General features: G+C 44.9%; 54 protein-coding genes, 2 tRNA genes and 1 pseudogene (1 of these 57 cut by a window edge). 34 read left to right on the forward strand and 23 right to left on the reverse strand.

Annotation, left to right across the window (positions count from 1 at the left end):
* The 5 genes from OU814_RS25335 to OU814_RS25355 form a co-directional block, all read left to right on the forward strand.
* Positions 1-264: the end of a thioredoxin family protein gene (locus tag OU814_RS25335; RefSeq protein ID WP_268242492.1), read on the forward strand. It extends 348 nt beyond the left edge of the window; only the last 264 of its 612 coding nucleotides appear in the window; its start codon lies off the left edge, out of view; its stop codon occupies positions 262-264.
* The gene (locus tag OU814_RS25340; protein WP_268242493.1) at positions 261-953 is read left to right on the forward strand and encodes a cytochrome c biogenesis CcdA family protein; all 693 of its coding nucleotides are present in this window, start codon (positions 261-263) and stop codon (positions 951-953) included. Before OU814_RS25335 ends, OU814_RS25340 begins: the two co-directional genes overlap by 4 nt.
* Positions 954-965: 12 nt before the next feature.
* On the forward strand, positions 966-1565 hold the full coding sequence (locus OU814_RS25345) for a cytochrome b/b6 domain-containing protein (protein ID WP_268242494.1): 600 nt from the start codon (positions 966-968) through the stop codon (positions 1563-1565).
* Positions 1566-1578: 13 nt separating this feature from the next.
* Positions 1579-2280: a molybdopterin-dependent oxidoreductase gene (locus tag OU814_RS25350; protein ID WP_268242495.1), complete on the forward strand. Its 702-nt coding sequence runs from the start codon at positions 1579-1581 to the stop codon at positions 2278-2280.
* A 272-nt stretch (positions 2281-2552) separates the two neighbouring features.
* A complete protein-coding gene (locus OU814_RS25355) occupies positions 2553-3659 on the forward strand; it encodes a sensor histidine kinase (protein WP_268242496.1) in 1107 nt (368 codons plus the stop codon).
* Positions 3660-3673: 14 nt separating this feature from the next.
* Here OU814_RS25355 and OU814_RS25360 read toward each other — a convergent pair whose 3' ends face one another.
* Positions 3674-4348: a response regulator transcription factor gene (locus OU814_RS25360; RefSeq protein ID WP_017285558.1), complete on the reverse strand. Its 675-nt coding sequence runs from the start codon at positions 4346-4348 to the stop codon at positions 3674-3676.
* A 243-nt stretch (positions 4349-4591) separates the two neighbouring features.
* On the opposite strand from OU814_RS25360, the gene msrB reads away from it, so the two are divergent.
* The 12 genes from msrB (at position 4592) to OU814_RS25420 (ending at position 15602) form a co-directional block, all read left to right on the forward strand.
* Positions 4592-5080, forward strand: coding sequence for a peptide-methionine (R)-S-oxide reductase MsrB (gene msrB / locus OU814_RS25365; protein ID WP_026148316.1), 489 nt, complete (start codon positions 4592-4594; stop codon positions 5078-5080).
* A gap of 54 nt (positions 5081-5134) precedes the next feature.
* Positions 5135-6193 (forward strand): aromatic ring-hydroxylating dioxygenase subunit alpha, encoded by a 1059-nt coding sequence (locus OU814_RS25370; protein WP_017285560.1) that lies wholly within the window; start codon positions 5135-5137, stop codon positions 6191-6193.
* A 303-nt stretch (positions 6194-6496) separates the two neighbouring features.
* Entirely contained in the window at positions 6497-7294 is a 798-nt protein-coding gene (locus OU814_RS25375) for an SDR family NAD(P)-dependent oxidoreductase (RefSeq protein WP_268242497.1), read from the forward strand.
* Position 7295: 1 nt separating this feature from the next.
* Positions 7296-7871, forward strand: coding sequence for an NADPH-dependent FMN reductase (locus OU814_RS25380; RefSeq protein ID WP_268242498.1), 576 nt, complete (start codon positions 7296-7298; stop codon positions 7869-7871).
* 151 nt (positions 7872-8022) lie between these two features.
* On the forward strand, positions 8023-9585 hold the full coding sequence (locus tag OU814_RS25385; protein ID WP_268242499.1) for a GMC oxidoreductase: 1563 nt from the start codon (positions 8023-8025) through the stop codon (positions 9583-9585).
* Between the two features lie 16 nt (positions 9586-9601).
* The gene (locus OU814_RS25390; protein ID WP_268242500.1) at positions 9602-10111 is read left to right on the forward strand and encodes a YkgB family protein; all 510 of its coding nucleotides are present in this window, start codon (positions 9602-9604) and stop codon (positions 10109-10111) included.
* Positions 10112-10140: 29 nt separating this feature from the next.
* A complete protein-coding gene (locus OU814_RS25395) occupies positions 10141-10947 on the forward strand; it encodes an MIP/aquaporin family protein (protein WP_268242501.1) in 807 nt (268 codons plus the stop codon).
* A gap of 7 nt (positions 10948-10954) precedes the next feature.
* The gene (gene egtB, locus OU814_RS25400; protein WP_268242502.1) at positions 10955-12202 is read left to right on the forward strand and encodes an ergothioneine biosynthesis protein EgtB; all 1248 of its coding nucleotides are present in this window, start codon (positions 10955-10957) and stop codon (positions 12200-12202) included.
* Between the two features lie 22 nt (positions 12203-12224).
* Complete coding sequence (locus tag OU814_RS25405; protein ID WP_268242503.1) at positions 12225-13295, forward strand: VOC family protein; 1071 nt, start codon at positions 12225-12227, stop codon at positions 13293-13295.
* Between the two features lie 156 nt (positions 13296-13451).
* Positions 13452-14186: a DUF2808 domain-containing protein gene (locus OU814_RS25410; RefSeq protein WP_268242504.1), complete on the forward strand. Its 735-nt coding sequence runs from the start codon at positions 13452-13454 to the stop codon at positions 14184-14186.
* Between the two features lie 464 nt (positions 14187-14650).
* Positions 14651-15472: a hypothetical protein gene (locus OU814_RS25415; protein WP_268242505.1), complete on the forward strand. Its 822-nt coding sequence runs from the start codon at positions 14651-14653 to the stop codon at positions 15470-15472.
* A 7-nt stretch (positions 15473-15479) separates the two neighbouring features.
* Positions 15480-15602, forward strand: a tRNA-OTHER gene (locus tag OU814_RS25420).
* A 213-nt stretch (positions 15603-15815) separates the two neighbouring features.
* Here the strand turns inward: OU814_RS25420 and OU814_RS25425 are convergent.
* Entirely contained in the window at positions 15816-16103 is a 288-nt protein-coding gene (locus OU814_RS25425; protein ID WP_268242506.1) for a hypothetical protein, read from the reverse strand.
* Between the two features lie 196 nt (positions 16104-16299).
* Here OU814_RS25425 and OU814_RS25430 point away from each other — a divergent pair, with 196 nt between their 5' ends.
* From OU814_RS25430 to egtD, 4 genes are all read left to right on the forward strand, one after another.
* Positions 16300-16662 (forward strand): hypothetical protein, encoded by a 363-nt coding sequence (locus OU814_RS25430; protein ID WP_268242507.1) that lies wholly within the window; start codon positions 16300-16302, stop codon positions 16660-16662.
* 41 nt (positions 16663-16703) lie between these two features.
* A complete protein-coding gene (locus OU814_RS25435; RefSeq protein WP_268242508.1) occupies positions 16704-19361 on the forward strand; it encodes an MGH1-like glycoside hydrolase domain-containing protein in 2658 nt (885 codons plus the stop codon).
* Between the two features lie 280 nt (positions 19362-19641).
* Positions 19642-20367, forward strand: a complete 726-nt coding sequence (locus OU814_RS25440; protein WP_268242509.1) for a DUF2808 domain-containing protein — start codon at positions 19642-19644, stop codon at positions 20365-20367.
* Positions 20368-20504: 137 nt separating this feature from the next.
* Positions 20505-21527 carry an L-histidine N(alpha)-methyltransferase gene (gene egtD / locus OU814_RS25445; protein WP_268242510.1) on the forward strand — a complete coding sequence of 341 codons (1023 nt, stop codon included), beginning with the start codon at positions 20505-20507 and terminating at the stop codon, positions 21525-21527.
* A gap of 148 nt (positions 21528-21675) precedes the next feature.
* Here the strand turns inward: egtD and OU814_RS25450 are convergent.
* Positions 21676-21981 (reverse strand): annotated as a pseudogene (locus OU814_RS25450) (transposase family protein); the annotation flags it as partial.
* A 139-nt stretch (positions 21982-22120) separates the two neighbouring features.
* On the opposite strand from OU814_RS25450, the gene OU814_RS25455 reads away from it, so the two are divergent.
* A complete protein-coding gene (locus OU814_RS25455; protein ID WP_268242511.1) occupies positions 22121-22543 on the forward strand; it encodes a transposase family protein in 423 nt (140 codons plus the stop codon).
* Positions 22544-22777: 234 nt separating this feature from the next.
* On the opposite strand, the gene OU814_RS25460 is transcribed toward OU814_RS25455, so the two are convergent.
* Positions 22778-22849, reverse strand: a tRNA-Gly gene (locus tag OU814_RS25460).
* Between the two features lie 158 nt (positions 22850-23007).
* Between OU814_RS25460 and OU814_RS25465 the strand changes: the two genes are divergently transcribed.
* The 3 genes from OU814_RS25465 (at position 23008) to OU814_RS25475 (ending at position 25609) form a co-directional block, all read left to right on the forward strand.
* Positions 23008-23502 carry a hypothetical protein gene (locus OU814_RS25465; protein ID WP_017285577.1) on the forward strand — a complete coding sequence of 165 codons (495 nt, stop codon included), beginning with the start codon at positions 23008-23010 and terminating at the stop codon, positions 23500-23502.
* A gap of 36 nt (positions 23503-23538) precedes the next feature.
* Positions 23539-24432 carry an alpha/beta fold hydrolase gene (locus tag OU814_RS25470; protein WP_017285578.1) on the forward strand — a complete coding sequence of 298 codons (894 nt, stop codon included), beginning with the start codon at positions 23539-23541 and terminating at the stop codon, positions 24430-24432.
* 127 nt (positions 24433-24559) lie between these two features.
* The gene (locus OU814_RS25475; RefSeq protein ID WP_017285579.1) at positions 24560-25609 is read left to right on the forward strand and encodes a tetratricopeptide repeat protein; all 1050 of its coding nucleotides are present in this window, start codon (positions 24560-24562) and stop codon (positions 25607-25609) included.
* A gap of 14 nt (positions 25610-25623) precedes the next feature.
* On the opposite strand, the gene OU814_RS25480 is transcribed toward OU814_RS25475, so the two are convergent.
* A complete protein-coding gene (locus OU814_RS25480) occupies positions 25624-25881 on the reverse strand; it encodes a hypothetical protein (RefSeq protein ID WP_017285580.1) in 258 nt (85 codons plus the stop codon).
* A 432-nt stretch (positions 25882-26313) separates the two neighbouring features.
* Here OU814_RS25480 and OU814_RS25485 point away from each other — a divergent pair, with 432 nt between their 5' ends.
* Positions 26314-27756, forward strand: coding sequence for an ATP-binding protein (locus OU814_RS25485; RefSeq protein ID WP_017285581.1), 1443 nt, complete (start codon positions 26314-26316; stop codon positions 27754-27756).
* Positions 27757-27899: 143 nt separating this feature from the next.
* Here the strand turns inward: OU814_RS25485 and OU814_RS25490 are convergent, their stop codons facing one another.
* Together OU814_RS25490 and OU814_RS25495 are read right to left on the reverse strand one after the other, a co-directional pair.
* Entirely contained in the window at positions 27900-28601 is a 702-nt protein-coding gene (locus tag OU814_RS25490) for a molybdopterin-dependent oxidoreductase (RefSeq protein WP_268242512.1), read from the reverse strand.
* Between the two features lie 5 nt (positions 28602-28606).
* Complete coding sequence (locus tag OU814_RS25495; RefSeq protein WP_017285583.1) at positions 28607-29188, reverse strand: cytochrome b/b6 domain-containing protein; 582 nt, start codon at positions 29186-29188, stop codon at positions 28607-28609.
* Positions 29189-29306: 118 nt separating this feature from the next.
* On the opposite strand from OU814_RS25495, the gene OU814_RS25500 reads away from it, so the two are divergent.
* The gene (locus tag OU814_RS25500; protein ID WP_268242513.1) at positions 29307-30548 is read left to right on the forward strand and encodes a dicarboxylate/amino acid:cation symporter; all 1242 of its coding nucleotides are present in this window, start codon (positions 29307-29309) and stop codon (positions 30546-30548) included.
* A gap of 175 nt (positions 30549-30723) precedes the next feature.
* On the opposite strand, the gene OU814_RS25505 is transcribed toward OU814_RS25500, so the two are convergent.
* The 4 genes from OU814_RS25505 to OU814_RS25520 all read right to left on the reverse strand — a co-directional run bounded on the left by OU814_RS25505 (position 30724) and on the right by OU814_RS25520 (position 37107).
* Positions 30724-32334, reverse strand: a complete 1611-nt coding sequence (locus OU814_RS25505; RefSeq protein WP_268242514.1) for a glycosyltransferase family 2 protein — start codon at positions 32332-32334, stop codon at positions 30724-30726.
* An 87-nt stretch (positions 32335-32421) separates the two neighbouring features.
* On the reverse strand, positions 32422-33171 hold the full coding sequence (locus OU814_RS25510; protein ID WP_268242515.1) for an HAD family hydrolase: 750 nt from the start codon (positions 33169-33171) through the stop codon (positions 32422-32424).
* A gap of 1 nt (position 33172) precedes the next feature.
* The gene (locus OU814_RS25515; protein WP_268242516.1) at positions 33173-34684 is read right to left on the reverse strand and encodes a mannitol dehydrogenase family protein; all 1512 of its coding nucleotides are present in this window, start codon (positions 34682-34684) and stop codon (positions 33173-33175) included.
* Between the two features lie 530 nt (positions 34685-35214).
* On the reverse strand, positions 35215-37107 hold the full coding sequence (locus tag OU814_RS25520) for a glycoside hydrolase family 2 protein (RefSeq protein ID WP_268242517.1): 1893 nt from the start codon (positions 37105-37107) through the stop codon (positions 35215-35217).
* Between the two features lie 618 nt (positions 37108-37725).
* Between OU814_RS25520 and OU814_RS25525 the strand changes: the two genes are divergently transcribed.
* From OU814_RS25525 to galK, 6 genes are all read left to right on the forward strand, one after another.
* Complete coding sequence (locus OU814_RS25525; RefSeq protein ID WP_268242518.1) at positions 37726-38991, forward strand: glycosyltransferase family 1 protein; 1266 nt, start codon at positions 37726-37728, stop codon at positions 38989-38991.
* Positions 38984-40180 (forward strand): UDP-galactopyranose mutase, encoded by a 1197-nt coding sequence (gene glf, locus OU814_RS25530; protein ID WP_268242519.1) that lies wholly within the window; start codon positions 38984-38986, stop codon positions 40178-40180. The genes OU814_RS25525 and glf overlap by 8 nt, the downstream gene beginning before the upstream one ends.
* 61 nt (positions 40181-40241) lie before the next feature.
* Positions 40242-41306 carry a UDP-glucose 4-epimerase GalE gene (gene galE, locus OU814_RS25535; protein WP_268242520.1) on the forward strand — a complete coding sequence of 355 codons (1065 nt, stop codon included), beginning with the start codon at positions 40242-40244 and terminating at the stop codon, positions 41304-41306.
* 3 nt (positions 41307-41309) lie between these two features.
* Positions 41310-42410, forward strand: coding sequence for a galactose-1-phosphate uridylyltransferase (gene galT, locus OU814_RS25540; RefSeq protein WP_017285592.1), 1101 nt, complete (start codon positions 41310-41312; stop codon positions 42408-42410).
* A gap of 79 nt (positions 42411-42489) precedes the next feature.
* Positions 42490-43653: a M24 family metallopeptidase gene (locus OU814_RS25545; protein ID WP_268242521.1), complete on the forward strand. Its 1164-nt coding sequence runs from the start codon at positions 42490-42492 to the stop codon at positions 43651-43653.
* A gap of 10 nt (positions 43654-43663) precedes the next feature.
* The gene (gene galK / locus OU814_RS25550) at positions 43664-44749 is read left to right on the forward strand and encodes a galactokinase (RefSeq protein ID WP_268242522.1); all 1086 of its coding nucleotides are present in this window, start codon (positions 43664-43666) and stop codon (positions 44747-44749) included.
* Between the two features lie 135 nt (positions 44750-44884).
* On the opposite strand, the gene OU814_RS25555 is transcribed toward galK, so the two are convergent.
* The 4 genes from OU814_RS25555 to OU814_RS25570 all read right to left on the reverse strand — a co-directional run bounded on the left by OU814_RS25555 (position 44885) and on the right by OU814_RS25570 (position 49103).
* Positions 44885-46390, reverse strand: a complete 1506-nt coding sequence (locus tag OU814_RS25555; protein ID WP_268242523.1) for an aldehyde dehydrogenase family protein — start codon at positions 46388-46390, stop codon at positions 44885-44887.
* Positions 46391-46460: 70 nt separating this feature from the next.
* A complete protein-coding gene (locus tag OU814_RS25560; RefSeq protein WP_268242551.1) occupies positions 46461-47378 on the reverse strand; it encodes an NAD(P)-dependent oxidoreductase in 918 nt (305 codons plus the stop codon).
* Positions 47379-47583: 205 nt separating this feature from the next.
* Positions 47584-48180, reverse strand: coding sequence for a hormogonium polysaccharide biosynthesis acetyltransferase HpsU (gene hpsU / locus OU814_RS25565; protein ID WP_268242524.1), 597 nt, complete (start codon positions 48178-48180; stop codon positions 47584-47586).
* Entirely contained in the window at positions 48177-49103 is a 927-nt protein-coding gene (locus tag OU814_RS25570; protein WP_017285598.1) for a glycosyltransferase family 2 protein, read from the reverse strand. The genes hpsU and OU814_RS25570 overlap by 4 nt, the downstream gene beginning before the upstream one ends.
* A 170-nt stretch (positions 49104-49273) precedes the next feature.
* Between OU814_RS25570 and OU814_RS25575 the strand changes: the two genes are divergently transcribed.
* Complete coding sequence (locus OU814_RS25575; RefSeq protein WP_268242525.1) at positions 49274-50794, forward strand: hypothetical protein; 1521 nt, start codon at positions 49274-49276, stop codon at positions 50792-50794.
* Positions 50795-50987: 193 nt separating this feature from the next.
* Here OU814_RS25575 and OU814_RS25580 read toward each other — a convergent pair whose 3' ends face one another.
* The 8 genes from OU814_RS25580 to OU814_RS25615 form a co-directional block, all read right to left on the reverse strand.
* On the reverse strand, positions 50988-51689 hold the full coding sequence (locus OU814_RS25580; RefSeq protein ID WP_017285600.1) for a response regulator transcription factor: 702 nt from the start codon (positions 51687-51689) through the stop codon (positions 50988-50990).
* A gap of 316 nt (positions 51690-52005) precedes the next feature.
* Positions 52006-53049, reverse strand: coding sequence for an MraY family glycosyltransferase (locus OU814_RS25585; RefSeq protein WP_268242526.1), 1044 nt, complete (start codon positions 53047-53049; stop codon positions 52006-52008).
* Between the two features lie 71 nt (positions 53050-53120).
* Positions 53121-54062, reverse strand: a complete 942-nt coding sequence (locus OU814_RS25590; protein WP_268242527.1) for a UDP-glucose 4-epimerase family protein — start codon at positions 54060-54062, stop codon at positions 53121-53123.
* Positions 54059-54814 (reverse strand): glycosyltransferase family 2 protein, encoded by a 756-nt coding sequence (locus OU814_RS25595; RefSeq protein WP_017285603.1) that lies wholly within the window; start codon positions 54812-54814, stop codon positions 54059-54061. Before OU814_RS25595 ends, OU814_RS25590 begins: the two co-directional genes overlap by 4 nt.
* Entirely contained in the window at positions 54811-55395 is a 585-nt protein-coding gene (locus OU814_RS25600) for a WcaF family extracellular polysaccharide biosynthesis acetyltransferase (protein WP_268242528.1), read from the reverse strand. The genes OU814_RS25595 and OU814_RS25600 overlap by 4 nt, the downstream gene beginning before the upstream one ends.
* 19 nt (positions 55396-55414) lie before the next feature.
* Positions 55415-56470: a hypothetical protein gene (locus tag OU814_RS25605; RefSeq protein WP_268242529.1), complete on the reverse strand. Its 1056-nt coding sequence runs from the start codon at positions 56468-56470 to the stop codon at positions 55415-55417.
* 11 nt (positions 56471-56481) lie between these two features.
* Positions 56482-57048 carry a YdcF family protein gene (locus OU814_RS25610; RefSeq protein WP_268242530.1) on the reverse strand — a complete coding sequence of 189 codons (567 nt, stop codon included), beginning with the start codon at positions 57046-57048 and terminating at the stop codon, positions 56482-56484.
* Between the two features lie 12 nt (positions 57049-57060).
* Positions 57061-57627, reverse strand: a complete 567-nt coding sequence (locus OU814_RS25615; protein WP_268242531.1) for a YdcF family protein — start codon at positions 57625-57627, stop codon at positions 57061-57063.
* Positions 57628-57671 lie beyond the last annotated feature (44 nt).

Here is a 57671-nt window from a genome sequence, read left to right on the forward strand (position 1 = left end):
AAAGTCATTGGGATTCATACCCCAGAATTCGCATTTGAGCGTGAGCCTAACAATATTCGGAAAGCTATCGAAAAGCATCAAATTACCTATCCAGTTCCAGTTGATAATGAGTACAAAACCTGGAAAGCTTATCAAAATGAGTACTGGCCTCATCTGTTTTTAGCTGATCGACGTGGGTTAATGCGGTACGACCATATCGGCGAAGGTGCATATGACACGACCGAGCAGATGATTCAAACCCTCCTTAAAGAGAGAGTGTTATGAATCCATCGACCCTTTCTATTCAGATTGCAATTTTGGCAGGGATCCTCACGATCCTCTCTCCTTGCATATTGCCAATTCTTCCAGTGCTTATTGGTCGATCGCTGCAATCTCATCGCTATGGTCCAATTGCTCTAATTTTCGGTTTAGTTGGAGGATTCGCTGTAGCTGGAAGTTTACTGGGAATCAGTACAAGCTGGCTAACAGGAATTGCGAACTTCTTGAGATACACTGCGATCGCAATCTTATTAGGGCTTGGACTTCTCACCCTATGCCCAAGCTGGAGCTATACTCTTTTGAGCTATTTCCCCAATCTGAAATGGGTTCAGAATTCCCCACGCATTGGATTGTGGGGCGAATTTTGGTTGGGGACTCAGTTAGGATTGTTGTGGACACCTTGTGCTGGTCCCGTACTCGGCGGGATTTTAGTGTTGGCGGCTGTACAACATCAAGCCATGAGTGCCTTTTGGTTGTTGTTGGCATATGGATTGGGAGCTGCTCTACCCTTGCTGATGATTGCTTATGGTGGGCGAAAGTTGACTCAGCACTTGTTGAACTTACGATCGCAGAGTATGACCTTGCAAAAAATTGGTGGAAGCATTGTGATTTTGAGTGCGATCGCAATCTTACTAGGTTGGGATGTGCAAGTTCAACTCTGGCTCGCACCATTTTTCCCGAAAACTTCACTGTGAGGCACTGCGATCATGGATGCTGTAAAACGCCAAAAATCTCCTCCGACTCCTTCTCAAGCTTTACTCGCTAAGATATTCCACTGGACAAATTTGATTAGCCTGTTCATTATGCTGTTCAGTGGATTACAGATCTATAACGCGAATCCGGTGTTTGGGGGACGAGGCGGGTGGCATTTTCCTAGTTTTTTGACGCTAGGTGGATGGCTAGCAGGGGGCCGGAATTGGCATTTTGCAGCGATGTGGATTTACTCACTCAATCTTTTGGGATACGGAATCTATGTCGGTTTGTCTCGCCGTTGGCAGCGTCGATATGCTAGCAGTAGTGATGTTAAAGCACTGCGCGTTAGTCAAAATGCAAAACGTAAAAATTATGCGCTGCATCGAGTAGTTTACACTGCGATCGTTCCCATTCTCATTTTGTCGATCGCATCGGGTTTAGCGATGTATAAGCCTGCTCAGTTTCACGGTTTGTACAGTTTATTTATCAATTGGCAAACACTGCGAACAATTCATTTTATTACTGTTCCAATTGTTGTTGTATTCACGGCTGTGCATTCAATTTTGGCACTCAAAGTTGGCACAATTCGGCTTGTGAAATCGATGTTTATCTAGGAGTGATCGAACGATGTCTAAACCGATTTCTCGTCGTCAATTACTCCACTGGTCTGGATTATCCGGAGCAGGTTTATTGCTCAGCAGTTGCGGTTCAAATTTTGGGACACAAGAAATCGGACAGGTCATTGAACCTTTGAACCAAGCGACACAATCTTTGCTGCTCAGCCAAAAGCCTGTGCCTGAATTTTCTATCCGTCAAGTTGAACCCGATAAATTACTGATTAATACTTTTGATCAAACGCCAAAAATCGATCCAGCCCAATATCGATTAGAAATTTCAGGGGAAGTAAACCATCCGATGCGGTTGAGCCTTGCTAATCTCCAGTCATTACCTTTTACCTCAATGGTGATTCAGCATGTCTGTGTAGAAGGATGGGCTGCAATTGTCCAATGGGGCGGAGTGAAGCTTCAGGATTTGTTGAAACTAGCACAACCAAAATTGAACGCCCGCTATGTTTACTTTAAGTCGGCTGATGGCTACTACGAAAGTTGGGATTTTGCCTCAGCAATGCATCCTCAAACCTTGATGGCATATCAGCATAATGGAAACCTGCTCTCAGTCGAGCATGGTGCTCCTTTACGTTTAGCTTCTCCGGTCAAGTTAGGATACAAGCAAAGTAAATGGGTGACTCAAATTATCCTCACAGCGCAACTGATGCCTCAAAAAGGATATTGGGAAGATCAAGGATACGAGTGGTTTGGAGGACTGTGAGATCAATAAAAATATATTTTTAGAATTTCAATTTAAGAAGATGTTTGAAAAGTCTCAGAAATCTCTTCGCTCTGGTTGCCATCTTCCAGTCTGGTGCTCGTAGAACGAAGTCTACTGAAAGAATTAGAAGCCGACTATCATTATTTCTTCGGTTTATTGCAACAGACTTCGCACAGTTAGACCTGGATTTGCAAGTCGGGACGGATGAGGTAATCAACTTTTCAAACACTCTCTAATCTAAAACGAACTCCCTCTACATATGAGTAAAGTTAATGAATCGGCTAGGGCAGGTTTCAAATGGGCAGAACAGGCGGAAAAGATTTGATTTCGCTTCATTGCAGTTTCGGCTTGCTGTCACTGTAATTGGAATTTGTGCGATCGCGATTGTTATCTATCAGCAATTGAGTCATTGGAGCATTCAGACTGTACTGATGATGTACTCCGATCAGTTGACTGAAGCACAATTTCTGACGATCTCTAGTCAGTTGGTCAACCTGAGCTTGATTGTGATGATTGGAATGACGATCGCAACTTTAGCAGTAACCTGGCTCTTGTTGCGTCCCGTCAATCAATTGCAGCACTGGATACAGACCACAGCAACAAATTCCCAATCCAATCCCTTTACAACTAGAGCAATGCCAAGCGAGATTCGAGTCGTTGCTCAAGCATGGAGCGAGACGCTCAGTCAGAAAGCCGCCATCAAGCAGCAGCAGCGGCAATTTATTAGCAATGTTGCTCATGAGCTGCGATCTCCTCTCAGTGTGATTTATGGATACCTTCAGCGCACCGTCAAGCGTATTCCTATGTCTCCCAGTCAGGAAGAGAGCCTGAAAATGGTAACCGAAGAAGCAGAGCGAATGACCTTGATTCTACAAGACCTGATCGATCTTGCAAGAGCAGAGAGCTTAGATGTTTCGCTTCCTCAAGAGCCTCTGATTCTCAATGAGTTTGTGCGCAATATCGCAAATATGCGGGGTAAGTTTGATCATCCGAATATTCAGCTTGAAATTTCGCCGATTCCGATTCGCGTTCAAGCACGTCGGGATCACCTCATGCAAGTGCTAGATCACCTGATTGAGAATGCGATTCGATATTCTCAACCCAATTTACCAATTGTGATCCAGTTAACTCAAGAGAATGGTTGTGCTGTCATTCAGGTGAGCGATCATGGCGAAGGAATTCCCCAGTCTGATCAAGTTCTGATCTTTGAACCTTTTCATCGCATTGATCCGTCACGCAGTCGAGCCACAGGAGGAACCGGATTAGGACTGGCGATCGTCAAAATTTTAGTTGAGAAAATGGGTGGAACGCTTTCCCTTGATTCTGAACCCGGCATAGGTACGACCTTCATTGTTACGTTACCCATGCTACGAAGTTGAGCAAAGAGGATTGATTATGATTCTCGGATAACATAGCCCACTCCACGTACGGTATGAATGATGCGTGTTTCACCTTGCTGCTCGAGTTTTAATCGCAAGTACCGAATGTAGACTTCAATCACGTTTGAATCCCCGCCAAAATTGTATCCCCAGACGTTTTCCAAAATCTGCTCTTTCGTAAAAACCTGTTGAGGATTCTGCATTAAGTAAGCGAGAAGATCAAATTCTTTGACCGTTAAATCGATTAAGCGATCTCCCCGTAACACTTGATGAGTCAGTCGATCCAATTTTAGCTCACCTACTTGCAAGATATTTTCATACACTTCTTGAGTTCGGCGAAGATGAGCACGAATTCGTGCGAACAGTTCTTCTACACTAAACGGCTTTGTAATATAATCATCTGCTCCAGCATCTAGTCCATCAACTCGGTCTTCTACTTCATTTTTTGCTGTCATCATGATGATTGGAATCTTGATTCCTGTGGTTCTCAATCGGCGGCAAAGTTCTATCCCAGAGAGTCCCGGTAGCATCCAATCCAGAATGGCAAGATCTGGCAGAGATTGCCGTGCAATAGCAAGTCCAGTCATCCCATCGTGGGCTGTACTGACCTGATATCCTTCATTACTTAGCTCAAGTGAAATAAATTGTGCAAGTGCAACTTCATCTTCGACTAAAAGAATATGCGCCATAGCGGTAAACAATAAGCTGCTATCACTAGGAATTGAGCATAGAATATAAGCCTGAGCTATATCTGAAAGAATTCTGAAAACAAGCTGAGAAGCTCTAATTAATCTGAACTCTGTCGCCGCTTTTTACGCTCAAATATTTATTCTCATTGTTTTCTCAGGCAAGCTTTATCGAATTTAAACCTTCACTTCAGAAGTTTCTCAGTCCTGAATAGTTCAATGTACGAATCCCCGAACGACCGAACGATGAAGAGACGATATTTTGTGCAAGCAGGTTTAGCGCTTGCAGGAACCGTTTGGGTATCCCATACCCTCCGCCAGAATCCAAAAAATATGCCAGAACGTTCATTTGAAATCATCAAAACTGAAACAGAGTGGCGCAATCTGCTAACACCAGAGCAGTTTTATGTCCTCCGCAAGCATGGCACAGAACGAGCAGGAACAAGCCCACTTGACAAACAGTACAGCAAGGGAAGCTATGTCTGTGCTGCCTGTAAACTTCCGCTCTTTACTTCAGAAACAAAATTCAATAGTGGAACAGGGTGGCCCAGTTTTCACACGCCGATTGCAAATGCGATCGCGACATCACCTGATTATACGATTTCTATTGCTCGCACAGAAGTTCATTGTCGTCGCTGTGGTGGGCATCTGGGGCATGTATTTCAAGACGGGCCTCGACCTACAGGTAAACGCTATTGCATCAACGGAATTGCATTAGATTTTATTGCAGGATAGTCCTGATAGACGACCTGACTACCACAGACAAACAATCGTATTCTTAACAAGAGCATGATAGAGCTTACACCTGCACTGTCAGAACACAGACTCAAAGGGCAAGTGCGCGAGATTGGCATCAACCCCAACTACTGGTATGCTGTAGCCTGGGCACATGAGATCAAGCCTTTGCAAATCCTTGCAATCACACTCTGGAATCAAGAGCTTGCTATCTATTGTGATGATCAAAACATTGTGAGAGCGGTAGAAAATCGTTGCCCACATAAAGGAGTAGCATTGCATCGGGGTGTTGTTCAGAGAGATGCGATTGTTTGTCCTTATCATGGCTGGAAATTTCAAAATGGACAATGCACTCACATTCCATATTTTCCAATTGATCAGAAGTTGCCGACTGCTTGTTTGAGAACTTTTCCTGTTCGAGAACAGTACGGTATTATTTTTGTTTTTCCAGGCGATCCAGCCCAAGCAGATCAGATTCCTCTCCTAGACATTCCGCAATATGCAAATCCCAACTGGTTAATGATTCCAGTGAGCGCACATTTTAATGCTCACTACACGATTTGCAATGAAAATACGATGGATGTTTTTCACGGATATCTGCATCGAAATCTACAGGGATGGTTTGATCCCGTATTGCTCAAGTTGGAAGAAGCAGAAGCTTCTGTCCGAGCCGATTATCGGGTGTCATATCGAGGAGCGATCGCAAGATTTTTAGGATTAAATGATACTTCTAAAGTGATCACTCGAACGATTTCAGTAAATTATCAATATCCTAACTACATCAATTCTCTGCAAGATTTGTCTTACCTCTATCTGATGCGATCGCCGATCTCTCAACACGAAAGTCGTTCATTCTCACTTCTGTTTGTTAACGTTCGCCTCCCAAAATGGCTCATTGCCCTATTACAACCTGTGCTAGAACGTGTGATTCGCAACCGTCTATTTATGAGATTTTTAGCACAAGATATCGCAATGATTGAGAGTGAGTATGAGAACTATTTACGCGATCGTTCTCGACGATATGTAGAGGTAAATCCTGCAATTATTGCTCTACAAAGGGTGATGATACGCCAGTATAATTTTTCCCTGGATTGCAGCACAGGGGAATCTTGACTGTCTGGATCGAGGAATCGGTTCTTGCATCTTGGATTATGCCGAATTTGAGCGAGAAGCCAGGTGCATCGGTATTTTACAACGATTTAGCGATCTAGATAATCGGGATACAAATTTACTCTGACACTACCGTGGCTTGGAGACTGAATGTGAAGCCTTGCAATATGAGAATCTGCTGAAAATCACCTAAGAATTGTTTCATTAAAATGTTAGCAATTTAAGCTGAAGTTCTTAGATAGAACTCATCTTTCAGCTTCTTCTCTCAGTCACAATGAATGACATTGTTGATTGAGGAAGTAAGATATGCGACTTGATGGAAAAGTTGCTTTAGTTACAGGCAGCAGTCAAGGGATTGGGCAAGAAATTGTTCTACATTTAGCAGCAATAGGAGCAGATGTGGTGATCAACTACCGATCTCATCCAGAAGGCGCTCAAGAAACGCTAGAAAAAGTTAATACGATCGGAGGAAAGTGCTATCTTGCGGAATGTCCGCACTCACAAGCGTATTCAATTCAAGCTGATCTCGGTAATGTTGACATGGTGCGAGAATTGATTACTGAGAGCATTGGGCATTTTGGCAAGCTAGATATTTTGGTCAACAATGCTGGAATTGAGAAACATGCTCCCTTCTGGGAAGTTACGGAAGCAGAGTATGATGCGGTGATGAATGTTAACTTGAAAGGCGTTTTCTTTGCTACGCAAACTTTTGTGCAGCATTTAATCGAAACAAACCGTCCTGGGAAAGTCATCAACATTAGCTCTGTCCATGAAGAATTGCCCTTTCCCAACTTTACAGCTTATTGTGCTAGTAAAGGCGGAATGAGAATGATGACTCGTAATCTAGCAGTTGAGCTAGGTGCGCTTGGAATTACGATTAACAACGTGGCTCCTGGTGCGATCGAGACTCCGATCAACACACAGCTTTTGAACAATCCTGAAAAATTACAGGCATTGCTGAACAACATTCCATTAGGACGGTTAGGGCAACCTCAAGATGTTGCGTCTTTGGTCGCATTCTTGGCATCTGAAGACGCAAACTACATTACGGGTAGCACATTTGTGGTCGATGGTGGACTGCTTTGGAACTATCAGGAGCAGTAGTATGAGCAAAGTGTTATTTATTCCCGTAATTTTAGGAACATCTCGACAAGGTCGTCAGAGCGAATTGGTCGCTCGATTTGTGGTAGAGCAAGTTGCTGCGAGAGACGGAGTTGAGACTGAGTTAATTGATATTCGCACGATTGCGATCGCAGTTGATGATGCAGGTGAATCAATCAAAAATTCTCAGTTCTCCGCCACGATGGAACGTGCTGATGGATTGATCATTGTTGTTCCAGAATATAACCACGGCTATCCGGGTTTGTTGAAACATGTATTGGATACTTGCCTCAAGGAATACATTCACAAGGCTGTAGGATTGTGCGGAGTTTCAGCAGGTGCATTTGGTGGAACAAGGGTGATTCAGAACCTGCTGCCTGTGATGCGTGAGCTTGGATTAGTGACAACTTTCTATGATCTAAATTTTAGTAATGTTCAATCTTTGTTTGATGAAATGGGTCATTTGATTGATGAAGCGACTCAGATTCGTCGGCTCGATCGCTTTTTAGATGAATTGGTGTGGATGTCAACAGTATTGCGATACGGACGGCAAAACCCATTGAATGCAATGGAGGAATAAACTCAACAGATTAATTGCCAGATTTAACGGTGAAGCAATTGAGAGTGGGAGATGCGATTGTTTCTTTGCATTTCTACCAGGAAGGTGAACAGACGCGATGGCAGGTGACTCAGTTAGAGGATGAACTCACGGTTAAAATAAGGTAAGAACTATGACAACTCAAGCTCATTATGATGTCATTATCATCGGTACAGGAGCAGGCGGAGGCACACTTGCACATCGTCTTGCTCCAACCGGGAAAAAGATCTTAGTGCTGGAACGAGGCTCGTTTCTACCGAGAGAAAAGCAGAACTGGGATACGATCGAGGTTTTTCACCACGATCGCTATCACACTAAAGAAGTTTGGCGAGATCAAGACGGGCAAGCCTTACATCCTGGAACAGGTTACTTTGTCGGGGGCAATACAAAAGTCTACGGTGGAGCGCTGTTTCGGTGGCGCGATCGTGATTTTGACCAAGTTCAACATCAAGGAGGCATTTCGCTAGAATCTCCTCTAAAGTATCGCGATTTTGAACCTTACTACACTCAGGCAGAAGCACTCTATGAAGTGCATGGACAGCATGGACTAGACCCAACCGAGCCACAGGCAAGTCAAGACTATCCTTTTCCAGCCATTCAACACGAGCCGCGAATTCAAGAGATTCATGATGCGCTACAAGCAAAAGGATTGCACCCGTTCTATCTTCCGCTAGCCATTAAACTCAATGAAGCAAATCGCCATTTGAGTTCTTGCATTCGTTGTGATACTTGCGATGGGTTTCCTTGTTTAGTCAATGCGAAAGCAGATGCAGAGATCAATTGTGTACGTCCTGCGATCGATCGGGCTGAGAATTTAACCTTACTTACTTCAGCAAAAGTACTCCGTCTGCATACAAGTCCATCGGGTCGAGAAGTCACAGCTGTTGAGGTCGATGTTGCAGGTCAAATCCAGATGTTTTCTGCAGATATTGTTGTTGTCTCTTGTGGTGCAATTAACTCTGCGGCTCTGCTACTACGATCTGCGAATGATCAACACCCAACTGGATTAGCGAATAGTTCTGATCAGGTTGGACGGAATTTTATGAGGCATCAGAACGGTGCGATCGTTGGATTGACGAAAAAGCCAAATCCAACTCAATTTCAGAAAACCCTAGCTGTGAATGATTTTTACTGGGGAGAAGCAGGATTTGACTATCCGATGGGGCATGTTCAACTGCTCGGCAAGGTCAATGCTGACATGATTGCACTGGATTCTCCGAAGATTGCTGGAGTTTCATTTCAAGATCGTGAAGTCTTCGCATCGCTTGCCAGTCATTCTGTAGATTGGTGGCTCACAGCAGAAGATTTACCCGATCCGAACAATCGTGTACAGGTGAAAGGAGACAAGATTCATCTGAGCTACAAAGACAATAACACGGTTGCATTCGATCGATTATTACATCGCTGGACAGAAGTTTTGAAATCGATTGATTGTGGCGATCGCTTCTTACCTTGTTCGGTCTACTTCCGTAAAAAAATCTCACTTCAAGGAGTCGCGCATCAATGTGGAACTTGCCGCTATGGAGAAGATTCACAAACCTCTGTGCTGGATATCAACTGTCGAACTCATGACGTGGACAATTTGTATGTTGTCGATGGTAGCTTCTTTCCGGCTAGTGCTGCGGTCAATCCAACTCTGACAATCATTGCGAATGCCTTGCGGGTAGGAGATCACTTGATTGATCGATTGAGATAAATAAGGAGAATTAAAAATGGCAACGACACACGATCGAAAAGCAGTTAGCCGACTTCTAGAACTCATTGGGCTTGCTTTGATGCGGTATGGAATTGTGCTGATTCTGTTTTGGATCGGCTTGATGAAGTTTACACCTTACGAAGCGAATGCAATTAAGCCACTTGTAGAACATAGTCCATTCATGAGTTGGATGTATCGCGTTATCAGTGTTCAGGGGGTTTCTAATCTGATTGGTGTGATTGAAGTTGCAACTGCGGTCTTGATGGCATTGCGATCGTGGTTTCCGATTGCTTCTGTCGTTGGCAGTGGGATGGCAGTGGTTACTTGCTTGTTAACCTTGAGCTTTTTATTTTCTACACCAGGTTGGGAACCGACACTCGGATTTCCGGCTTTATCAGTTGTACCGGGGCAATTTTTACTCAAAGATATCTTGCTCTTGGGCGGTGCAGTTTGGTCATTGGGGGAATCTCTGCGGGCAGTGAAGGGTGGTCGCCACAGCGATCGTGAATTGCAGAGAATTCGATAGCACTCAGGCAGCACTTAGAGAGCCTCACCATGATCAATACAATTCGTCGTCACTATCCTGAATATTTGATGGAAGCAGCAGGATTAGGAATTTTCATGGTTGCTGCTGCGGTGATTACAGCAGCAGTCGTACATCCTAGTTCACCGATCTCTCAGATCAATTCGTTACTTCAGCGATCGCTGATCGGAATTGGCATGGGACTGACAGCAATTTCGCTGATCTATTCTCCCTGGGGAAAGCAATCAGGCGCACATTACAATCCTGCGGTGACGTTAACGTTTCTCCACTTAGGTAAAGTGAAGCCGAAAGATGCATTTTGCTATGTCATTGCTCAATTGATAGGTGGATCACTCGGAATTTTAATTGCAGCAAAACTATTGGGAAACGTGCTCTCAGATCCCTCAGTTGACTACATTGTGACAACTCCAGGAACTCTAGGAGCAATCATTGCATTTTTTGCTGAATTGGTCATTTCTTTTGGTTTGATGATGACTGTTCTCACAGTGTCGAATACGGCACGACTCGCACGATGGACAGGACTCTTTGCAGGAGCTTTGGTGGCGACCTATATCATAATCGAGGCTCCATTATCCGGGATGAGTATGAACCCTGCTCGAACCATTGCTTCTGCAATTCCGGCAAACAATTGGACTGCGATTTGGGTTTACTTAACCGCACCGATTCTTGGGATGTTTTTAGCTTCTGAGATCTATGTGCGAATCAAGGGACAGCAGGCCGTTTGTTGTGCCAAACTTCATCACCAAAATCACAAACGCTGCATTTTTAGATGCGGATTCAAAGCTCAGAAATTGAGCGATCAACTACCAGACATCTGAATCTCTTATGCTTTCTCAACTTAAACCTCAAACCGCGCTCCTCGATCGCTATCAGTCTGTACGTCGAGTCAGTGAACAGATCTGTCAACCTTTAGCGATCGAAGACTACATCGTGCAAGCGATGCCCGATGTCAGTCCTCCAAAATGGCACTTAGCACATACCACTTGGTTTTTTGAAACTTTTCTACTGGTTCCATATTTGCCAGGTTATGAAGTGTTTCATCCCCAGTTTAACTATTTGTTCAATTCTTACTACGAAGCAGTGGGAAGTCGTCACCCGCGACCTCAAAGAGGATTGCTCTCTCGTCCAACAGTCGAAGAGATTTATCGTTATCGTGCTTATGTGGATCAAGCAATGGGATTATTTTTGCAAGAATGTGCAGAAGTACCTTTGGAATCTTTGATTCTACTAGGCTTACATCATGAGCAGCAACATCAAGAACTGCTGCTCACGGATATTAAATACAATCTAGCACTCAATCCACTGCGTCCAGCTTATCGATCAGACCTTTCTTTGCCTATATCTATTGCTTCAAAAATGGGTTGGTTGAGTTGCTGCGGGGGGCTTTATACGATCGGACATAAAGACGAATCCTTTGCGTTTGATAATGAGTTTCCACGTCATTCGGTGTATCTACAAGACTATGAGCTAGCCGATCGATTAGTTACAAATGGAGAGTATCTAGAGTTTATCCAAGCAGGTGGATACAATCGGCCAGAATTGTGGCTTTCTGATGGTTGGGCGACTGTGCAAGCAGAGCGATGGTCTGCGCCTTTATATTGGGAACAGATGGATAGAACTTGGTGGATCATGACACTTGCAGGATTGCGTCCTCTAGACAGCAATGAGCCTGTGTGTCATGTGAGCTTTTACGAAGCAGATGCTTATGCACGTTGGGCAGGGAAAAGACTACCCACTGAAGCAGAATGGGAAATTGCAGCAAGACAGGTTGCAATACAAGGAAATTTTTTAGAGAGTGGGCGATTGCATCCCTCTGGAACGAAAGGCATGACTCGACCTGATCAGATATTTGGTGATGTGTGGGAGTGGACACAGAGCGCTTATCTTGCTTATCCAGGATTTCAGCCTGCAAAGGGAGCTGTTGGGGAGTATAACGGGAAATTTATGTGCAATCAGATGGTGCTACGAGGTGGCTCATGTGTTACGCCTCAGAGCCACATTCGTCCTAGCTATCGTAATTTCTTTCCAGCGTCAGCTCGCTGGCAGTTTTCAGGAATTCGACTTGCTCAGTAAGTTCAATATCTTGATTTGAATCATGAAGATTACAATTCATAGAAGAATTCGATACACGCTGCTTGCTTGTTTTACAGTGTTTGCGATCGCAATTTCTCCTTATCAGCAAGCTTATCCACAAGTAGCATCTCAGGCTGTTCAAAGTGCTGCTCAATCTCAGCAACCTGTGCTAGCAGTCGAATCTGTTGGAATAACAGTTTCTGATATGGATAAAGCTATCTCATTCTATTCTCAAGTTTTGCCCTTTCAGAAAATTTCGGATGTAGAAGTTCTGGGTTCAAACTATGAGCAACTCCAAGGGCTATTCGGGATTCGGATGCGAGTCGTCAAAATGCAACTGGGCGATGAAGTGCTTGAACTTACAGAGTACCTCACACCCAAAGGTAAACCTATTCCAATCGATTCCCGGAGTCATGATCGCTGGTTTCAACACATTGCGATCGTAGTAAACGACATTGATAAAGCATATCAGCACCTACGAAAATATAAAGTTCAACACACTTCTACTGCTCCTCAACGAATTCCAGATTGGAACAAAGCGGCGGCCGGAATTCGTGCCTTCTATTTCAAAGACCCGGATGGTCACAATCTAGAACTCATTTACTTCCCTCCAGGAAAGGGCAATCCGAAATGGCAAAAGTCTACAAATCAGCTATTTCTAGGGATTGATCATACTGCGATCGTTGTTTCTAATACTGCAAATAGTTTGAGCTTCTATCGAGATCTGCTTGGTCTAAAAGTAGTAGGAGAAAGTATGAACTATGGAACAGAGCAAGCACATCTGAACAATGTGGAAGGAGCGAGATTGCATATTAGTGGATTAAGAGCGCCGACTGGAGTGGGAATTGAATTTTTAGAATACTTGGAGCCGCGTGATGGTCGATCACTTCCTATGGATGCTCGACCCAATGATTTACTCAGTTGGCAAACAACTTTGGTTGTGAAGGATGTGAAAGCGATCGCGCAACAACTAAAGCGATCTCAGCTTGTTTCTTCCAATGTTGTAACGATCCCAGAGCAGACTTTGGGGTTTAAACGAGGATTACTGGTTCGCGATCCAGATGGTCATGTGATGCGCTTGGTTGAAAAATAGTTGCTCATTCTCATCTTTTTCTCAGTAAACGTTTATCTAACTCAAGCTTTTCTTTAGGCGACTCTCAGACAGACAGCGTTTAATCATACTCAAGCTTCAAGTCAATCCCGAATTTGACGAGGCGCAATCTACTTCTAATTTTATGGAGATTTGATCATGCTATTTCAGAAATTGGCAATCAGTACAATGTTCGCGATCGCTACAGCAGTCAGCACACAATCTTCAGCTTTTTCTCAAACAACGTTCAAGAACCCGACTCATCCTTACCTTTCGGAAATCGGCACTGCTCAAACAACTATCTCGCGTCAACCCTCTCAGAGCCAATTTAAGAATTCCACCCACCTCAGATTGTCTGAAATTGGCACCTCTAGCTCGATGCAGTCTCCGATGACTCAAATGGTTGAGGCTCCAATGAGTCAAGCTCCACTGAACAATGGACAAGCTTACTTCTCTCATTCCCCTCAGTTAGTTCGTGTTCATGCTTCTCAAACCCAAGCCTATACTCCATCGACCTATGAGTTTACTTTGACTGTTCCTGCTAATGCTGGACAGTCTTTGAAAGCAGTTCGGATTGCTCAAGAACGAAATTTGGGCACAGTGAAATTTGATGCGAGCAGAAGTAAAGCATTTGCAGGAGACCGATTTGCAGCAGGAGCGGAGATTCCTCTGGCAAGTGTCGGTGGTGAGAAACCTGCTCCTGGGGAAGCTACGATCGTATTTGATCAACCCGTACAGCCTGGTAGCACAGTGACGGTTGCACTTGAAGCGAAGGCTAATCCAGCATTTGGAGGCGCTTATGAATTTGGAGTGACCGCATTTCCGGCAGGAGACAACGGGGTGGGTCAATTTTTAGGTTTTGGACGAATCAATCTTTATAGTGGTGGTGAATAGGTATGGTTTGAGACGAGTGCTTAACTGAAAGTCAATATCGCGATCGCAATATCGAAACAGATAGCGCGATCGCGATCAGCAAAACTTTCTAGGCATCTTTTAGCGCTCATTTATTGTGATCGCGATCGTCGCTGCTAAAAACCAATAATAAAGATTTACTAAAGAAATAGAAATGCACTTCATAAACGAAGCTATTATCCAAATTGCTAATCTGAATAATATGCTGTAAAAAGGCATTACACGGATCTCCATTTGCCTAATCATTCAGCTCTGGAGCATTATACAGATAACAATCTGCCTAATCACCGTTAGACCCGATTCCTTCAAACTGCTTAGTGGGGACCGACCAGCCCAGTAAAGCGAACGGAGCGACAGAATCACTCAGGGCAGTTTAGCTTAGATCATTAGGTAGCATACTCATCACCTCATACGGAATACTTCAAAATTCATTACTACAAAAATCAATGTTTGATGAATTAGAAAAACCTGGAAGAATTGAAAGCCAGTTTCGTCATGAACTTGGGGCGATTAATCCCTATCTCTGCTTAGTTGATTCAGCAGTAGAGTTTTTTCTAGAGGAAACTGAGGCTAAGCCAGATAGAGCAAAGTTTTTACAGATAATTGCAGGGAAGTATGGGCATCATCATTTATATACAGAACACTTGGGCATGAATGATCTAAGGAAGTTTGTACACTTAGCTCATATAGCACTTATCAACAGCAAGGCAGAAGCAGCCTGTCAGAGAATCCAGCAAATAAAAATAATGCTTAAGGAATCAAAAAATATTGCAAGAGGTGATTTTTTAAGGAAAACAATAGCAATAATTTATTCTTCTAAAAAAGGAGATTATAAGCTTGCAGAAAATGTTGAACATGAAACTTTCGAGAACTATGTTGGAAAAACAGAGTTAGAAATTATTGATTATTTTAGAATTATTAGAAACACTGAGTTTCACTCTTTAAAAGACAAAAAATTGAATACACTATTAGAAATCTACAATTCTACTGATCAAGATTTTCTTAAAAAAGAATATAAGTCAAAACTTAATAAGCCTGAAGAAATAACTTCGAAAGATGTTATACTTCTGTCAAAAGTTTGGCAGAAGTCAATTAAGAAAATTTGCAAGAAATGTTTAAATATGGAAACGGTATATGGGGAATTACAGTCCACATACAAAGGAATTTCAAATGATGAGAGACGAAAAAATAAAATCATACAATCCCTAAAACAAGACTTTTTGCAAACTGACGAAGAGATAAGTACAATAATGGGGACACAAATTTAGTAGTCATGGTCGGTTAGCATAGGGTATGCGATCTCCGGGGTGCACTTCGGTGCATCCCATCTCCCAAAATGCCTTCTTATAGAGAAAGTATTTTAGGGGATAGATGAAGGTTCGATTCCTTCACCGGCCATTTTACCGACTTCCAATCCTGATAATTTAGGTTCAGGTCTGAAGCCTAACTGCAAAACTTTTGCTTAAGTTGTACGGAGCGGCACAAGGTTTCTGATGAAAACTGTTCGTTTTTGCCATCTACTGAATTCACTCGTTATCTAATTAGTCCCTCAGCGATCGCAGTATTTCACAATCCAATAGACGAGATTTTGATTAGTGCGATCGCACTTCTTCATACAAATCGTGTTTGCTGCATTTCTCTTGCTGTGTAATCCGCCCAAGTCTCTCCAGATTTTTTGCCCTTGTACGCTTCATAGCTTTGGATAAAAAACTGGCTGACTTGCTGAACTGTTACCTCCTGTTCCAAACATTCACTTAAGCCATTCTGAATCACATATTCAGCATACCAGCGTGCCCAATCCTGGTCATACACACCTTTCAATACGCTTTTTTCATAGTCGTGATGTGCTTGACCAGCTTGCGTTAATAGCAATGCAATTGTTGACGTTTTCGTTTGCATGATATCATCTTGAACTCAATTCGTTTTAGTATATCGATCGATACTTCAAGCATTCTGAGTCAAAGCTGAGAAAAGACTGAACAAAGTAAAATATCGATTCTACCTTTACTCACTAAATTCTCAGCTAATCATCAACGGATATTCAGCAGCATCGTTCATTCTAGGAAGCAGTTCAATCATTAATGAGGCAATTCCTATGAAACGTTCACTCATTGCAGGATTATCTATTTTACTGCTATCTGCTGTAACCGCAACGGCTGCCCATGCTGAAACTCGAATTGATCAAGAACTGAGTATGATTCAATTGGTGCCAAGCCAAGTTCTGAACAACATGCTCACGCCGAGTGATCTAGCAAATTTAGCTTATCGTGGTTATTTACGCGATCAGGGAATTTCGAGCTACAGCCAACTGATTTATGATTACAAAGCTGGGCGAGTTCACGCAAAAGATATTGTTCAAGCGGCAATTGTTACAAATCGACTGCCTGCTAGCACTTTGAATGATCGAGGTTATCTCAATGCTGTGAATCTTCAAATCTCTGGAATTGATAGCCACTAGATTACTTCGCGATCGCTCATTTTTCATCAAGGTACTAAACCATGACTGTTCCAACTCAAGAAGAACTTAGATTGGAAGCTACTCGAACCCACAAAGCTCATTGGCGCAGATGGGGATCTTATCTCAGCGATCGACAATGGGGAACCGTTCGCGAAGATTACAGTCCGTCTGGAACTGCCTGGGATTACTTTTCTCATGATCAAGCGCGATCGCGTGCTTATCGTTGGGGTGAAGATGGTTTATTGGGAATTTCAGACAATCATCAACGACTATGTTTTGCGATCGCGCTGTGGAATAAAGCCGATCCAATTTTGAAAGAACGATTGTTTGGACTGACTGGAAACGAAGGGAATCATGGCGAAGATGTCAAAGAGTACTATTTCTACTTGGACAATACGCCAACTCATTCCTACATGAAAGCGCTGTACAAATATCCACAAAGCACTTTCCCTTACACGCAACTCGTTAAAGAAAATCAGCATCGAACTCGCCAAGAGCCAGAATTTGAACTCCTCGACACAGGCATATTTGATCAGCAACGCTACTTTGACGTGATGGTTGAATATGCAAAGCAGGATGCTGAAGATATTCTGATTCAAATTAAAATCACCAATCGTAGTTCCGAAACAAAGCCTATTCATGTCCTTCCAACCCTGTGGTTTCGGAATACTTGGTCTTGGACTCAAGATAGTTCAAAGCCCTCACTCAAAATTGTGCGCTCGAATCATACCTATGATGTAATCGAAGCAGATCATCCAACCCTCAACAAGCGATGGTTGTACTGTGAGAAAGGTGAAGGATTACTTTTCACAGAAAACGAAACTAATAATGAGAGAATCCTGAGTTCCCCGAATCATTCTGCTTATGTCAAGGATGGTATCAATGATTATATTGTTCATGGCAATGAGGAAGCCGTAAACCCAAATAAAATCGGCACAAAAGCAGCCGTACACTATCAATTGATCATTCCAGCCCATGCGACTCAAACAATTCAATTACGGCTCAGCGATCGTTCAAATTTAACAACTCCTTTTGCTGATTTTGATGCGATTATCAGAGCTAGACAACAAGAAGCTGATGAATTCTACCATCGCATTACACCCTTTCCACTGAGCGATGAGATGCGAAATGTCCAACGTCAAGCGTTTGCTGGAATGCTCTGGAGCAAGCAATACTATCATTACAGTGTAGAAGAGTGGCTCAAGGGCGATCCGATTGCTCCTGCGCCTTCAGAGCGCAAATATGGACGCAATCGTGAATGGTTCCATCTCCATACAGATGATATTCTTTCGATGCCTGACACGTGGGAATATCCTTGGTTCGCAGCTTGGGATCTCGCATTTCATTGCATTCCACTTGCGATGATTGATCCGGAGTTTGCGAAGCATCAGCTAGATATTTTGACGCGGGAATGGTACATGCACCCCAATGGACAAATTCCAGCTTATGAATGGGCATTCGGTGATGTGAATCCGCCTGTTCATGCTTGGGCAACTTGGCGTGTGTACAAGATTGAGCAGAAAATGTATGGACGTAGCGATCGCGTTTTCTTAGAGCGCGTGTTTCAAAAGCTTTTACTGAATTTTACTTGGTGGGTGAATCGCAAAGATGTAGAAGGGAGAAACATCTTTCAAGGTGGATTTCTAGGACTCGACAATATTGGAGTGTTCGATCGTAGTGCAACACTTCCAACGGGTGGTCACATCGATCAATCCGACGGCACAAGTTGGATGGGAATGTATTGTTTAAATTTACTTGCGATCGCACTTGAACTTGCTCAAACCAATCCAGTCTATGAAGACATTGCAACTAAATTCTTTGAACATTATCTCTACATTGCTGATGCAATGAATCGTATTGGAGAAGCAGAAACTTCACTATGGAATGAGACCGATGGATTTTACTATGATGTTCTACATTTACCGAATGACCAGCAGATTGAATTGAAAGTGAGATCGATGGTCGGGCTGATTCCTTTATTTGCGATCGAAACATTAGAGCCAGAAACACTTCATCAATTACCTGCTTTTAAGAAGCGGCTAGAATGGGTTATTCAACATCGTCCTGACTTGAGGCGTAATGTGGCTTGTATGGAGACACAAGGGATGCAGGCTAGGAGATTGTTAGCGATCGTGTCTCAAGACAAACTTCGACGAATTTTACAGAAGATGCTGGATGAAACTGAATTTCTCAGTTCTCACGGAATTCGCGCCCTCTCGAAACATCATGCTACCCATCCTTATACGTTTGATGTGGATGGAACACAGTTTCGAGTAGACTATGAACCTGCTGAATCTAGCAGTGGTTTATTTGGAGGAAACTCGAATTGGCGGGGAACGGTTTGGTTTCCAGTCAATTTTTTACTGATTGAGTCACTGCAAAAATTTCATCATTACTTAGGCGATGATTTCAAAGTAGAGTGCCCAACTGGATCAGGGCAATGGCGAAATCTTTGGGAAGTTGCTTTAGAACTCTCACATCGGCTGATTCAGATTTTTCTTCAAGATCCATCTGGGCGACGACCTGTCTATGGGGCAACAGAGCTTTTTCAAACTGATCCAAATTGGCAAGATTTGATGTTGTTTTATGAATATTTTCATGGAGACAATGGAGCTGGAATTGGAGCCAGCCATCAAACCGGATGGACAGGATTAGTTGCAAAACTGATTCACCAGATTAGCCAGTATGCAGATGGTTAACTTTCTTACAGCTAAAAGATTCGCAATCAAATCAGATCCCTATGCTTCGGTGCTCACCCGCCCCCGGAATAGAATCCAAGGGTAACAGAACAATGTGCTGTGATTCAGATAGTAACGACTGCGTGAGATTTCTCAGCTTCTTCTCAGGAAAGACTTAGCACATTCGACGTTTTTTCCTCATACGACTCTCAGTTTCACCTCGTTTAATTAGAGTCAAGCTTTCAGAAGTTCACTGACTGAGCGAAAACTAGAACCTTTCATTTCACAAGGAGATTTGACGATGCTATTTCAAAGACTTGTACTCGGAATGATGATCGCGATCGCTGCAACCATCAGCACCCAACCCTCAGCCTTCTCGCAAACTAACGCCAGCAACCCAACACACACCCGGCTCTCTGAAGTTGGCACATCCCCAACCTTTTCCTTGCATCCACCCACTCACAGTCAATTTAAGAATTCGACTCAGCCCAGGCTCTCTGAGATTGGAATGTCAACAATGATGCCTACACAGATGACTGAATCCCAAATGGCTCCAGTCCAGTTCAGCGGCGGGCAAGCTTTTTTCTCGCATCCCCCTCGCCTCATGCGCGCTTATACCTCTCAGTCGCAAGCTTACGTGCCATCGACTTATGAATTTACTCTGGTTGTTCCCTCAGATGCAGGACAGGCGCTCAAAGCAGTACGAATTGCTCAAGAGCGCAACTTAGAAACCGTGAAGTTTGATGTCGGCAGAAGCAAAGCATTTGCAGGCGCTCGGTATGCAAGCGGTGCTGAAATTCCTTTGGCAAGTATTGGAGGAACATCGGTGCCGGGTGAAGCCACGATCGTGTTTGATCAACCTGTTCAACCTGGAAGTACAGTCACTGTTGCCTTAGAAGCAAAAGCAAATCCAGCTTCTGGTGGAATCTATGAGTTCGGAGTCACTGCTTTTCCGGTTGGAGAACAGAGTATGAGCCAATTCTTAGGATTTGGACGGCTCAATTTCTATACGGGTGGGGCGCAATAAAACGAAGTTGACCTAGAACCCTAATTTCGGCTGTGATTGATAACGAATTACAGCCATTGTTCTGTTAACACACATTCAATTGATTTTCGACTATCAATCTAGACGAATTCAGGTAGATCTCATTCATGAAGCACCCGATGATAGCAACACAAAAGAACTCACAACTCGATCGCTTTCGCTGGATTCCATTGAGCAAATCAATTCCCCAAGCTGATACAGGTGAAGAAGTCATTCAAGGACTAGCAGGCAATCCGAAAACGCTGCCTTGCCGTTATTTTTATGACGATCGCGGTTCACAACTATTCGAGCAGATCTGTGATACCCCAGAATACTATCCAACCCGCACTGAACAAGGCATCTTAGAAAGATATGCCCCAGAGATTGTGAAACTGACAGGAAATTGTGAATTGATTGAACTGGGTAGTGGCAGTTCTCGGAAAACTCGTGTCCTCCTCGAAGCTTATGGGCAGTTGGAGCAACCTCTCTATTATTTTCCGATCGATGTCAGCGAAGGCATTCTCAGAAGTACTGCTCTCGATCTATTAAATCAGTATCCAACTTTGCGGGTTTGTGGGTTAGCTGGAACTTATGAACAAGCCTTAGCAGAACTGCCCTCCTCTGAATTAGAAAATCGAATGCTAATTTTTCTAGGAAGTACTCTAGGAAATTTGGATCAGTCAGAGCGAGATCGCTTTCTCACACAAATCCAACATGCGCTCAAGCCTGGGGAGTTTTTCTTATTAGGGGTAGACTTGCAGAAGTCGGTTGATCTTCTCGAAGCTGCTTATAACGACTCTCAGGAAGTTACGGCCGCATTTAATCTCAATATTTTGCAGCATCTCAATCAGCAATTTCAGGGCAATTTCGATCTCACCCAGTTTCAGCATCTCGCTTTTTACAATCCTGTAGAGGATCGCATTGAAATGCATTTACAAAGTCTCATCAATCAGATTGTTAAGTTAGATGCACTAAACTATCAAGTTGCATTACAGGTAGGGGAAACGATTCGCACTGAACTCTCTCATAAGTTCCATCTCCCGATTCTAGAGCTAGAGCTTGAACATCACGCATTGCACCCTCTCCAAATCTGGACTGATGCGCGATCTCATTTTGGAGTTCTCCTCTGTCAGCGTCAATGTACTTCGCTGGATTGTCCATAAATTTTGATGTCTACTATGCTGAAAGAAGCTTCTCTTTGGAGCTTCTCAGCAAATTCTCATATCTGTCTCAGCTTTCCCTGGGCTTAGGTCGTGAAATGGGTAGTGTTCTAGACATAGGGAATTGGATCAGGGAGTGTCTCCCGTCAATTCTTGCCCAAGGTGCAGCGATCTCATGTAGTCGTTCGCTGAAGATCCGACGATGACAGGAGGCGTTATCACAGAAGAATTTTCGCACTTCAAATTACATCACCACCCGATAGTCCTCCCACGGTAAATCCCCGATTGTTCGTTCATATCGGCTATGCACTCGAATTGCTTCCTGCTGACAAATTGGACAGGGCGCAGAAGCTTGCGTTGAGCAAAGATTGATTTGCACTTGCTTCTGAACGCGATCTAGCTCATAGGTTTGAATCTGTATGTGTTCTGAGTCAGGGAGTAGTTGTAAAAGTTCCACGAGTCATCTGAAGCGTTCCTTGCCCTACTCTAGCGAATTGCTTCACCAAATTTGGACAAGTACCTGATGTGGAACTTCCGAGCTTTTGGTGATCTTGCCTCATAATAGAACTATCCGTCTCTTCAGGATTCTAGAGGCTGTGAAACTCCTCCAACATTTTCTGCCTGACTCTCAAAAACTTCGGCTCGAACATTGGCATTTTAAGGATTCAGAACCTCACTTATGGGCAGTCGTCACCTCAACTCAGACAAGGGCGGAATGCCCGGCTTGTCGTCAATCTAGCCAACGAGTGCATAGCCGTTATCAACGAACCTTAGAAGACTTGTCAATGGCACAATGCCGCCTGACGCTCCAGGTCAAAGTGCGAAAGTTCTTCTGTCTCAATCCGACCTGTTTGCGTCGAATCTTTACCGAGCGGCTTCCAGCAGTGGCAGCACCTTGGGCAAGAAAAACACTGCGTTTGGTGCAGCAATTGCAGCAGTTCGGGTTAGCCTTGGGCGGTGCTGCTGGCTCAACTCTTGTGAAACAACTGGGCTATGTCGTCAGTGGCAGTAGTCTTTAGAATTCTTAACCTGAACCGATTCCTTGAAAGCTTTACCTGGAGAGTTTAAGTACATAAAATTCTCCAGGGATAAGGGGTTCAGGTCTACCCCAATCTTACCTCAATAAACTACCGGAATCGCCTGAAAAACACCCAAACGATAGCACTACTACACTAAGTTTGCTGTCAGAGAAATATCACTTTAAAGCCCAAAAAGCCTTTGGAACAAAGGCTTTTTGAGGACTTCGTTTAGAAAGCGGGTAACGCGATTCGAACGCGCGACATTCACCTTGGCAAGGTGACGCTCTACCACTGAGCTATACCCGCATTTGGTACTTTATTAATATCGCACACTAACTTGGAACTGTCAAGAAACTCCAACAAAAAAATTCGAGACCTAACTGCAGAGATCTCCCCGGTCAATTCGCATTATTCAGAGATAAGGTTAGTATGTATATTCTTATTGTTAATTAGCGCTACATTCAATGGTTCAGTACACCCTCGCTCAAAGCCCCGAAATTATCCTCACTGTTTCCGGTAAAGACTCGCCCAAAGCCCGCGAGAAAGCAATGGATCAACTCATGGAACTGATGGATGAAGGGAAACTACCAACAGACTTGGCAGATGGCTTCGGACCGCAAAATTTTATCGAAATTAAAGACCCTGGTAGTCAGCCTTCCAGTGATGAAGACGCGATTAATCAAGCTGTGCAAACGTTGAGCAGTCTGGCAACTTTGAAATTAAAGGCACAGGAATCTCGATCGGAAGCCCTCCAAGTTCGGAAGCATATCGATGTTCTCTTCACAGATGATCTCGTCACCGAAGAAGAAATCAATGGGCTGAAAGAAGGTTTTAAAGTTTTGAAAAGCTATGCCCAGACTAATCTGAGATATCGAGAAGCGCGATCGCAAGCCGAACAAGCCCGCACCATTTTAGATCGGGCATTGCAATCCTCAGAGCCAGAGCCGAGAAAGAAGTAGAATATAAGTGAAGATTAGTTAAGAAAACTTCATAAAATGACTGGCACTGCAAATCAAGTCGTCTCTCTGCCCACGTTTGAGAAACTGACGTGGGATTGGCAAGGGCATTCGATTCAGTACACCGTTCTGGGAACTGGGGAGCCTTTGGTATTGATTCATGGGTTCGGAGCTTCGATCGGGCATTGGCGAAAAAATATTCCAGTCTTGGCACAGGCAGGATATCAGGTATATGCGATCGATCTGCTCGGATTTGGAGGATCGGCAAAGCCCGCACTCGACTACACCGTTGAACTTTGGGTGGAATTAATTCGAGATTTTTGGGCAGCAAACATTCAGCGCCCCACCGTGTTTATCGGAAATTCGATCGGGGGATTGCTCTGCCTCATGATTTTAGCGAATCACCCTGAAATCGCAGCAGGTGGAGTTTTGCTCAATCCAGCAGGCGGACTGAATCATCGCCCGGAGGAGTTAAACCTGCCGTTGCGATTGGTCATGGGAACATTTGCCAAATTGGTTGGATCAAAGCAGTTTGGACGATGGATGTTTGATCAAGTGCGTCAGAAAGGACGAATTCGCAACAGTCTCAGGCAGGTTTACCGCGATCCGGAGGCGATCACAGATGAATTAGTGGATTTATTGCATGAACCGTCTTGTCACCCAGGCGCTCAGCAAGTCTTTGCATCTGTGTTGATGGCACCGCCGGGACCGAAACCAACCGAGTTATTACCGAATATTCAATCCCCGCTTCTGGTGATTTGGGGGGAGGCAGACCCTTGGACACCGATCGCAGGATCACAAATCTACCAATCCCTTGTCCACTCCCAGCCTGTGCAATTCGTCTCAATTCCTAATGCAGGACATTGCCCCCATGACGAGCGTCCAGAGGTTGTCAATGAGTTCATTATTCAGTGGCTCACCGAACAGAAATAGGCAGATTTTAGCTGGCACCGTGCTTGGATAAGTAAAACTCGCAGTTTCACGGAACGCTCCACAGGGATGAACAAGCTAGGCTCTAGGGTGAAATTCCTGAAATCCTAACGTAGGGCGGGGTGTTGCTATGACTCTTGATTCAAATCCCAAGCACGATCAGCTTTCAGTGGAGCGCGACACTGTTCTCCCGATCGAAGATGCGAACAGAGTTGTCTCAGAATCATTCCATGCAGATGGTGCCGAGGCAAATCAACTGTTGAACTTGGGAATAGAGTTACATCAACGCGGAGAACTCCATGCAGCGCTCAATACATTGCAGAAAGCACATCTTCTGTATTGGGAAATGAATGATCAGCAAGGCGCAAAGCAGGCTCTTGAGGCATTAGGACAAGTCTGCTATACGTTGGGCGAGTATGCAAAAGCGATCGATTATTCGCAGCGGAGTCTTGTCCTAGCGCAGCAAATTCGGCAGTATCTCAGTAGCGTCAAACTGTTGGGAACACTCGGAAATGCGTATCGACATCTTGCAGACCACGAGAAAGCGATCGACTATCAGAAACAGAGTTTGATGTTAGCGCAGGAACTTCGCGATCAGCGGAGCGAGATGGCAGCCCTGAACAATTTGGGATTAGCCTACAAGGCAGCAAATGAACCGGAGATCGCGATCAAGTGTGAGCAGAAAGCATTGGAAATCGCCCAGAAATTGCAAGATTATGTCGCCACGGGACAGATTTTGAAGAATTTAGGCAACGCCTTCTACGCGCTCGGCGATTTTGAGCAAGCCATCGCTTATTACCAACAACGATTGGAGTTAGCAGGTAAATTAGGCGACCAGCGGTTGGAATTGCAGGTTTTACGGAATTTAGGCAACGCTTGTAATGTGACCGGAAATTATGAAACTGCGATCGCATATAATCTGCGGCGAGTTGAGATTGCACAAAAATTAGGTGATGTCCGCACACAGGAACAAGCGTTGGGGAGCCTGTGTGTGGCTTATGAAGCATTAGGTCGAACGACTTGCGCAATCAAATATTATCAGCAGCGATTGGAACTGGCACGTCAGAACCAGGATGAGCGATTGGAGTTGTATTTACTCAGCAATCTCAAATCAGCATTTTCGATGCTTGGAGACTATACCAAAGCGAGTGAATATAGCGCACAAGCAAGACTAGGCTAGTGCGAAGTTGCAATCTAAGACGGTCGATTGATTGCTTCCGACTGAGAATATTGGGGTTTGTAGGCATCTGCCGTTGCAATCAGAGACCATCCGGCATTGCGAAGCTTCTGATAAGTTGTCCATCCCTTCGATGCGCCGCGAATTTGTAAATCGGGAACGCGGTATTGGGGAAACGAGTGATAAGGTGTCCAAGTTTGGTGGGACTGTTCACGTAAATGCAGAATCTTCGTACCCCCACCCAATCCTGCCAACCAGCACATTTGTCCAGCCATTGCAGTGATTTCTCCAGTGAAAACGACGGTTGATATTGAAAGGCTTCAGTCGCCTCTCAACTGATTACGCCCACATTATGTCACCATTTATTAAAAATCATTGATAAAAAGGCAGAATTATGGGTCAAAGAATTATATCTTGCGGATGATTAATGGGGATAGAAATCAAGGCATCTGACGAATTCTAGGGTCAGATCCCTCGTGCTGAAATGACATAGGAAGAGTAAACTGCTGAGGAACAGTCGCTGAGATGAAAGTGTGGCGTTTATTCCTAAAAACGCTATTTTCTCCGTAATTTCCGGCTTTTTTTTCTATATATCTGAAGATTATTCAAAATTTCTTATCTATTTTCTTGAATTGCGGATAGATATAGAAGAACATTCAGATTGCACGATTCTGCTTTTTGTTCCCCATTTCCCTTGATAACTTTCTATGACATCAGTTTTGGCTTCTGAGATTTCTTTATATGAACTGGTCGCAGGTTCGACTTCAGCGCCGTTTGCGATGCAAGTTAGCCCGGTGACATTTAAGGCATTGATGAGTAGCCTCCTCGATCTACTGGTTGAGCAGAATGATACAGCTTCGGTATGGGTAAAGTTACCGAAGGGAGATGCGTGGCAAACAGAGTTTGATCGCTATTTGGAGCGAGCAGGGGCGGATCAACAAATTCACTGCTTTAAGAATCAGCGAGACGACAATCCCGATGCTGACTTAAAACAGGCATTCGCAGGGCTTGAGCGGACGGGGACAAACCAGCCCTCAACAGTTTTAGTATCGCCGGAGAGTCCGTTAAGACGAGAATATTTTTTGCTGATCTGGTCGAAACAGTTTTGTGGTTTGTTAGTGGGGCATCGGGCAAGACTTGCCCCGGTTTTACGGGAAGGGGATACGCTGGTTCAAGTGGATGAAGACGGCACTGAGAAGAAGCAGTCTTTGATGGCATTTTTGGTCGTTGATCCGATCGTCGTGCGCGAAGCGATCGCAAGTTTACAGCCTCTTATGCCTAGGAGTGCGACGTTGCCAGAGTGGGAGACGTTCGATCCGATGCTCGTCAATCAACTGTTGACCAAGCATATTCAGCGACAAGAGGAATTATGGCAGCGGGCAAGTACCCATCGCAAACAAGCTGAAATGGCGAATTTGCTTCAGCTTCAGAATGAGGAATTACTGAGTACAATTCGGTTGAAAGATGAGTTTCTGCATAATGTAGGGCAGGAGTTACGCACGCCATTGACCAATATGAAAACGGCATTGACGTTGCTAAATTCGCCGAGTCTAAAGCCGCCTCAAAAGCAGCGCTATATGGATTTGTTGGCGAGAGAATGCGATCGCCAAAGTTCACTGATTACAAGTTTGCTCGATCTCGTGAGCTTAGATCAGATGGCAGAGCAAACCACGGTTCAGGCGTTAAGTTTGGGGGATATTGTGCCGGGAGTCGTGAGTACATATCAACCACTGGCAGAAGAGAAAGGGGTGCGGTTAGCCTATACGATTCCAGAGAATTTGCCTGCAATTTCGTGCTTTCCGACTTGGTTGAAGCAGATTGTGATTAATCTGTTGCACAACGGAATCAAGTTCACACCGCGAGGGGGACAGGTCTGGGTGAGAGCGAAGCAGCAGGGTGATTATGTGCAGCTTGAGTTTCGCGATACGGGCATTGGCATTGCGGCTGGAGAGATTCCGAAGATTTTCGATCGCTTTTATCGGGTGCGGCAAGCGGTGGATGAAGATATGGGCGGGGCTGGATTGGGTTTAACGATCGTTCAAAAATTGTTGCTGCATTGCGGGGGTTCTATCTCGGTAAAGAGCCGGGTAGGAGATGGATCGACGTTTAATGTGCTACTGCCGATTTATCGAGGATCAGAAGAAGGGTAAGTCTTAAATATTTGAGAGAACCTGATTCAAAAAGACTGAATTAAATAGACTGCGATGATCGGATTTCGGCTCTGCTCAGCCCACAAATTGTGTCGATTTTGAAGGCTGAGCACAGGTGAAACATGAACATTGAATGTAAGACTTTATAATCCTGCAAACCATTCGTAGCCTTGATCTTCCCAGTAGCCTTTTGAGCGACCGAGTTGGCTGACGAGCGTAATGCGAGTCACCCATTTGCTTTGTTTGTAGCCTAATTTGATCGGGGAGGCGAGGCGGAGAGGTGCGCCATTTTCAATCGGTAAGGGTTGACCGTTCTTTTGATAAGCCATCAGTGTTTGAGGATGCAAACACGATCGCAGATCCCAACTTTCTAAATAGCGATCGGCAGATTGAAAATAGACATATTGCACACCGGGTTTAGGCTGTGCGAGTTGAATTAAATCGCGCAGTCTAACTCCGCCCCATTGCACGATCGCTGCCCAACCCTCGACACACACGTGACGAATGATCATTGAGGTCAAGGGTAATTTATAAATGTCTTCTAGGCTAAGTGACATCGGTTGATTGACTTCGCCATCAATGATCAGACGGAAGCGAGCAGGATCGATTTGTGGGGTGAATCCGAAGGTGTTGACGATCAATTGAGCCGGTTCAATCTGACTCACTGCGAATTCTGGCACGGGAGATTGGGGCTTGAATAGCAGTTCTTCAAATTTTTGATTGAAGGGTTCTGAAACGGCTCCAACCACATCTGCAAAGATAGGGACTCCACAGCCACCCAGAATTAACCCTGAGCTTGAAATGCCAGCAATTTTGAGAAAGTCACGTCGCGAAAAGTTTTGCATGAGGTTTACCAGAACATTGAATCGATGAGGCGACTGCCGCCGACTTTCAGTACGAGGAGAGAATGAACGATCGCAAATCCAATCACCGTTGGCACACTTAGGAAATGCACCACTCGCAACGCTTGCCAGTCGCCAAACATCTCGACAATCCAAGGAAATTGAGCGGGTTTATACATACCAATCCCGCTGAGAATGGCAAGCAGGAGAATCGGCACGATCGACGTATAAACGAGTCGATGCCACGCATAGGCTTTGCGTTTGGGATTCTTTCCAGTTTGCAGGGCTTGAATATCGTTTGTGCCCACAAATCGATGCCGCCATCGCCGGGTCACAAGTACGTAAATCCCATACCAAACTAAATTGAGTGAGAAAAGCCACATGCCTGCAAAGTGCCAATCTCGCCCACCTGCCAGCCATCCTCCTAAGGCAAAAATGGGCGGAATGGTCATGCCTTGCCGTCCTCCAAACACAGGATTGGCATTGTAGATCTGGATTCCACTGGTCAGCATGATGAATAAACTGACAACATTGATCCAGTGAAAGGTTTTGGCAAGAATTGCCTGTTTTGGGAGAACTTTTAATTCCATCGGGATCGCGCAATCTTTACATCTTGTAATGTGACATAAAACTGTGAAAGTTGCGCGTCAAGCAGTTTGGGGCAATCGACGATGATAGATTGAGGGCAGTTTTTACTTGATGTCAGCTATGAGTTTATCAACGCTCATCCTCGTGGCGATGGGAATTGGGATTGGATTTGGGTCAGTGTTACATGATTTCTTTCCGAGTGCGATCGCTCCACTCGATCAGTATTTGCTCACACCCGTGGGGACTTCTTTTTTACGATTGATCCAATTCGTGGTTGTCCCGATCGTGTTTTCTTCACTAATTTTGGGACTGACTCGGATTCAAAATGCGGCTCAGGTTGGACGCTATGCCGTCAAGCTGATTTTGAGTTACTGCTTAACAAGCGGAGTTGCCGTCGTTGTGGGATTGGTGCTGGCAGTGGTGATCCGTCCTGGAGTTGGCGTATCCGGGTCTGGAACAATCGATATGGAAGCGATCGCACAATCTCAGTCGCTGATTGATTGGCTGGTCAGTTTGATCCCGACGAATCCGATCGAAGCGTTGAGCAATGGAAATTTGCTTCAGGTGATTTTTTCATCAGCATTGATCGGCGTAGCGATTCAGCTTGTTGGAGAAAAGGCAGCGAGTTTCGTCAGCTTTGTTGAGAGCTGTTATGCAATTTTTGAGAAAGTTCTCTCTCTCATTTTGTACGTCGCCCCGATCGGTGTGTTTGCTTTGATTAGCTCGGTGATTGCGACAGAGGGATTGCAACTGATTCTTAAGCTCTTTAATTATGTGTTCTTTCTCCTCGTTGGTAGTCTGCTGATGGTGGGCTTTTATCTATTGATCCTCTTTTTTCTCAAAGCAAAACCGATCAAATTACTACAAAGTCTAGTTCCTGCGCTATCTTTAGCATTTGGAACAGCCAGTTCTAACGCAGCGCTCCCGATCTTACTCAAAGACGTTCAGGAAGAGTATGGATTGCGCGAAGACATCGCAAGTTTCGCAATTCCGTTAGGGACAGCCTTAAAACGCGATGGCTCTGCCATTCTGCAAGGATTCAATGCTGTGTTCATTGCTCAAATGTACGATATTCCACTGACCACATCTTTAGTTTTAGCGATCTCACTCAGTACTTTTTTGGTTTCTTTTAGTACCCCAGGAGTTCCAGGCGCTGGAATTATTATGATGACAACTGTTCTGAGCGCAGCAGGTTTACCGTTACAGGGAATTGCAATCGTGGCAGGCGTTGATCGGTTAACGGATGGATTCAAAACGGTGATGAATATCATCGGTAATGTGTCAAATGCAGTGATTCTCGAGCGCTGGGAAACTCCGCAACCGTCAGAATCCCAAAATGAAATGCTGAGAGCTATCGACTGAGGGATACACAGCCACAATCTGAGTACTAGCCATAAAGTAAAGTTGCTCAGAATTAGCGAAGTTCCTGAGTCAAGATCTAGAGTAAACTGCGCGTGTTTAAAGAGTGGTTGCATCGGCTGATTATGTGGATTTCAAACAATATCAACATCATTCAGCCGATCTCTATCACTGGAATCTAAAGCGAGTGGCGAATTGAGCTTGAAAGTGTGGGTTCTTTCAACCCTAGATATTTCTGCCAAAAAGTATGAGACATCAGCTCTTGTGCAGCATTTTTCCAGTTTTTACTTGCGATAGACCATTCTGTCCTGCCCTTATCCACAATGCTAGACCACTGCGCCATAAGCTGAACATTGGTCAATAAATCAACATTTTGCTGATTTTCGTAACTGCGGCTGAGTTTGAGCGTGCTAGGATGTGCGACTTCTGGATCGATGCTCATAATCCAGTCTGGACCTTTTAGATAGTCGTCAAAGGCTTTGATGAGCATTTGAGCGCGATCGAAGTCTGGCATTAACAAAGAAAGTGCAATTTCTTGCGTCAAGTTACTGACAGTATGCTCATAGCTTGGCGAGAAATGCACAGCGTATGTAATGAGATCATTGCGGAAATAATAGTAAGTTTCCCAGTTTAAGTTCTTAGCAGAGGCAGGAATATGCCAAACTGCCATCGAAGGAAATGTCGCGATTGGAATGCCTAATGTCATTTTCGCTCTGAGGCAAAATTCAACATCATCCAGTTTGATAAAGAGTGGCAACGGCAGGTTGAGTTTTTCGACAAGTTGCCGAGAGAATGAGCAAAACCAAAAGCCACCATAATCTGCATCTTCTTCAACGAGCAATTGATTTAGCGATGCATTTTGGCTTAAGTCAATTCTATAATTGAGAGCGGTTAACGAGCCAAATGCACCCTTTGTTGCTGGATCTTCGTTGTAGGTTGCTCCTGCTTCGTACAAGACTTGTTTGTTATTAAGATCAAGTAGACCGCCTGCAATGATGAACTCAGTCTTCGCATACTCATGTACTGCGAACAACCTGCAAATGCTTTCGCTTTCTAACTCAATATCATCATCCATCAATAGAAGATGAGAGGAACTCTTTTCTGCTAGAGCTTCCATGATGCCTCTGGTAAATCCACCACTACCGCCAGCGTTTTTGTTAGGAAAGAGCTTGACTCTCGGATCATTAAACTCATTATGATCTAGCGTTCTGCCGTTGTCAGAAACAAACACTTTAAAGCTCTTATCTTGCAGAAGTTCGTCTTGTAAGAGACTTGTTAATGTTTCTCGAACATAGTTCTCTTTCTTGAAAGTGCAGATGACGATTCCGAGTGATACTTCTCTTTCTTTGGGTTGATCTGTTGCAATCCAACCTGCTGCAAAGATGCCCTGAGTACTCAGACAAGTAATTTCAAGGTAAATTCTGCCAGCTTTCTCAGTCTGAACTAGATTGATCGGTGCAAGCTTAACAGGTTTTGAGAGTTGGCATTGCTCAATCTTCTCTTCTAAAATTGTCTCTCTTTCACCGCTCTGTACTTCTCTATAAATCGCAACTCTAAAGTCACCTTCGAGTTTCAGAAGATAGTAGATAGAATTAAGCGAGGTATATTTGACATAGTAATTTTCATAAAACGAATTAAAATAAGAGCTTGAAGAGACAACTCCTCCCTGCTGTAAGACGGTTCGTTTACTATTGTCCTGAACATCGAGCGATGCTGCTTCATTACATCGAATATATAGATCGGAAATATCCGAAGACTTGGGAAGTTTTACTCTACCAACTATGTTCATAGTTCTATTTAATGGGTTGAGCGAATTTGAGCATATGCCTAAAAAGTAAGAAAGAGTGACTATCAACAACTCATTCTTACGACTGATTTATAGTAATTGAATCAAATTGCGCATGTCTTCGATTACATGCTGAACACCTGCTGCTTGTAGTGCAGATACTCGATCGCTGCGCTCATTCTCCGTGATATGAGTTCCGCCCACATAGCCGATAACGATAGGAATTCCAGCAGCGATCGCTGACTTCACTCCGCTCATTGAGTCCTCAACAGCAACACAACTTGTGATATCTGCACCTAAGCATCTGGCAGCATGGAGATAAATATCTGGCAAGGGTTTAGGTCGTCGAACTGGAAGAGAGTCGTTTGCGCTAAAGATTCGGCAGTTTCCCTTTGCGGAATGTTCACTCGTAAAATAATCGCTCAACTGAGCAGCAACTAGGCAAGCTCTGAGCCGTCGCAGGCTACTATTACTGACTAGTGCGAATTCGACTTCCTGCCTGATCAATTCAGACAATACATCTGACGTTCCTGCGGTTGCTTGTGCTTCGAGACTGAGGTGATCGATCGCACGATTCTCTTCTTCTAATACAAGATGCTGAATATCAGCTTCAGTCAGAGCCATAGGCGAGTCTTTATAAATCTGCGCCAGAATCTCTTGATAGGGCTTTCCTGCAAAGTTTTTAATAAATTCAGGTAGATCATAAAACTGTGCGCCGGGAAATTCGCAAGCAACTTCAGCAGTGAGCTTCCACGCGCTTTTGAGCGCGATAATTTCACTATCAACAATCGTTCCATCATGATCAAACAGAACAACTTTATGTGGCTGGAATAATTTCATTCTAAATAGGCTCCTCACTGTAATATCTAAGTGTCGCTGATAGTCCACGAGTCCGAATCTCTCGCAATGCGCGATCGCAGTATCGATCTAAAGTGTCAGTGCATTCGCATTTCTCTAGACCGAGGATTTCGCTCAATGCTGCACCTGCTTGAGCCATGATGATGACATCTGCTTTATCATTTGCATGAAAAGCTGTGCCCGTTTCGCTGATGCCGTCTTGTAGAGCAAGCATCCATGCGGCGATCGGGAGCATTAGATGCTCTAAATTCAGCTTTTGAGCATGAGCATCTTGTAGAATCGGAAGAATATATTTGCCTAATTTTCGAGCGGTTTCTGCTGAAATTCGCGCAATTAAATCAGGTAGTGCTTCATTACTCAGTCTACGTAATACCTGCTCGATGTAATGCTCACACATGTAGTCAGGAACCGGAGTGGCAGCAGCAATGTCCTCCATCAAGAGCCGAATAAACGAGTAAAATTCTGGCGATTTGAGACATTGATGGACGTACTCAACTCCGGCTCTCACTGCTAGACAAGCAATAAAAGAGTGAACTGCATTCAGAAATCTCGATTTCATGTATAAGAACGGAGTAATATCGTCTGTCATCGTTACTCCGGTTTCTTCCCACAAGGGGCGATCGCTCGTAAACTTATCTTCGACTACAAATTGCCAGAATGGTTCTGTAACAATGGGAGCGCGATCGCGAACTTGTAGGAGTCTGTAGGGATGCTGATCATCCGACTCATGCTTTTGGGGCACAATTCGGTCTACTACAGTATTTGGAAATGCTGCCTGATTGATAAGATAGTCAGCGAATGCAGGATCAATTTGATCTGCATAAGTCAATACAGCACGCTGCAAGATAGTTCCATTTCTAGGCAAGTTGTCGCAGGATAGGGTAGTAAACGGTGCTATATCACGCTCTCGACGACGACGAAGCGCTTCAACGATAAACCCAATTGCAGTAGTCGGACGATCAGGATGGTTCAGATCATGCACGATCGACTCGTGACTCAGATCGAGGTTGAAATTTTGGTCGAGACAGTACCCTGCTTGAGTCACCGTCAGCGTAACAAGATGCAGAGAAGGTGAAGTCATTAACTCCAGCACATAGTCTTGCTCTGTTATCCCATCGACAATCTGATTGATTGAGCCAATGACCCTTGCCGACTCATGGATTTCATCGCCGCTATATCGATCAGTTGAGGTATACAGAAAGTTCTGCGGCTGCAAGGTTGCGATCGCGCTTCGGCTTTTGAGACTCACGCCACAGATGCCCCATCTTAGGTCTTGACATTGATTAGAAAGATGCTCATGAATGATACGGGCGAGATGTGCTCTGAAGAAACGACCTGGTCCAAAGTGGACAATTCCTGTATTTAAAGCTTTGCGATTGTAAGAGGGGGATTGGTTCCAAAGGTCGGCAACATTCTTGTTAAATGCTACTTCTGAGCTTTGAGACTCTGCGCTAGTACACGCAGACAAAGCATCCGGCGAAATGTGGCTTATCATAACATTTCTGAAGGTAGAACCTATATTTAGGTGTAAAAGTATTACTTGCAAAGAAACTCAGTGAAGCCAATCAGCTTTTGAGAAAATTACTATTTCTGAAATAGCAAATAGACTGCAAGAACTTTCTATCAACGAGATAGTCACTTCACTGCGTTAAACTAAAAAGACTTGAGATAAGTGTGCATCCTGATGATATTGACATCAATGCAGCGTGCTCTCTACCGCTAGTCAAATTTCCTAAATCAAGAAAAAGGTTCCCTGTATACTAAGCTTTGTCACAAAGTATTCTCTAAGCAGAACAGTTGACTGCGAATCAGCTCTGCTTTGGAATGGAATTTGAGGCGGATAAGGACAAAGAATAGCATCTATGAAGTGAGCCTTATGGCAGATGCAAGGTTTTAGGGTAAGTCAACATGCTTGAGTGTTTGTCTAACACCACGGTCACAGCATTGATGTGAAAAAACGCCCCCTTGCCGGAACGTGAGCCGTTATCAGCGTGGGAGCGTTCATGTCATTCAGAATGCTGTGTTTTAGCTTTGCCAAGCACCACTGCATTGGGGTTGTACTGCACATTCTGAAATTTCTGTCAGTGTTTCGTGCCCGAGCGTTGCAGAAGCGATCGCTGCGATCTCAAATTTAGGAGTGCGATCGGCATAAAGCAAGCCATTTGCTTCCTGGAAGGTGTCGGTCAACTGGGTATAACAGAATCCGCTAAACATTTCGACGCGGTTTACCACGTTCAGAAGCTTGTGATACCGCAGTTGCAGGTCGCACACATCTGAGGAACGATCGTAGCCCCAGGCTTTATCTGCTTGCGTATCAGTCGGGCGAGTGTAGGCAACGCCTCCAAACTCAGTCAGCATAATGGGTTGTCCTTGATGAGGATAGCCGTCTAGGGTAAGGATTCGACCACCAGGACGCTGGCTTTCAAACAGATCCGAAAGTTTCACTTCAGAACCATAGCGTTTTGCAAGACGATCAGGCTGACTATCATAGTCATGAATTGCCAGAATGTCTGTCGTGGTACTTTCCCAGCCATCGTTACCGATCACAGGACGAGTCGGGTCAAGCGTTTTTGTCAGATAGTAAAGTGCTTGCACATAGTGCCGTTGCGCTGCTGTTTCGGCAAGGTTGGGAACTCCCCAAGATTCATTAAAGGGCACCCAAGCAATAATACAGGGATGGCTACTGTCCCGATCGAGCACTTCTTCCCATTCTCGTGTAATGCGTTCGATCGCTTTGCGCGTAAATCGATAAGCACTTGGCATTTCTTCCCAGACTAAAAGTCCCATGACATCTGCCCAATACAAGAATCGAGGGTCTTCAATCTTTTGGTGCTTACGAACGCCGTTAAAGCCCATTCGCTTTGTGAGTTCAATGTCTAGGCGCAAGGCTTCATCAGACGGAGGAGTCATCAAGGTATCTGTCCAATATCCTTGATCCAAAACGAGCCGCAGATAATAAGGATGACCATTGAGCATAAAGCGATCGCGCTGAATACTCGCAGTCCGCATCGCCGTGTAGGATTTCACTTCATCGATCAAAAATCCTCCGCGCCAAAGCTGGATCTGAGCATTGATCAGCGTCGGCTTTTCAGGACTCCATAACAGTGCATTGCGATAGTCATCAATGCCAGGATCAGAAAGCGCAATCCGGCGATTGATGTCCTCATCTACAACCTCATACATATCGTTGACGAGAAGCCGATCGTCCACACTCAGACGAACTTTGATATACAGGTCATCGCATTTTGCACCTGCCATTGATGCTTCAAATCCGATTTCCCAGCGCTCAAAATGGGGTGTCCAGCGAATTTTTGAGATGTAGGTTTCTGGTACACACTCGACCCAGACAGTTTGCCAAATTCCAGTTGTGCGAGGATACCAAATGCTATGAGGCTCTGGAAGCCAATCTTGTTTTCCTCTAGGTTTAGCGAGATCATGTGGGTCGTCTTGTGCTAAGACGGTCACGCGTTGAGTTGTTCCTGGTTTGAGAAAATCGGTGATGTCAAAGCTAAATGGGGTATGTCCGCCTTCATGACCGCCAATAAAGTGATCATTCACCCAAACAGAAGCTTCATAGTCAACTGCGCCAAAGTGGAGCAAGACTCTTTGATGATCGATCGGAACTTCAAATTCTCTTTCATACCAACAATAGGGATGAAAGTTAGTATCACCGATGCCGCTTCGCTCAGATTCAGGAGCAAAGGGAACTTCGATCGTGTGAGTCCATTCCGAAATGTCACTTGGGCGTTTCCAATTTCCTTGATCGTTGAAGGAGAATTTCCAGGAGCCATTGAGGTTTATCCACTGCGATCGCTGAAGTTGCGGACGAGGATAACCTGTTTCGAGTTGACGACAAATTGCGATCGGACTAGAGACAGAATGAGCGGTTGTGTCGAGGCTTTTACCGAGTAGTTTCATGGAAGATTGCTCCTTCAATTAGGAGAAGTTGCTCTTGGCTTCAATGCTTTTAAATAGCAAGACTAAAACCTAACATCAAAATTAATACTCTTGATGAAAGTTTACAGTTTGAATGACGATCTTTTTGATACATCAATTCAAAAGATATGATATATCCTAAGTCGAATTTAAAATTTTATTCAAAAAAGGCGATGTATTTTCTGAACCTATTCTGCTTAGATCAAGAGTACTTATGCTTATATTTTAGCTTAATTTAATTCATCCCTGGGGCAGAAGAAGTTTCAGAAATTAGCCCATTTCTTCTACATTTGATGAGAGATATTAGTGTTCGACAACTACGAACGAGAGAAAATATCAGACAAAAAATCTATGAATTCATATCTGTTAAGAAGATGAAAATAAGCGATTTAGTCTTCTATTAGAAAAAGTTTTTATGTATTAAGAATGACCATTATTGTTTACATTAAGCGCTTAATTATTTATTGGTTTTCGAGTCTTTTTACCCTTTTAGATCAACCAATCTCATCTCTTTAGACAGAAGCAATTCAAATGCGTTCAATCTACTTTTGTTGAAGTAGTAATCATACTCTACTTAACCTTTTAAACCTCAAAGAATCTATGTCCTCATTTAACATAGGATTGGATGGCTATATTAGTTCAAACCAGATAAGGCAAAAGCAACTTACAGATGCATTGAAAACAGATGCATTGAAAACAAAAGAATTTCAGGCTTCTAATTTTGATGTTTCTGAGGAGGATGCAGCTAATTTAAATACACCGGATCTGGTCTGTTTATCTCATTTACGTTGGGATTTTGTCTATCAACGTCCTCAGCATCTCCTGAGTCGCTGTGCATCCCAACGAAGAACTTTCTTTATTGAAGAACCGATTTTTGAATCGAGTGCATCTTGGCGATTGGAAACCAGCAGACGTGAGTGTGGTGTTTGGGTTGTTGTTCCCCATTTGCCTAAAGGGATGAGCCAAGAGATGGTTTCAGCAATGCTGCAAACCCTGATCGATGAGCTATTTGAAGAGTATAGTATTGCTGCACCAATTCTTTGGTACTATACCCCGATCGCACTATCATTCACTGAGCAGCTTGAGGCATGCTGTGTTGTCTATGACTGCATGGATGAGCTATCGGCATTCAAAGGAGCTTCTAAGACCCTGAGAGAATGGGAAGCAAAGCTATTCAAGCGGGCCGATGTCGTTTTTACAGGAGGACAAAGCCTGTACGAAGCAAAACAACATCAGCATTCTAATCTTCATGCGTTTCCTAGCAGCATTGATGGCGCACATTTTGCTCAAGCAAAAAGCATTACCGTTGATCCCCCAGATCAAGCTTGTATTGTTCATCCTCGCTTAGGGTTTTATGGTGTAATCGATGAGCGCATGAACTTAGAGTTAGTCGATGGCATTGCTGAAGCTCGACCTGATTGGCAACTGGTATTCATTGGCCCCGTTGCGAAAATAGACTTAGACTCTCTTCCTCAGCGCCCTAATCTTTACTATTTAGGCAGTAAATCTTATCAAGAATTGCCGCACTATATTGCGAACTGGGATGTTGCCTTATTGCCTTTTGCCTTGAATGAATCAACTCAGTTCATCAGCCCAACCAAAACGCCAGAATATCTGGCAGCAGGTAAGCCTGTCGTTTCGACTTCGATTCGTGATGTGATTCGTCCCTATGGTCAAGAAGGCTTAGTTCATATTGCCGATCGACTCGAGGACTTTATTGAAAAAATTGAGCTTGCGATGCAGCAGGGACAGCCTGAACACGTTGATGCTTTTCTGGCTCAAATGTCTTGGGATCAGACTTGGGCAGGAATGATGCAGCAAGTTGAGACTGTGATTTTGAATTCTCGGAGAATTTCTAATGTTTGACTATCTGATCGTGGGTGCTGGCTTTGCAGGAAGTGTAATTGCTGAGCGATTAGCAAGTCAGTCAGGTAAGAAAGTCCTGATTTGCGATCGCAGAAATCATATTGGGGGTAATGCTTACGATCATTACAATAATGCTGGTATTTTAGTTCACCGCTATGGGCCGCACATCTTTCATACCAATTCTCGCGACGTGTTTGACTATCTCTCGAACTTTACAGCGTGGCGACCGTATGAGCATCGTGTTCTTGCAAGTGTTGATGGTTTGCTGCTTCCCATTCCTATCAATCTTGATACAATCAATAAGCTTTATGGGCTAAAGCTTACTTCATTTCAGGTCGAAGAGTTTTTTGCATCAGTTGCAGAGCAGAAAGACTATATTCGCACTTCTGAAGATGTGGTCGTGAGCAAGGTTGGGCGAGAACTCTATGAAAAATTCTTTCGTAACTATACCCGCAAACAGTGGGGTATGGATCCATCCGAACTAGATAAATCGGTGACTGCCAGAGTTCCAACTCGAACGAATCGCGACGACCGCTATTTCACCGATACCTATCAAGCAATGCCGCTGCATGGATTTACTCGCATGTTCGAGAACATGTTGACACATCCTAATATCAAGGTAATGCTGAATGTAGATTATCGGGAAATTCAGAAAGTAATTCCCTATCGAGAAATTGTTTATACCGGACCTGTTGATGAATTCTTTGACTATCGCTTTGGTAAGCTCCCTTATCGATCGCTTGAATTCAAACATGAAACACACGATAAGCCTCTTTTCCAATCCGCTCCGGTGATCAATTATCCAAACGAACATGCCTATACTCGGGTGACTGAGTTCAAGTACTTAACTGGACAAGAGCATCTTAAAACCAGTATTGTTTACGAGCTACCGCAGGCAGAAGGCGATCCCTACTACCCGGTTCCCCGTCCCGAAAATGCTGAAATTTACAAGAAATATAAAGCGATCACAGATGCGACACCGAATGTCCATTTTGTAGGACGATTAGCAACTTATAAGTACTACAACATGGATCAAGTTGTTGCTCAAGCTTTGGCAACCTACGCGAAGCTTTCCGAGCGTTCGACCTGGCATCCTGAAGATGTGCAAGTTTCTCCAAAAGCACTTGCACCCGATCAAGATCTTTCTGCTACTAAGAAAAATGGCGGCAAAGCATTGACATCAACTTAAAGCTTAGCTACTTAGCCCGGTTCATCATTCTATGATTTGAGCGATCGCTCAGGAGGCTCTTGTGTCATCCCCAACCATTTTAGTCACGGGTGGAGCTGGTTATATTGGTTCCCATGCTGTTTTAGCCTTGCAGCAAGCAGGCTACGACGTTCTTGTCTTAGATAATTTATCGAATGGACATCGAGAATTAGTCGAACAAACATTGAACGTGAAGCTGATTGTGGGAGACACAAACGATCGTCCTTTACTCGATCGCTTGTTTTCTGAAACTGCAATATCAGCTGTGATGCACTTTGCAGCCGATATCGCAGTTGGTGAGTCAGTCAGCAATCCTGCTAAGTACTATCGCAACAACGTTGTCGGTACATTAACGCTGCTTGAAGCAATGGTGGCAGCATCAATCAAGCAGTTTGTTTTTTCATCCACCTGCGCGCTTTACGGCATTCCAGAGTTTGTTCCGATTACTGAGGAGCATCCCCAAGCTCCGATTAGTCCCTATGCGATGACCAAGTGGATGGTAGAGCGCATCCTGCATGATTTTGATGTTGCCTATGGCTTGAAGTCAGTCGCTTTTCGGTATTTCAATGCTTCTGGAGCCGATCCCGATGGACGATTGGGAGAAGATCACGATCCTGAAACGCATCTGATTCCACTAGTCTTGCTCGCTGCACTAGGGCAGCAAAAATCGATTTCAATTCTGGGTACTAATTATCCCACTCCTGACGGAACTTGCATTCGAGACTATATTCATGTCAGCGATTTAGCTCAAGCGCATGTATTAGGCTTAAAATACTTGCTCGATGGCGGAAATAGTAATGTATTCAATTTAGGCAATGGCAATGGTTTCTCGGTGCGGGAAGTGATTGAGACGGCGCGGCAGGTAACAGGAAGACCGATTCAGGTGATAGAACGCGATCGTCGTCTAGGCGATCCGCCGATTCTAGTTGGGAGCAGTGAGAAAGCACACCAAATTCTAAAATGGCAGCCTCAATATGCTGATTTACGGAGTATTCTGAATCATGCGTGGCAATGGCATCAAAAGCGACATGCTCAACAGCCTGATCAGATAACTTCAGCATCAGAAGAGATGTCTTCCCCGTCTATCGAAACCCTCGCGCGCCAATAGAGTATGTATTCTCAAACTTTGCTCAAACCGGATGGTCGCAAACTGACCCTTTATAGTCGAAATGCGATCGCTGAAAACATCATTGCTCCTAGCCCAAGCCCTGAGCCGATTCAGGCAAATCCTCATCTGCGATGGCATCCCTTGCGCGGCGAGTGGGTCTGTTATGCAAGCCACCGTCAAGGGCGAACCTTTATGCCGCCTCCAGAATACAATCCCCTAGCTCCAACCCGTGATCCTGAATTTCCAACCGAGTTACCCCAAGGAAACTATGATGTCGCAGTGTTTGAAAATCGGTTTCCTTCGATGCTAGTCACAGCAACAACTGCGCCGCATGAAATTGTTGAAACGCTCCCTGCGAATGGTGCTTGCGAAGTTGTTGTCTTCACTCAAGATCCGCAAGCTTCCCTAGCATCGCTGGAATTAGATCACTTAGAGTTGCTCATCCAAGTTTGGGGCGATCGCACTCGTGTGTTGAGCGAAGTTCCTCAGATTCAATATGTTCTCCCGTTTGAGAATAAAGGAGTCGAAGTTGGTGTTACACTTCATCACCCGCATGGGCAAATCTATGCTTATCCTTTTGTGCCGCCTGTTCCAGCTCGCATGGGACAGCAGCAGCAAGCTTACTATCAAAGCCACCAGCGCGGACTATTACAAGACCTCATTCAGCAAGAAATTGCGGATGATCAACGAATTTTGTATCGGGATGAAGTTGCGATCGCGTTTGTTCCCGTCTGTGCCCGCTATCCTTACGAAGTTTGGGTCGCTCCGATTGAACCAGTCGCAACATTGATGGATTTAACGCCTGAGCAGCGTGAAGGGCTAGCAAGAGCGCTCAAAACGGTCACGTTAAAATTTGATGGTTTGTGGCAGCGATCGTTTCCCTACCTTATGGCGTGGTATCAAGCGCCGATAGATGGACAAGCACATCCTGAATGGCACTTACATGCAGAGTTCTATCCGCCTTACCGCACCTCAGATCGACTCAAATATCTAGCAGGCACAGAACTAGCAGCAGGTATGTTTGCGAATGATGCCCTTCCCGAAGATAAAGTCAAAGAACTACAAGCTGTGACAGTCCATCTAGAAGAGAGAGTAAAGATTTAAGAGGATATTTGAACAGAGCTAATGACAGCGATCCGTATCTCAAAATCAGGAGAACACCCTCAAAACCGGGAGAATAACGATGCAGACCCAACTCAGAAACCATTCCTCAACGCTCAGCCAGCAACGCAATGCGGAGATCGAACAAAAACTAAGCTGGATGCGTAAAGCGCTGTATGAAACTCATGCAACCGGTCTACGCTTGCGCGGAATTGATTGGTTTTCCTGGGCAACAGCAGGCGGCTCGAATATGGTTTTGCTAGCTGCTGAAACAGGTGTTGCTGAAGTACTTGTGACTCTGGACGGAGCTTGGATTTTGACAGATGAAATCGAAGCTCAGCGGCTTCAAGACGAAGAAATCCCTGCTGGATCTGCTTATCAGTTCGCCGTCAACCCTTGGACAGAGATCGATATTCGAGAAGCTTTTGTGCGAGAGACAACTCAAGGCGGACGAATCATCAGTGATTTACCCTTGATGACTCTCAACGATCGCCCTATCCTAGCAGAAACATCTCTGCCGAATACGTTGGTAAATCGTAAACGATCGCTGTTGCCTAGTGAAGTCGAGCGCTATCGCCAAGTTGGACAACTCGCTAGCGAAGCCATGACCGAAGTGCTACCTCAGGCTCGTCCCGATTGGACAGAAGTTCAGCTTGCAGGAGCAGGAGCCGCTGCTCTTTGGGCAAGAGGGCTTCATCCTGCTTTGACTCTAGCTGCTGGAGAACAACGTCTGCAAAAATATCGCCATACGCTTCCTAAACAAGAAAAAATTGGACGAGCTGCGATGCTAGTCTTTTGTGCGCGTGGATTCGGTCTATATGCCAATCTCACCCGCTTTGTTTACTTCGATCGTCTCTCAGAGACAGAAGCAAGCTTACACCATCAAGTTCGAGAAATTGAAGCTGCGGCGCTCAATCAATGTCAAGTGGAAACGCCCCTAGATCAGATTTATCTCACTTTACAACAAGCATACGAACAGCATGGTTATCCAAATGCGATTCGTGAACATCATCAGGGTGGAACAACTGGGTATTTATCCCGTGAAGTGATTGCAACCCCGACTACAAGCGATCGCTTAGCTGCAAATACAGCGATGGCTTGGAATCCCAGTCTATCAGGAGCAAAAATCGAAGATACCTTCTTGCTCCATGAAGATGATCATCTCGAAAATCTCACCCTTGATCCAAACTGGAATAGCATCGAAGTGCATCAGCAACAACGTCCTCTGCCTCTAGAACGAATCTAGTTTGACTGATATGAGTACAGCCACTACATTTACATTTGAGCAAATTTTTAACACTGCTCCAGATGTGCAAGCGATCGCACCCGGACGAGTGAATTTACTCGGCGAACATACTGATTACAATGACGGCTTTGTTCTGCCCACAGCAATTCCCCAACATACTACGGTTTGCCTTGGAACTAGCTCCGATGATCAATTTCACATTTACTCTCACGATTTAGAAGAGCAAGTCAATTTCTCTTCGCGTGATCCAATTCCTCAAGGCTTTAGTCGCTATGTGATCGGCTGTATTCGTGCGATCGAAGAACAAGGTATAGTTATTCCACCGCTGAATATCTTTGTCACGTCTTCTGTTCCGATTGGTTCTGGGTTATCGAGTAGTGCTGCATTAGAAGTGGCGATGCTACGCGCATTACGATCGCTTCTCAATCTCAAAATCGATGATGTTCAGATTGCACAGTTTGGGCAGTATGCAGAACGAACTTTCGCTGGCGTACAGTGTGGAATTATGGATCAAATGGCATCAAGCCTAGCTGATTCTGAGCATCTTTTATTTCTTGACACGCGAACACTCGATCGAGAATTACTGCCATTTCCAGAAGGATCTACATTTTTGGTGATAGATAGTGGGATTCCGCGCACGTTAGCAGGGAGTGGATACAATCAGCGTCGGTCAGAATGTGAGGAAGCAGCAAGATTGCTCGGTGTTCCAGCGCTGAGAGATGTTCAGGATGTTAGCGCGATCGCTGCTTTACCGAGTCCGCTACAAGAACGTGCGCGTCATGTCATTACAGAAAACAATCGGGTTTTAGAAGCACGCCTTGGGGTATCTGCTCAACGTTTTGGGCAATTGATGAATGCGTCTCATGCAAGCTTACGAGATGACTATGATGTGTCGGTGGAAGGATTAGATATGCTGGTCGCAATCCTGCAAGAGACTCCAGGCGTATTAGGAGCAAGACTGACAGGTGCAGGATTTGGAGGAGCTTGTGTAGCTCTAATTGATTCTAATGCTGAGCTTAAAAATGCGATCCAAGCAGTTCTCGATCTCTATCATAACGCAGGTTATACTGGCAAAATCTTAGTTGATCGTCCTTAGAGTGTGTTTTAAGAAATTGGTAAATTAGTGTGCGTCAAAGGTTCCGACGTGTGACCTGCCTCCGCCCCGAATGCATTCCGGGGCAGGCAAATGCGTCTCAACAATTACTTTTAAAGCATCCTCTACGATCTTTAGCTAGAAAGGATAAACACGCGGTGTATGTTGCACTGTGATCCAATGGTCAGTGGTAAATTCTTCAACCACCCAACTGCCTCCAAATCGACCAATTCCGCTATTTTTCTCACCGCCAAACGGTGCATTCGGTAAATCATTCACAGTCTGATCATTAATGTGTGTCATGCCTGCTTCGACTTGCAGTGCAAACCGCAATCCTCGACCTTCATCACGAGTGAATACTGCACTCGATAGTCCATATTCAGTCGCATTTGCGATCTGTAGCGCTTCTGCTTCGTCACGCACTTTCAAAATGGAAGCGATCGGTCCAAACATTTCCTCGCGTGCCACTCGCATTTCATTGTTTACATCAACAAAGACATGCGGCGGTAGGACTAATCCTTCTGGTTCACCGCCTAACACTTGACGCGCACCCTCTTGATGAGCCGATTCGATATGCTCTAGCAGTGAATCTAGCTGAGCTTGATCAATGATTGGACCAATCACAGTATCCGGATCATTCGGGTCACCGACTTTAAGAGCGCGAACTCGATCGACAAAGCGATCGACAAATTCATCATGCACCCGCTGATCAACCACAAAGCGATTGATGCTCATACAAATCTGACCGGAATTCAAGAACTTACCAAACACCGCAGCATTCACAGCAAGCTCTAGGTCTGCATCATCTAAGACAACAAATGGACTACTTCCACCGAGTTCAAGTGACACTCGTTTCATAATTGGGCTACTCATCGCGAGTTGTCCAATATGCCGCCCTGCTTTAGTTGAACCTGTAAAGGTAATCACTCGTGGAATCGGATGCGTCACAAAAACATCACCGATCTCACTAGCTTTTCCAGCAATCACACTAAACACACCCGGCGGAAGACCTGCTTCTTCATAGATTTTGGCAAGGATTAAACCACCAGAAATCGGAGTGGTCGAAGGTGTCTTTTGCACAACTGCATTACCGAGTGCTAGCGCGGGAGCAATCGATCGATTCGCAAGGTGTAGCGCAAAATCCCAAGGACTGACAACCCCAACAACGCCCACAGGTTGACGATACACGCGACTTTCTTTTCCAGGCAGGTCAGCAGGTAGCACATGACCTTCTGCTTGATACGGAATTCCAACCGCTTGCTGCATGAGCGCATAAGCCGCTTGCCATTCGAGCATCGCTTTATTGCGCGGGCTGCCTGCTTCTCGAATCAGCCAAGAGACAATTTCTTCTTGACGCGCTTTCATGATTTCGGTAGCTCGCTGCATGACTCGTGATCGCTCACTCGGTAATGCCTGTGCCCACTCAACTTGAGCTTTCTTCGCCGCTTGATAAGCTTCCTGAATGTCTTGTTCACTCGCAGCTTGAAATTCAGCGATCGAGGTTTTGCGATAAGGATCGATCAAAGTAACTTTGTGTTCAGAGCGACCTTGTACCCAGCGTCCACCGATAAATAAGCAATCGAGACCTGTGTAGGGAGTAGGTGCAGTCGATTGAGGGGGGCGTTTTGGAGCGGTAGCAGTCATGGTAGCTTCTCCTGATTAAAACGTGATTAGTCAAAAAATGATTGGTTAAAAAGTGATGGAAATCTGCAATTTAAGGTGCAATCGTTACATCTGCTTCGAGTTCCAGCATTTTGATAAATGCAGACGCATTTTCTTCGCCCCATCCTTGATTTACAGCGGCTTTGATGGTTTCTCGTACGGCGACTGCCGCAGGAGTTGGAGCGTTTAGATCTTGAGCAAATCGAGCAATCAAGTTGGCATCTTTGAGTAAATGTTTGAGTGCAAAGCTCGGTGTGAAATCGCGATCGATGAGGGTCTGACCCATTCCATCAAACAGCGGAGAACGAAAATCAACCCGATGTAGCACGTCTAAGACATCTTTCGGATTTAGTCCTGCTTTCGTTGCTAGCACCAGTGCTTCGCCAAGGGCTTCGATTTGAGTTGCTACGATCGAATTACCTACAAGCTTCATTGATGCGCCTTTGCCTGTGTCGCCCATGTAGTGAACAGATTCGCTCATTGCATTGAGCATCGGCTGCACACGATCGAAGACTGCTCGTTTTCCGCCAACTACAATCCACAATCCACCTGCCGCCGATTCGTTTTTACTCCCAAACACTGGAGCATCTAGAAACTCAACTTGTTTTTCTGCATAAGCTGCGGCTTGACGCTGAGATGTACTGGGATGCACGGTACTTTGGTCGATCGCGATTTGTCCCAATCTCACATTCGATAAAATCCCATTCTGTCCAAAGACGACTTCTTCAACGACCTGATCATTTGCAAGGCAATAGAAAATTACATCCGCATCTTGGACGGCTTGAGCAGGAGTTTCTGCTTGAGTTGCACCCTTTTCGACAAGTGCCTTTCCGGCTTCTGGGCTGCGATTCCAAACAGTCAGAGAATATCCTGCTTTGAGTAGATTAGCTGCCATACCACTACCCATCGTTCCTAGCCCTAAATAGGCAATTCGTTCCATGAAATTGTCCTTGCATGAGGTTGAAGCAATCCTGTTGCGTAAAGATTACTCTCGGAGCAACTGAAGCAGTGAGTCCAGAAAACTTCGGGAAAGGAGCAATCTTTTCACGCGACATCAGATCATCCTAGAGACGCAATTGATTCTGCTCCTCTAACGAACGAGAGAGAAACTGGAATTCTCTGCACAATTCTCAGAATCAATATGCTCTAGAACGATAGGATACTTCGCGATTCCTCTAATGCACTCGCATCTCTCGCAAATAGTGCGATCGACAAGGAGAACCCCAGCAAACAGACTGTGCTGGCATCGACTTGAGTACGGTGCTCCGCGCCCCAATCACTGCATTGGAACCAATCTGCACTCCCGGTGCAATAAAGCAATCTGTCGCAATCCAGGCTCCATGCCCAATCTCAATCGTTTTTGTGACAAGTCCAAACGCGCGATCGCTCAAATCATGGCTTCCCGTACACAGATAGCTCTTTTGTGAAATCACACAATGAGAACCAACCGAAATACGATCGAGACTATAAAACACGACATTATCGCCAATCCAGCTATAGTCCCCGATCTCAACTTTCCAGGGATAAGTAAACCGTGCCGTCGGACGAACGAGCACCCCTTTGCCAACTTTTGCCCCAAATAGTCGCAACACAGCACAGCGAACTTGATTCAAAGGTTGAGGAGTGATGGGAAATACGATCGATTGAACCAACCACCATAGTAAGACATACCAGCCTGGACGACCGCGATCGTACCAGGATTGATCATAACAATGTAAATCGACGAGCGGAGGCGCATCTATGTCGATCGCAGACCCTTTCAAACTTGTCATGATTCTGGCTGTACGATCGGAGTTGGATTCGGTTTCGGGGTGTTTAACGTTCCCCCAAACTGCTGTAGCTCATACAGCTTCACCCCAATTTGAAACTCGTACTGGCTGAGCAACCGTGCATAGATATAACCTGCTCTCCCATCTAGGAATCCAAGCCGGAACACATAAGCCAGTAAGAACCTGAGCGTCGGTTTGAAGGGCAATCTTACCCAGATCCGCTTCAAAAATCGCTTGCGCTGTACCGAATCGCCAAAGAAATTTGCACCGATCGTTCCTTGATCGTCTTTGCCATTGAGTAAATTCAGGTAAACCTTCGCTTCCCAATTAGAATAGCGATTGTGTCGGTCTAGCCAGTGATAAAGATCTTTGAAGTCAATGTGGAGCATATCATTTTGCAGATAGCCCACTTTCTCAGACATGACAACATGCTCATGGACTTCGTTGTCACCCGTGTTGCGAATTGCTTCAGTGCTGAGGTTTTCGTAGCGACCTTTCGCATGTTTAAACAAGCGCAAATTCCAGTCGGGATACTTGCCACCGTAGCGAATCCATTGTCCTAAGAAGAACACACGGCGATTCAGATAGTACCCTTCGTACTCTGGATTTTGAATTGCAGTCTCGATCTCATCCCACAGTTCTGGTGTGATCCGCTCATCGCAGTCTACAATCAACACCCACTCATTGCGAAATGGAAGATTTTCCAGGGACCAATTTTTCTTCTTCGGCCAGCGTCCATTGAAGTGAAACTGCACCACATTCGCCCCATAGCTCTCTGCAATTTCCACAGAGCGATCGCTACTTTGCGAATCGACGACAAACACTTGATCCGCTCGCGCAACACTTTCTAGACAAGCGGGCAAATTTGCTTCTTCATTACGGGCGGGAATTAGAACAGAAACTGGGAGTTTAGAGAGACTAGACATAATTCGGGTGCAGAAAGGGCTTGACGCAACCACGTCGCTCCCAGTATTCCCAATCCAATTTTGGGATCACACTCAAAAGTCTTGTCCAAAAACTCTTGTAAATAACGCCCGATCTTCTGGTGAAAACTCGCTTGAATAGATATTGAGGTAATCACGGATAGGAGTAGGTTATGAAACTATTCACGATCGGCGATAGTGTTTCTCAAGGATTTATGTCAGGAGCCGCTGCTCGAACGGATCTTGCTTATTCAACGCTGATTGCGCGAGCAATGAAACTGACTGATTATCGGTATCCGAAGCTGTGGGGAGCAGGCGGATTACCGTTGAATTTAGAGAATGTTCTGCGTCAACTGCAGGAGACATACGGGACAGATATTTCTGCGTTTGAGTGGCTCTCGGTTTTACAACCACTCGGAAAAATTATTGATAGTGTAGAAGACTACTACGAGCGCGGTCAGGGGGCTGAAAACCAACCTGATCCGAGCGGAGTAGAGTTTTATCACAATGTTGCAATTCAGGGATTTGATGTTGCAGATGCTTGGTTAGTCAATGCTGAAACCTGCAAAACAGAGATTGACAGCAATCCGAATGAGAAAAAAGACAATACGTTTGGATTTCCCAGTGCAACGTTTTATCGGACTGCGCTTAAAGTCCTCAATCCTTCACTGAAACCTCAGTTCGACCAGTACACTCAGTTAGAATGGCTAAGACATCATGCGACTCAAGAAGGAGTTGAAAATTTACTCTTGTGGCTTGGTGCGAACAATGCGTTGGGAACAGTATTGGGATTGAGCATTAACCAAACACCAGGGACAGGTTCGAGATCGCTCTTATCGCTCTCCCGCGAACAGCGCGAAGCTTGGAACCTTTGGCATCCCAATGATTTTGCAGTAGAGTATGCTGAGCTTCTCGATCGCGTTGATCAGATCATGCAGAACAGTCGCAATCAAAATTTTAACGTCTTTGTGGGAACCGTTCCGCTCGTGACGATCGCACCACTTGCGAAAGGATTTGGAGAGACGATGAAAATTGAGGTTGAGACAGATTTCAGTGATAGTCAAGAAAGCTATATTTACTATAAGTACTACAGTTACTTCTTCCGAGAAGAAGAGGCAGTTCGCAAAGGGAAACAAGTATTCTTAACTTTGAATGATGCAGTGTATATCGATAACTGCATTCGGCAATACAATCAAACCATTAAGAAGCTGGTCGCGCAAAAGAATCAAAACTATTCTCAACCGCGCTATCACATTGTTGATCTTTCAAAAGCACTTCAGGACATTGCATTTAAGCGAAATGCGGGGCAGGTCAAATATCAATTTCCAGACTATTTCAACTTTAAGTATCCACCTGTGAATACGAAGTATTATCATGCTGATCAGCAAGGACACTTAAAGCAAGGTGGATTGTTTAGCTTAGATGGTGTTCATCCTTCCGCGATCGGGCAAGGACTCATTGCCTATGAGTTCCTCAAAGTGATGCAAAAAGTCGGTGTCGTTCGCCAAATTAACTTAGATTGGGAAGCGATCTTTAAGAGCGATCAGCTTTACAGCGCTCCAATTTCGCTCATGCACGATTTGTATGAAAACGATCGGCTTTCAGAGTTCTTCATCGATTGGATTGCTGGCAAACCCGCAGCTAGAACGGAAAGCTTCCACTTAAAGGCAATGGCGGAAGATAGCACACTATAGAGATCGTAGTGCTCAATCGGTTGAAAGTTGGGGAAATAGGGAAGTGGGTAGCAACTTTCTCCATTTCCCAACTTGCAAGATCTTGTCAATCAAACAGGAGTGCTATATCGAGCGCAGCAGGAACTCCGACATTTTGCAAAATTTGGAGTTTCACATTGAGGCTCAGAATTGCTCAAATTTATTTGTCTAAGTCCTACAGTGGAATCCGAAGCTTTAACTTACCGCGCAGCAAATTAATCTTTGATGGATTCAAATACTCTTGCAATCCTGAAACTTCATTCAACAGCGATGTACTGCGAGCACATTCTTCTTCTAAGATTGCAATATAGCGATCGAGATCTTGATCAGAGATATGTTGTTTCAACATATAAGTCGCGATCGTAATATTCGAGACAGGATGCCGTAAGCCTTGGGATAGCTTCTGCAACAGCATACTATTCATCTCAGCTAGCTCTTGACTGGTTTGGAGTTGCTTCTCAATGGATTGGGCAGCTTGTGCTTGTGCCTCAGACTGACGAGTTAAGCGATCGTACTTATTTAAGCAACTCTGCACCGCGCCGATCAGTTCTTCTTGAGTAAAAGGCTTGGTCAGATAATCATCTGCGCCCAATTCCATTCCCATTCGCACATCTGTGCGCTCAGAACGCCCGGTCAGAAAAATAAACGGAATCGTTGCCGTTTCAGCCTGCTGACGTAATTCGCTCAACACCGTATAGCCATCCATTTCAGGCATGACGACATCACAGATCACAAGGCTCGGCAGTGCTTCTTTCGCCAATTGCAACCCGGCAACACTACTACTCGTCGTCAGTGCTTGGAAACTTTGAAGCTCTAGAATCTCTTCAATATTTTCTAAGATTTCTTGATCGTCTTCGATCACTAAAACACTGTTCATTGACTATCCCAAGGTAAACTGCACTGGCTAGCAATCCGCTTTCTCTGCCGAAGCGATGAGAGCAAATCTGTCGAACTTGCCCTTGTAGATCAACCCCTTTGAAGCCTATCGATCAAGGTTTGCAAATTTACTTTCGTCAAACTTAATCGCTATACAGTACATCCTACACAAGAACTTGACCAATTTCAGTATCTTTTCGTAATTTCTTTAAGCTTTTGTGAAAGAGATTGAGAGAGATCATAGAAGATTTCAGCAAAATTACTGACTGTATCTCTCTCCATCTCGTTAAACACTGCTCAATCTGACTATTTTTTCGTCATCCAGCTCGGGTTCCCATAATTAAGTTCCGAACAGACGAATAGATTACCGTTCGCATTTTGATGCCTTGCTGATGGCTCAGATATCTTTCTCCAAGCGCGATCGCACAGACAACTTCGCTCAAACTGAGCCATGCTCCAAATTCCTGTAGAAAATGTAAATTCAGCGCGATCGCAAGCGTGACCAGAATATAAGTGCTAGCAACTTGAGCGTGGTTCCAGCCCGATTGCTGTAGTCTCTGATAAAGGTGAGTGCGATGCGGCTGAAAGATATTCTCTTTCCGAATCACACGCCGAATCAGCGTGTAAATCGCATCTGCAATCAGTGGTAATGTAATCGCTAAAGATGACCAAGCCTGCACCGCATCCCCAGACTGATTTAGCAGCGAGATTGCAATCATCGCGCCCAAAACAGTACTGCCGACATCCCCCATGAAAATTTTGGCAGGTGACCAATTCCACCAGAGAAAGCCGAGCAATGAAATCGCCAGCAGCGCGAGCATTGGCTGGTTATATTCGATCGCTAAGTACGTGAATTGCACAAAAGATACGCCTGCGACTAATCCATCTAACCCATCCATAAAGTTATAGAAATTGATCAGCGCAGTCATCCCAATCATGGTTAATGCAATCGCAAGCATCGCTCCAACCATGCCCAGTGGAGCTAGCCAAGGTTGAGGAAAAGGACTAAACGCTGCGATCGCAATTCCAGCAGAGCTAAGTTGTACAAGATAGCGAATTTGAGCGGGAACATCACCGCGATCATCGAAAAAGCCAACAATAATTAACGGAATTAAAGCCGCCCAAATGAATAACGCATTGCTAGCAGTGAAGGTTTGCCAATCCAGCCACGCTAGCATAGCGCTCACGAGAGCAAATGCAATCACAAACCCAAGTCCTCCTCCACGGGGTGTCGGTTGAGTATGCGAACTGCGATGGTTTGGCACATCAAGAAGATACTGACTGAGATACTGTCTAATCGAGGCGACTAGCACAAAACTCAAGCCACCACTTGCCAGTAGCAGACTGGGAAAAATATTCATAGGAACGAAACCGAAACGATTTTTTGAGCCGCTTTTAGATAGACCCCTTCAGCTTTTTTTACTTCAACAAGTCAGTGTGTATCTTGGAACCCTCTCGCAGTTTGTTCCAGACCTTGTTCGAGGGTAAACGGAGGCTGCCAGTTAAGAGTCTGGCGAAGCTTTGAACTATCGATCGTCAGTGAACCAAATAAACGATCAAGCGTTGCCGTTTTACCCAAGATCCGGGCGAGGTTAGTTAGTATTACAGGCGAGATTGGCATCAACCGGACAGGTTTCCGCATCGATTCCGAAATTTTTCTAACGAGTTCTGGGGTAGAAACGTCTGTGCTATCACTGACAAGAAACGTCTGTCCAGCGGCTTGAGGATGTGTGGCGCAAGTGACGATCGCATCCACTAAATTGCCGACATAGACTAGACTCCGCTGGTTGTGAATTCCACCGAGCGGGAGTGGAATGCCTGTTTTGACTAGGTTCATCAAGTTGAGAAAATTCGCTTTGACCCCTGCTCCATAAACTAATGGGGGGCGCAAAATTACAATCTCTAAATCAGTGGTGGCTGCAATCTCATTGAGCGCACATTCTGCTTCCCATTTACTGATGCCATAGGCATCAGCAGGTTGAGGCGTACTGCGCTCGGTGTAAGGTGATGCTTGTCCATCTCCGTTGACTTTAATCGAACTGAGATAGACAAAGCGTTTGACTCCAGCAGTAGCAGCAGCGATCGCGAGCGATTTGGTCGCTTCAGTATTGACTGCCCGAAATTCACTCAAGGGATCAGCCGCAGTATCGTTCATCTGATGGACTCGGGCTGCAAGGTGAATGACAACATCGATTTGAGGCAGGATGGGATGATCATCCAATTCTGCGATCGAGGAGACTAAAATTGGTGTTACAGAGGGAGATAACACTGCATCACTGCGAACTACGCCATAAACGGTATGTTCTGAATGTTCTAAAAGCTGACAGAGGGCTGAGCCAACAAAGCCAGTTGCGCCAGTAATCAAAAAGTTCATGCGGGGCGTGCGACGAGTTGAAAGACCTTAACAAAGTATTTAGACAGAACCTTGGTCATGTTTGTTTGGATGCCATTTTCTAGGCATCCTCGAACGATCTCTCGGTTCAGAATCCAATTGCTTGAGAGATTTGCAGTGCTAGCTCCTCCAGTCCGCATCTTGACGAGAACTTGTGGAATGTAGTGATAGCTCATTTGATGAATTGCCAGAAATCGAATCAAGAGTTCATAGTCTGCTGCAATCTTATAATCGGTTTTGAAAAAACCATAGCGATCAAATGCCCATCGTTTTACGACAAAAGTCGGATGAGCAGGCATCCAACCATAAGCAAATTTATCCGGATGGAAATGGGCAGAACTGTAGTAGCGCACGATTTTATCTGGCTCGTCATGCTTCACGTATACGAGATCTGCAAATACAGAATCGACTTGGTGCTGCTCGAACTGATTGACGATCGTGGAAATAACGTGTGAATTGAGATACACATCATCTGCATTCAGAATTGCAATCGCGTCGCCTGTCGCGAGCTTGATGCCTTTATTCATTCCGTCATACATGCCGCGATCGGGTTCTGAGACAAATCGAGCAATGCGATCGCCATAAGATTGAACAATTTCGACCGTATTATCTTTGGATGCTCCATCAATAATGATGTGTTCAATATTGGGGTAATCCTGAGCAAGAACGGATTCGATCGTGTCTCGAATCGTGGCAGCAGCATTGTAGGTAACAGTAATGATAGAAACTTTCATGGGTTTAACAGACTAGAAGAAAAGCTTTGCTCTTTGATAGCGCGAGGTTTAATCGCAACCGCAGGATTGCCCGCGTAGATGGTCCAAGAAGTCAGTGATTTTACAGCAACGCTTCCCAAGCTCAGAACCGAGCCTTCGCCAATTTCAACACCGGGAGCGATCGTCGATCGTGCGGCTAACCAAGCGCCAGATTTTACGGTAATGGGTGCAACTCGCAAATCAAAAGTTGAAGCTGTCCAATCGTGATTACCAGTACAGAAATAAACCGATTGGGACACACAGATATGATCCTCTAAAACAATCGGAGCAAGATTATCAAACCAGGCGTTTTCTCCAATCCAGCAATGATTCCCGATCGTCAATCGCCACGGAAATTTTACTTGGACTCCCGGTTTAATTCGGACACCTTGCCCGATCGATGCGCCAAACGATCGGAGTACCCTAACTTTGAGACTAGAGATCGGGAGCAATCGACTTCGGACGATCGGATCTCCGATGAAAAACCAAAGCAATTGTTTCCAAGCAGGTGCGCCGGGAGAATAATCTTGAATTGTGTATTGATCGAGGTGAATGAAGGTCACAATAATTCTGATAAAACAATTACGAACGACGATTTTTTGGATTCCAGGTACAACAACGATCGCCATAGACATCGCGGTAGACTTTCTGCACCACTTGCTGATAAGGCTCCGGATACCAAACATTAATCATCAACACATCTCCAACCTGCACTTTAGGCAAGAGATAGTCATATAGAGAAATACGATACTTCTGCTCAAATTGCTTCGGATCTCGAATCAGCACTGCTTTGAATCCTTGAGGATGTTGTTCTCGGTGTTCACGATTCACATCGTATTTCCAGGCATCAACCCGCTCTAAAGGTGCAGAAAATGCAAGATAGTCTGGATTATTATTAGTGTGCTCTGGAATGATCAAGCTATCTGGAAATTGTTGCTGGACTTTCGCAATTACATCCGACCATTTATCATTGTTCGAGTCGATATAGAAAAGCGTTGCTCCCCACCGCTTTCTTGCATAGGCAATTTTCTCACTAATTCCTTTTACTGCATCTTCTTTGGTTTTATAAGACCAGTAGTGAGCAATGTTCTTATCTTTTTCCCACCAACGAGGCGGCAAAGGAGTTTGGTAAGGATACATAAACTGAGATCGAATTGTCACCCCCACGCGTAAGCCCGCATCTTTGAACTTCTGAAAAAATTCGTCGGCAATCTCATCCATTTCCGGTGCGCGTTCCTCGAGCAGTCTTGGATCACCTACCCAGGTATATGCCCCATCTGCCGCTTCAATTCCTTCGACATCAAAAACAATTACACCTTGAGCATTGATTTGTCGCAAATGGTGAATCGAGTAGGCAGCGAGTCCCATCATACGCTTTCGGAATTCTGTTTTTCCGGCTGGGGTAAAGAGATTTAGATCTTTTGAGTTCAGCCATTTTCGCGGATTGTTCGGAGCATAGGCAGGGCTATTTCCGAGAAAGATCGTACCAATCGCGCGGCGATCATTCCAAGTAAAGGTTCGGGCTGCAACTTTGGTCGATCCCGATTGCGATCGCGCTTCCGCAAAGTTTGATGGCTGACTACAGGCAGCCAAAAAGCAAATCGGCAGTAAGAATGTGAGCAGTCTTAATCGTTGCATAAGTCAATTCATTAAGGTTTCAAACTTGAGCCAGTTCGCCCAGTTCCAAGCCATAGCAGTGCGCGTCCCACATCTCGCACCATTCGCAACTGCGATTCTGGTGGATAGTAGGGGTTATAAGCAGCAACCGGAGTAAACGCAATTCCTTCACTGCCAAAAACAACCGTGGCAATTGCAGTAGATCGCGCTAAATGAAAATCAGAAGTCACAAGAAAAACATGCGGAATGTGCTGCTGTTTAAGCAGATCGACCATCGTCGTGAAGTTGCTAACTGTATCTGTGGCTCGGTTATCCAGATACAGCCTCGATTGATTAATGCCTGCTTTCGTGAAAATTTGCTGCGCCTCCGAGCTTCCAGAAGACACCCAAACGTCTAAATTCGGATATTCACGGGCAAGCTGAGCGGCTTTTTGTTCACGATCGGGTGTTCCACCCACAACGAGAATCAACTTTGGAACTGGCGCGAAATGACGTGCGATTGCAAGTCTCACTGGAAAATAGCTCCCTAAACAGCACAAAATTCCCACTAAAGCGAGCAGTACAGCCCGTCGAGACGGTTTCAAATTATTACCTCTCATCGAATCGGCAATCTATTTAATAGCAGGCAATCGACCTCGAAGACTTGCCCCTGTTTTTCTAGCTATCAGCCACAGCACAGAACGCCCAACATCGCGCATCACTCTCAGTTTTGATTCTTGGCGCTGTTCTCCGACCACTCGGATTGGCGTAAAGGTGATCCCCTGACTACCGAAAACAACGGTCGCGATCGCTTCGGCTCGCGGCATATGATAATCAGAAGTCACAATATAAACGTGCTGAATTCCACGTCGCTTCAAGTCGGGGATCACGGTTGTAAAGTTGGTGACGGTATCGGTGGCACGAGTGTCAAAATACAAGCGCGATCTCGGAATGCCTGAGTGCTGAAAAATGCGTTTGGCATCTGGAGAGCCGCTAGATACCCAGATTTTGAGCGAGGGATACTGTCGGGCGAGGTTGACGGTGTATTCTTCTCGATCGGAACTTCCCCCCAAGATAAGAATCATTTCGGGCGTGGGGGATTGCTGGCGAGCGATCGCCAGTCGAGCCGGGACATATCCCAACCCAAGCAGAATGCCAACGGAGGCAATGCACCGAAGCAGTCGAGAACGAATTAACACGGTAGACCCTGATCACTGGTAGAACCCTTGACCTCAGTTTACCG

It is taken from the genome of Leptolyngbya sp. GGD (genome assembly GCF_026735145.1).
GTDB classification, from domain to species: domain Bacteria; phylum Cyanobacteriota; class Cyanobacteriia; order Leptolyngbyales; family Leptolyngbyaceae; genus Leptolyngbya; species Leptolyngbya boryana.

Coding starts and splice junctions, on each gene's coding strand:
- OU814_RS25340 (WP_268242493.1), top strand. CDS start 261: ATGAATCCATCGACCCTTTCTATTCAGATTGCAATTTTGGCAGGGATC.
- OU814_RS25345 (WP_268242494.1), top strand. CDS start 966: ATGGATGCTGTAAAACGCCAAAAATCTCCTCCGACTCCTTCTCAAGCT.
- OU814_RS25350 (WP_268242495.1), top strand. CDS start 1,579: ATGTCTAAACCGATTTCTCGTCGTCAATTACTCCACTGGTCTGGATTA.
- OU814_RS25355 (WP_268242496.1), top strand. CDS start 2,553: ATGAATCGGCTAGGGCAGGTTTCAAATGGGCAGAACAGGCGGAAAAGA.
- OU814_RS25360 (WP_017285558.1), bottom strand. CDS start 4,348: ATGGCGCATATTCTTTTAGTCGAAGATGAAGTTGCACTTGCACAATTT.
- msrB (WP_026148316.1), top strand. CDS start 4,592: ATGAAGAGACGATATTTTGTGCAAGCAGGTTTAGCGCTTGCAGGAACC.
- OU814_RS25370 (WP_017285560.1), top strand. CDS start 5,135: ATGATAGAGCTTACACCTGCACTGTCAGAACACAGACTCAAAGGGCAA.
- OU814_RS25375 (WP_268242497.1), top strand. CDS start 6,497: ATGCGACTTGATGGAAAAGTTGCTTTAGTTACAGGCAGCAGTCAAGGG.
- OU814_RS25380 (WP_268242498.1), top strand. CDS start 7,296: ATGAGCAAAGTGTTATTTATTCCCGTAATTTTAGGAACATCTCGACAA.
- OU814_RS25385 (WP_268242499.1), top strand. CDS start 8,023: ATGACAACTCAAGCTCATTATGATGTCATTATCATCGGTACAGGAGCA.
- OU814_RS25390 (WP_268242500.1), top strand. CDS start 9,602: ATGGCAACGACACACGATCGAAAAGCAGTTAGCCGACTTCTAGAACTC.
- OU814_RS25395 (WP_268242501.1), top strand. CDS start 10,141: ATGATCAATACAATTCGTCGTCACTATCCTGAATATTTGATGGAAGCA.
- egtB (WP_268242502.1), top strand. CDS start 10,955: ATGCTTTCTCAACTTAAACCTCAAACCGCGCTCCTCGATCGCTATCAG.
- OU814_RS25405 (WP_268242503.1), top strand. CDS start 12,225: ATGAAGATTACAATTCATAGAAGAATTCGATACACGCTGCTTGCTTGT.
- OU814_RS25410 (WP_268242504.1), top strand. CDS start 13,452: ATGCTATTTCAGAAATTGGCAATCAGTACAATGTTCGCGATCGCTACA.
- OU814_RS25415 (WP_268242505.1), top strand. CDS start 14,651: ATGTTTGATGAATTAGAAAAACCTGGAAGAATTGAAAGCCAGTTTCGT.
- OU814_RS25425 (WP_268242506.1), bottom strand. CDS start 16,103: ATGCAAACGAAAACGTCAACAATTGCATTGCTATTAACGCAAGCTGGT.
- OU814_RS25430 (WP_268242507.1), top strand. CDS start 16,300: ATGAAACGTTCACTCATTGCAGGATTATCTATTTTACTGCTATCTGCT.
- OU814_RS25435 (WP_268242508.1), top strand. CDS start 16,704: ATGACTGTTCCAACTCAAGAAGAACTTAGATTGGAAGCTACTCGAACC.
- OU814_RS25440 (WP_268242509.1), top strand. CDS start 19,642: ATGCTATTTCAAAGACTTGTACTCGGAATGATGATCGCGATCGCTGCA.
- egtD (WP_268242510.1), top strand. CDS start 20,505: ATGATAGCAACACAAAAGAACTCACAACTCGATCGCTTTCGCTGGATT.
- OU814_RS25465 (WP_017285577.1), top strand. CDS start 23,008: ATGGTTCAGTACACCCTCGCTCAAAGCCCCGAAATTATCCTCACTGTT.
- OU814_RS25470 (WP_017285578.1), top strand. CDS start 23,539: ATGACTGGCACTGCAAATCAAGTCGTCTCTCTGCCCACGTTTGAGAAA.
- OU814_RS25475 (WP_017285579.1), top strand. CDS start 24,560: ATGACTCTTGATTCAAATCCCAAGCACGATCAGCTTTCAGTGGAGCGC.
- OU814_RS25480 (WP_017285580.1), bottom strand. CDS start 25,881: ATGGCTGGACAAATGTGCTGGTTGGCAGGATTGGGTGGGGGTACGAAG.
- OU814_RS25485 (WP_017285581.1), top strand. CDS start 26,314: ATGACATCAGTTTTGGCTTCTGAGATTTCTTTATATGAACTGGTCGCA.
- OU814_RS25490 (WP_268242512.1), bottom strand. CDS start 28,601: ATGCAAAACTTTTCGCGACGTGACTTTCTCAAAATTGCTGGCATTTCA.
- OU814_RS25495 (WP_017285583.1), bottom strand. CDS start 29,188: ATGGAATTAAAAGTTCTCCCAAAACAGGCAATTCTTGCCAAAACCTTT.
- OU814_RS25500 (WP_268242513.1), top strand. CDS start 29,307: ATGAGTTTATCAACGCTCATCCTCGTGGCGATGGGAATTGGGATTGGA.
- OU814_RS25505 (WP_268242514.1), bottom strand. CDS start 32,334: ATGAACATAGTTGGTAGAGTAAAACTTCCCAAGTCTTCGGATATTTCC.
- OU814_RS25510 (WP_268242515.1), bottom strand. CDS start 33,171: ATGAAATTATTCCAGCCACATAAAGTTGTTCTGTTTGATCATGATGGA.
- OU814_RS25515 (WP_268242516.1), bottom strand. CDS start 34,684: ATGATAAGCCACATTTCGCCGGATGCTTTGTCTGCGTGTACTAGCGCA.
- OU814_RS25520 (WP_268242517.1), bottom strand. CDS start 37,107: ATGAAACTACTCGGTAAAAGCCTCGACACAACCGCTCATTCTGTCTCT.
- OU814_RS25525 (WP_268242518.1), top strand. CDS start 37,726: ATGTCCTCATTTAACATAGGATTGGATGGCTATATTAGTTCAAACCAG.
- glf (WP_268242519.1), top strand. CDS start 38,984: ATGTTTGACTATCTGATCGTGGGTGCTGGCTTTGCAGGAAGTGTAATT.
- galT (WP_017285592.1), top strand. CDS start 41,310: ATGTATTCTCAAACTTTGCTCAAACCGGATGGTCGCAAACTGACCCTT.
- OU814_RS25545 (WP_268242521.1), top strand. CDS start 42,490: ATGCAGACCCAACTCAGAAACCATTCCTCAACGCTCAGCCAGCAACGC.
- galK (WP_268242522.1), top strand. CDS start 43,664: ATGAGTACAGCCACTACATTTACATTTGAGCAAATTTTTAACACTGCT.
- OU814_RS25555 (WP_268242523.1), bottom strand. CDS start 46,390: ATGACTGCTACCGCTCCAAAACGCCCCCCTCAATCGACTGCACCTACT.
- hpsU (WP_268242524.1), bottom strand. CDS start 48,180: ATGACAAGTTTGAAAGGGTCTGCGATCGACATAGATGCGCCTCCGCTC.
- OU814_RS25570 (WP_017285598.1), bottom strand. CDS start 49,103: ATGTCTAGTCTCTCTAAACTCCCAGTTTCTGTTCTAATTCCCGCCCGT.
- OU814_RS25575 (WP_268242525.1), top strand. CDS start 49,274: ATGAAACTATTCACGATCGGCGATAGTGTTTCTCAAGGATTTATGTCA.
- OU814_RS25580 (WP_017285600.1), bottom strand. CDS start 51,689: ATGAACAGTGTTTTAGTGATCGAAGACGATCAAGAAATCTTAGAAAAT.
- OU814_RS25585 (WP_268242526.1), bottom strand. CDS start 53,049: ATGAATATTTTTCCCAGTCTGCTACTGGCAAGTGGTGGCTTGAGTTTT.
- OU814_RS25590 (WP_268242527.1), bottom strand. CDS start 54,062: ATGAACTTTTTGATTACTGGCGCAACTGGCTTTGTTGGCTCAGCCCTC.
- OU814_RS25595 (WP_017285603.1), bottom strand. CDS start 54,814: ATGAAAGTTTCTATCATTACTGTTACCTACAATGCTGCTGCCACGATT.
- OU814_RS25605 (WP_268242529.1), bottom strand. CDS start 56,470: ATGCAACGATTAAGACTGCTCACATTCTTACTGCCGATTTGCTTTTTG.
- OU814_RS25610 (WP_268242530.1), bottom strand. CDS start 57,048: ATGAGAGGTAATAATTTGAAACCGTCTCGACGGGCTGTACTGCTCGCT.